Source organism: Aeromonas taiwanensis (genome assembly GCF_000820165.1).
GTDB lineage: Bacteria > Pseudomonadota > Gammaproteobacteria > Enterobacterales > Aeromonadaceae > Aeromonas > Aeromonas taiwanensis.
The window spans coordinates 1-53553 of the sequence record NZ_CDDD01000021.1; the positions used below are offsets into that span (position 1 = coordinate 1).

A 53553-nucleotide genomic window follows, 5' to 3' on the forward strand; every position below is an offset into this window, starting at 1 on the left:
CCGGCCCCCGCAACCAACTTCTCCTCTCTTTTCACTCGTTTTACCCCTTGTTCAGCACTCCTCAGCCTCGAATGCACACATTAATGTGTGTTTTTGCGATCTCTTGCGCCATTTGTTCGGTATCATCCTGGTTTCTGTTCATGGATGAGGCCGCTGCCCGTGATGCAACCTTTCAGCTATTCCCCCCCCAAGATAACCCTGCAGACCCGCACTCTCGACGAGGTGATGGCGAGCCCTGTTCCCGTCAAGATCCTGCTCATCGCCGAGACCGCGCAGGATGCCCTGCTGGCACAGGCCCCCTTCGCCGGGGTGGCGGCCCAGATAGCCCTGGGTCAGAAGGGGCCCTACCGGCTGGCAGACGGCCGGGGGGTGCAGCTGGTGATCTTCGTCGATCCGGCGCCCGCTCTGGATCACCGTCTCTACAAGCAGGTGCGCACCTGGGTGGCTTCCCTTTCGGGGCTCAAGACGACGGAGCTGGCGCTGCACCTGGAAGGTTTCGATGACGCCAGCAGGGCGCGCCTGGGAGAGCTGGTGATCGCCGCCCTGCTGGCGGCCGATGTGCGGCTACCGACCCAGAAGCGGGGGGAGGAGGAGGGTGCGGGCTACCAGAGCCTGCAGATCTCCCCGCCCTGGGATCTGGATCTGGCCCGCCTGACGGCTGAGGCCGAGGGCAACGGCCTGGCCCGTCACCTGGCTGTGCTGCCTGCCTCCGAGCTCAATGCCCAAGGTTACCGGGCCTTTGTGCGACAGCTGGCACAGGAGCAGGGTTGGCAGTGGCAGGAGTTCGACGAGGCCACCCTTGCCGAGCAGGGGGCCGGCGCCTTCCTGGCGGTGGCCAGAGGCTCGGCGGATGGCCAGGCCGCCATCGTCAGACTCAGCTACTGTCCAGCCAATCCGGTGCGCCGCGTCGCGCTGGTGGGCAAGGGGATCTGCCACGACTCCGGTGGCTACAACCTGAAAGTCGGCGGCAGCATGTATGGCATGCACCTGGACATGGGGGGCAGCGCGGTGGCGCTCGGCACCCTCCATGCCATCAGCCGGGCCAGATTGCCCTATGAGGTAGACTGCTGGCTCGCCATCGCCGAGAACCACATAGGCCCGCTGGCCTACCGGCCCGGGGAGGTGGTGACTGCCCTCAATGGCACCACCATCGAAGTGGTGGACACCGACGCCGAGGGGCGCATGGTGCTGGCGGATGCCCTGACTCTGGCGGCGCAGGGGGAGCCGGATCTGCTGATCGACTACGCCACCCTGACCGGCGCCTGCAAGCGGGCGCTCGGCAGCCGCTACAGCGGCGCCTTCACCAACCGCCCCGAGTGGCTGGGCGGGCTGATCAGCCTGGGTCAGCAGAGCGGCGAGCGGGTCTGGCCCTTCCCGCTGGACGAGGATTACGACGACAACCTCGATAGCGAGTGGGCCGATCTGTTACAGTGCGCGCCGGGGAGCTCGCCGGATCACATCGATGCCGCCCGCTTCCTCAGCCGCTTCGTGCCTGCCGCCACGCCCTGGCTGCACCTGGATCTGAGCGGTTTTCGCAACAAGGGGGGCAACGGGGTGGTCGGCAGCGAGGTGACCGGATTCGGTGTCAGGCTGTCGCTGACCCTGCTCGCCAGCCCCCTGGGCATGGTTGATCCCGACGCCTGATGAATCCCTGAGAATCAATAAGGACAAGCGTGAAACAAGCAAGCTATGACTGGGTGCTGTTCGATCTGGACGAAACCCTGCTCGATTTCCCGGTCGCCCAGGCCCTGGAGCGGACTCTGCAGGTCTACGGCGTGGTGCCGACACCGCCCAAGATGGAGGCCTATCGCACCCTGAACCAGCGGCTCTGGCAGCAGTACAATTCTGGCGAAATCGACGCCACCCACCTGCAGCAGACCCGTTTCTCCCTGTTTGCGGAGCAGGTGGCGGCGTCCCCCATGGCGATGAACGACACCTTCCTGCAGCAGATCATCGCCCTGAGCGTCCCACTGGAGGGGGTGGAAGAGACCCTGCAGGCCCTGAAGGGCCGGGTCAGGATGGGGATCATCACCAACGGCTTCAGCGTGCCCCAGCGCGGGCGCCTGGACAAACTGGGGTGGCATGCGTGGTTTGAGCCCCTCGTTATCTCCGACGAGGTGCAGGTGACCAAGCCGGCGGCGGCCATCTTCCAGCACGCGCTGGAGCTGATGGGGCAGCCGAGCCCGGCGCGGGTGCTGATGGTGGGGGACAACCCCAAGACCGACATCGCCGGTGCCGCGGCCCAAGGGCTCGCGACCTGCTGGTACAACCCGTCCCGGGAGGCGGGGCCCTGCGAGGCGACCCACGAGATCCACCACTTCGCCCACCTCTCGGAGATCGTGCTGGGCGCCTGAGTTCAGCCAGGCGCACGCAGAGACAGGCAGAAACAAAAAGGCAGCCCTCGGGCTGCCTTTTTTCATGGGACGCCCATCAGCGACCGAGACGGCGGAGCAGCCAGGCCTCCAGCAGCGCCACACCGGGGGCGAGCACGGACTCGTCGAAGTCGAACTCCGGGTGATGGTGGGGGGCCGCCAGGTTGGCACCCAGGATGAGGTAGGCAGCCTGGCCCCCGCTCTGCTGCACCCGCTCGATGAGAAAGCCCGCGTCCTCGCTGGCACCGAAGCGGCGGCTATGGATGGTCTCGAGCGCTATCCCCTGTGCGAGGGGCACGAGCTCCTCGATGAGGGCCGGGCTGTTCTCGATACCGATGGCTTCCCCCTGCTTGCGGATGAGGTAGGTGGCACCCTGCATCAGGGCGGCCCCTTCCACTATCTGCTGCACCTGGTTGAACATGTAGTCATTCAACGCTGGTGTGGCGCCACGGGTCTCTCCCATGAGCCGGGCGTGGCCGGGGATGACATTGCGGCCGCTGCCGCCATGGAGCTGGCCCACGTTGATGCGGGTCATGCCGTCGCGGTGGCGGGGGATGCCGAGCATGGCCGTGGTGGCCATGCAGGCCGCCGCCAGGGCATTGTGGCCCGCGTTGGGCTCGAGCCCGGCATGGGCGGCTTGCCCCATAAACTCCACGTCAAACTTGGTGGAGCAGAGAAACTCGGTGGGGTTGACCACCAGCTCGCCACTGTTGGCGTGGATGCCGATGTGCAGCGCCAGCAGGGCGTCCACGTCATCGAGCTGACCGCCGGCCGCCAGTGCCTTGCCGCCGCGGCATCCCTCTTCGGCAGGTTGAAAGAAGAGTTTGATGCGGCCGGTGAGCTTATCCCCCTGGGCGGCGATCCGCTCGGCCAGCACCAGCCCGATGGCGGTATGGCCGTCATGGGCACAGGCATGCATCCAGCCCGGGTTGGTGGAGTGCCACCCCTCCTGGCTGGGCAGGTGGGCCCCCTCTTCACTCTCTTGCACCTCCACCGCGTCGATGTCGAAGCGAAACGCCAGGGTGGGGCCGGGACGACCGCTGTCCCACAGGCCCATCACCCCGGTGAGCTCGTCGATGCGCGCCAGCCAGTCGGGGTGGGCGCCCTGGCGCAGGGCGCGCTCCTTCTCGGCGTCAACGTCGATCTCCCGCCCCATGATGAGGTTGCTGGCGAGCAGTTGATCCCCGAGCATGACGGAGAAACCGAGTTCATTGAGGTGGTGGGCGATGAGGGTGCTGGTGCGAAACTCGCACCAGGCGGCTTCGGGGAGACGGTGAAGGTCGCGGCGCCAGCGGCGCAAGGCATCCTGAGTCATGGTCATTCCTGTGTGGCAAATCCAGGGGACATTGTGACGGTCAGGGGGGCAAGAGTAAATCCCGTGCCAATGGATGCAACAGGGGGAGCACTCAGGCTCCCCTTGCAATCATGGCGAACAGGCCAGTCAGGACGTTAATTGCTCACCAGTGCCAGATAATCCAGCTTTCCCGTCGCATTTCGTCACACCGCCTCAAAAGGGCGTGTTGGTGCGTCATTTATCACCGCACAGACGGTGATAATGATGGGGCCTGGGTGTCAGCTGACTGATTGACCGGCTTACAGCTGTGCCAGTGAAGGCAGAGAGACGGCAACCAGGGTGAAGAACACGGTAAAAACGGCGGTAACAACGAACTCTTTCATGATTTTGTCTCCCTTGGTTGACTGTTGATGGGTCCAAGATACCACAATGACCCGACAAAACAATGAAAAATGCATTTATATAAAGAAAATGGCACAGCTTGATGATAAAGCCATGTTTTTGCATCTTTGTGTCCGTTTTATCGCCCAGTTCTGGTGATGGCTTGTGTCTATGCTCTCGATCTTTGTTTTTTGTATTTCATTTCAATAGGTTAGTGATTGAGTATTGATGTCTCATGTGTAGTCTTGAATGACGCCCATCCTGTTTTTATCAATTTTGTGGCAGAAATATGCACCCTTGGTGCGCCGGTAAGTGTCGTCAAGATGGGGTTGGTTGGCTGGGCGCGTCATGTTTTGCCTCCTGTCATGTTATTTCCCCCTATATGGAAAAAATCCAGTCAGGGCAGCGGTTTCTGGCCATGCACCCTGGGCGCTTTTCTCAATTAACCGGCAAAAAGTGGCGATAAGGCGTCGATAAATGGGGGCTCATCCGTGATCCTGGTCAGATAATGTTCGCTCCCGGTGCGGCGAAGAAGTACTGCCTGTCTGGGATCTGCTGAGTGCGAGCTGGCTTCCTTCAAAAGGCCTGGGAAGAAAATAAGCCGAGCGCAGGGAGACGGGCGTGGAGAGCGCCGCAGGCCTTGCACCGAGCTGGCGGGGTAGATGGCACCGGTCAGGTGAGGAAACACACCCAGACAGGGAAGGGACTGGGATAACGCACCCAGGAGATAAGGGAAGGGTTGCCAGGACGCCTCTTTATGCTTTGGAAGGGCGGGTGAAGAGGCCATGCGGGGAGAGTGCTCATCGCGGGCGAGGGCAGCGCAGACATAAAAAAACCCTCCGGAGGAGGGTTTTGTCACACAACCTGATTAGCACCGCTCGCAACGGGAGCGAAGGCTTAGAACAGGGTGGTGGAGAGATCGTACAGCTCCTGGTTGAACGGGCGCTTGAGGTTCTCGATGCAGTCGATGATGTCGTGGTGCACCATCTCGTTGCCCTGGATACCGACGCAGCGGCCACCCTGGCCGGCCAGCAACTGCTCGACGGCGAAGGCACCCATACGGCTGGACATGATGCGGTCACGGGCAGTCGGGGCACCGCCACGCTGGATGTGGCCCAGGATGGTGGCGCGGGTTTCGCGGCCGGTCATGGCTTCGATGTCTTTCGCCAGAGCGTTGACGTCGGTGACGTGCTCGCAGATGGTGATGATGGCGTGCTTCTTGCCCTTGGTCTCGCCTTCCTTGATCTGTTGCAGCAGCTTCTCTTTGTCGAAGGCCACTTCCGGCACGATCACGTACTCGGCGCCACCAGCAACCGCGGCAGACATGGCCAGATCGCCGCAGTGGCGGCCCATGATCTCGACCACGGAGATGCGGTGGTGGGAGCTGCAGGTGTCGCGCAGACGGTCGATGGCGTCGACAACCACGTTCAGGGCGGTATCAAAGCCGATGGTGAAGTCGGTACCGGCGATGTCGTTGTCGATGGTGCCCGGCAGGCCGATGCAGGGGAAACCTTCCTCGGTCAGCTTCTTGGCACCCATGTAGGAGCCGTCACCGCCGATGACCACCAGAGCGTCGATGCCGTGCTTCTTCAGGTTCTCGACCGCCTCGGCACGGACTTTCGGGTCCTTGAAGGCGGGGAAGCGGGCGGAGCCCAGGAAGGTGCCGCCGCGGTTCACCACGTCGGAGACGCTGTGGCGCTCGAGCTTGACGATCCTGTCCTGGTGCAGACCGAGGTAGCCATCATAGATGCCGTAAACTTCCAGGCCATGATGCAGACCGGCGCGCACCACGGCGCGGATGGCTGCGTTCATACCCGGTGCGTCACCACCACTGGTCAAAACACCAATACGTTTGATTTGTTTGGTCATGAGTGCCTCTGGATCTGAGTTGTCGAAAATCTATATCTGAAAAATACGGCGAGCCCGCTTTTACTATATCGGCTTTCCTATGGCGAAGGGTCCATAGGAAAGCGATATGAAGAGAGGGGCAAGCCCCTCTCTTCTGGCCGCTTACTTGGCGGCGCCAGCGATGATCTGGGAGAAGTCGTCCACTTTCAGGGACGCACCGCCCACCAGGCCGCCGTCGATGTCCGGCTGGCCGAACAGGTCGGCAGCGGTAGCACCGGTCACGGAGCCGCCGTACAGGATCTGTACCTTGGCTGCCACGTCTGCGTCAAAGCCGGCCAGGTACTGGCGGATGTGAGCGTGCACGGCCTGGGCGATTTCCGGGGTGGCAGTCTTGCCGGTGCCGATGGCCCAGACAGGCTCATAGGCAATGACGGCGTTGCTGAAGGAGGCGATGCCACAGCGGTCGATGACGGCTTTCAGCTGGGTCTCGACGACCTGGTTGGTGGTACCGGCTTCGAACTGGGCCAGGGTCTCACCGATGCACAGGACAGGGACCAGGCCGCCCTTCTGGATGGCTTCGTACTTGGCAGCGACCACGTCGTCGGTCTCTGCGTGCAGGGTACGGCGCTCGCTGTGACCGACCAGGGAGTAGGTGCAACCGAAGGCTTTGAGCATGGAGGGGGCATTCTCGCCGGTGAAGGCGCCGGACTCGTGAACGTCGGCGTTCTGGGCACCGTAGGCGATCTTGCTGCCGGCGGTCAGCTGTTCAACCAGACCCAAAAAGATAACAGGCGGGCAGACGGCGACTTGCACGGAAGGATGAGCGGCAGCAGCCGGGGTCAGTCCTTTGATCAGAGCTTCCACGGAAGCCTTGGTGCCGTTCAGTTTCCAGTTACCCATTACCAGGTGCTGTCTCATCTTCTATATCTCCTAGGCATTTGATTGCGCAACATTATATGAATTGAACCGAGCCCAAGATAGCTGACCCGGCGGCAAATGACGTAATTTTTTTTCGCTTTCCTGATCCAAATCAGGAATGAAAGGCGCGATTGCTCACTCGGTGACCTGCCCCCGCAAACGGGCCCACCATACCCCAATCCACTCGTGAATGGCAGCCTCGGAATACATCAGATAGCGCCCCTTGGGGAGGTAGGTATAGAGGGGTTGCGGCACCTGACTCTGCTTGGCGGTGTAATCGGTGGGGGCCGGCATCGCATCGAGTCCCTGACCGCGATAGAGGGCCATGGCGCGAGGCAGATGGGTGGCCGAGCTCACCAGGGCGACCCGCTTGCCCTTGAGGTGGCGGGCGATGCTGACCGCCTCGTCATGGGTGTCTTTGTTGTTTTCAAACAACGTCATCCGGGCGCGCGGGATGCCGAGCGTCTCGGCCATGCGGGCGTTGACCTCGGCGTTCGAGAGGGGATCGCCCGCCACGGCGCCGGAGAAGATGAGCTCCGCTTGCGGATAAGCCTGGGCAAGGCGTACCCCCTCCAGGGTGCGGGCCAGGGAGATGTTGTTCTGCCAGCTGATCATGGGCACGGCGGGATCGCTCACATGGCCGTTGCCGAGCACGACGATGGCGTCTAGATGGGGATGCTGGCTCACCTCGAAGGGGGGATAGGTCTGCTCGAGCCCACGGGCCAGCTCATAGCTCACCGGTCGCATGCCCATCAGGGCAACGATCACAAGCGACAGGGTCGCCAGCAGCTTGCCGGTTTTCTGGAAACGGGTGAACCAGAGCAGCCCGATCGCCAGCAGCAATAAGGAGAGGGAGAAGGGGAGCGGCATCAGCAGCTGGCCCAGCCATTTCTTGAGGACAAAGAGGTTGAACTCGAACACGGCAGCGACGTCCTTGAGTTTTCAGCAAATTCGGGATGTGACAGAATACCCCTCTTTTTGGTCTGGCCCAATCCTGCGGCCAAGAGTTGAGTGTGTCTTGAAGCAAGATCAGAGTTTTGACGGGCGTGCGGACAAGTTCGCCCGCAACATCTACGACTCCACCAAGGGGTGCATCCGCACGACCGTGGTGTGGAGCGACATCGAGGCCTGCCTGGCACGCCTGGGCAATCGGCCCCTGCGCATCCTGGATGCAGGAGGCGGCTTTGGCTACTTCGCCCAGAAGCTGGCGGCCATGGGCCATCAGGTGGAGCTGTGCGATCTTTCGGCGGAGATGCTGGCCCTGGCCCGCACCCAGATCGCCGAGAAGGGGCTGGAAGACAGAATTCGTCTCATCCATTGCCCCATTCAGGATCTGAAGCAACACGTGACCGGTACCTTCGATCTGGTGCTCTGCCATGCGGTGCTGGAGTGGCTCGCCGAGCCGCGCCAGACCTTGCTGGGTCTGTTCCCTTTCGTCAAGGCTGGGGGCATACTGTCGCTGCTTTTCTACAATCGTCACGGCCTCCTGTTCCAGAGCCTGGTGGTGGGCAATTTCGATTATGTGCGCCTGGGCCTTCGCAAGAAGCGCCAGACTGCCCTGACCCCCACCAATCCCCAGATCCCCGAGCAGGTCTATGACTGGATAGGCAGGGGAGGCTTGCGGATCATCGGCAAGACCGGGGTGCGGGTCATCCACGACTACATGCGCCACAAGCAGGATCAGGTCGAGAAGTTCGACGATCTGCTGGCCATGGAGCAGCAGTACTGCCGGCAGGAACCCTTTGTCTCCCTGGGTCGCTATATCCATGTGATGGCCCAGAAACCAGCCGGTTGAGACACACCGGCGTGAATACGATGCGGGATCCAGCCGCCGGGGCGCCACCGACCCCGGCCTATATCACCACGGCGGGCGAGTGACCCGCCGGCTATAACAACGAGATGATAACGTCATGATGAGTACATCCCGTACCCTGCCAGAGACGGTGGGATGGGTCAGACAGGAGGGGTTGTCCCTGAACCTCCCCACCGACCGGCTGGCCTTTCTGATCGCGATCAAGACCCTGTCCGAGGACGAGTCTGATCTCTCGGAGGCCGCGCTGCACGATGCCTTCGGCTACGTGAGCAGCGCCTTCGGCCAGATGGACGAGACCCTCACCGGTCGCGCCAACAACGCCATCAACGATCTCATTCGCCAGCAGCTGCTGTCGCGCTTCACCACCGACATGGTGGCGGGGGAGAGCCTCTACCGCCTGTCGCGCCTTGGCATGAGCATCGTCGACTTCTTCCTGGAGAGCCGTCAGGTGGACTCCATCAAGCTCTCCATCCTGCTCGAGCACCTGGCTGCCGAGCTCGACACCGCCCGCAAGGCCGCGCTCGAGACCAATACCCGGGAGCAGTGGGATGCCGAGGTGCTGCCCCGTCTCACCTTCTCCCTTGAGGAGACGCTCGGGCGCATCGACCTCACCCAGCGCGCCATGGATGAGCAGCAGAACCAGGTGAAGGGCGAGATCGCGGCCCTGCTGACCCAGAACTGGGTCGATGCCATCCACAGCTGCGAGAAGCTCTTGCACGAGACCGGTCAGACCCTGCGCGAACTGCAGGACACCCTGGATGCCGCCGGTCACCGCCTGCAGGCGGGGCTGCTCAACATTCAGGAGGCGGCCCAGGGGCGCGACGATCTGTTCCACGTCGAGGAGCTGACCCATGCCCTGCAGGGGCGGCTTGACGTCATCACCGCCTGGGGCCAGCAGTGCATCGAGCTCTGGTCCCGCTACGACAGACACGTCCACAAATTCATCCGCAACGCCATCGACATGGACAAGAACCGCGCCTTCAGCCAGCGGCTGCGGGAATCCATCCGCAACTTCGAGCAGCACAACTGGCTGCTGCGAGTGGCCGAGGAGCCGCGCCTCCTGGAGCTGCGGGATGAGACCATCGCCATCCACGACGAAGAAGTCACCGGCGAGGTGCCGCTGGAGATGGAGTACATGGAGATGGTGGACATCAATCAGGAGCTGGCCGAGCGCATCGAGCGCTACCTGGCCCGCTACCCCGAGCAGGGCCATCAGCTGGATCTCGCGGACGTGCTGCGGGAGTACCTGCTGGACTACCCGGCCCATGCCCACTTCGACGTGGCGCGCCTCCTGATCGATCAGGCCGTGCGTCTCGGCCATGCCAGCGGTGAGCGCGAGCATCACCGTCAGCCCGCATGGAAACCCATTAACCAAGCTGGATCCAAGGTTCAGGCCTATGTCATCGATCAATACTGAGTTTCCCTTGCCCCTGCGACTCGCAGAGGCCATCGCCAACCCCTTGTTTCCGCGCATCGACACCGCCCTGCGCTCCGGTCGTCACATCAGTGCCGACGAGTTCGAGCAGCACTCCGCCCTGGTGGAGTACCACGGCGAGCTGGAGATCTTCTACGGCCGCTATCAGGTCGAGCTCATCAAGGCGCCGGAAGGCTTCTTCTACCTGCGCCCGCGCCCGAGTGCCGACATCGGAACAACAGTGTTATCTGAGCTCGATATGCTGGTGGGCAAGGTGCTCTGCTACCTGTTCCTGAGCCCGGACCGCCTCGCCTCGGAAGGGGTCTTCTCCATGGCCGAGCTACAGGAGGAGGTGCTGGGGCTGGCGGACGAGAAACAGCTGCTGCGCATGGTCAACAGCCGTTCCGGCGGCACCGATCTCGACAAGAAGAAACTCCTCGAGAAGATCCGCACCTCCATGCGTCGCCTCAAGCGCCTCGGGATGATCACCGCCCTTGGCAACAGCGACAAGTTCCGGGTCAACGAGTCCGTGTTCCGCTTCGCCGCCGACGTGCGCTCCGACGAGGATCCCCGCGCGGTGCAGCTGCGGATGATCCAGGAGGGGGAGGCCATCTTCCACGACGACGAGATGCCGAGCAGCGATTCCCTGTTCGAGGACATCGAAGGGGATCTGGACGAAGAGCAGCTTGAGCTGGAGGTCGAAGATGATCTGCGAGACTAATTTTCTGGCACAGATGGAGACGAGAGTCCTGATGGAGAGTGCGGCGTGAGAGGTAAATTCAAATCCCTGACCATGGTCAACTGGAACGGCTTCTTCGCCCGGACCTTCGATCTCGACCAGCTGGTGACCACCTTGTCCGGCGGCAACGGCGCGGGCAAGTCCACCACCATGGCGGCCTTCATCGCGGCCCTTATTCCCGATCAGTCCCTGCTGCATTTTCGTAACACCACGGAGGCGGGCTCATCCAGCGCGTCCCGCGACAAGGGGCTCTACGGCAAGCTGCAGCGCGGTCACTGCTACTCGGTGCTGGGAGTGATGAACAGCCGCGAGCAGCGGATCTGGGTCGGCGTGCACCTGGAGCAGGTGGCCAACCGCGACAACAAGGTGAACATCACCCCGTTCGCCCTGGTTGACGTGCCCGAGCACCTGGCGCCCACCGATCTGCTGCTGGAGAAGCTCGACGACGGCAAGGGGCGGGTGCGTGCCTTCGCCGATCTGAAAGGGGCGGCGGCGGAGCTCGGCGCCATCAAGGTCGCCAAGTTCAATACGGTGACCGATTATCACAACTTCATGTTCGAGTTCGGCATCACGCCGAAGAAGCTGCGTGATCAGAAGGATCGCGGCAAGTTCTATCGCCTGATCGAGGCCTCCCTCTACGGCGGCATCTCATCATCCATCAGCCGCTCCCTGCGGGAATACCTGCTGCCGGAGAACTCCGGCGTGCGCAAGGCATTCCAGGACATGGAGGCGGCCATCTACGAGAACCGCCGCACCCTGGAGGCGATCAAGGAGACCCAGGGTCAGCGGGATCTGTTCAAGAACCTCATCACCGAGACCACCCACTACGTGGCCGCGGAGTATGTGCGGGGCGCCGCCGAGAAGAGCCGGCTCTCCGAGCTGGCCCTGAAGGCCCGTGCCGAGCTTGCGGGCAAACGCCGCCTGCTCGCCGAGGAGAAGCAGCGCGCCATCTATCTGGCGGACGAGGTGGATCAGCTCACCAACCGCGAGAAGCTCCTGACCGACGAGCTGGAGTCCGCCGCCGAGCACCTGGCCAAGGTGATGGCGGCCGTCAACCTGCAGAAGAAGATCGAGATGTACCGCGCCGATCTCGCGGAGCTGGTGGACAAGCTCGAGCAGCAGCAGGCGGTGGTGGAAGAGATCCACGGCCAGCTGCTGGAGGTGGAGGAGCGCAAGGAGCTGGCGCAAGGAGAGGTGGACAGCCTCAAGACCCAGCTCGCCGACTACCAGCAGGCGCTGGATATCCAGCAGACCCGCGCCATCCAGTACCGCCAGGCGGTGCAGGCCCTGGAAAACGCCCGCGAGCAGTGCGAACTGCCGGGGTTGACCGCCGAACAGGCGAGTGACGCCCTGCACCAGTTCCGCGCCGCCGAGCAGAGTCTGACCCGTCAGGTGCTGGCCGCCGAGCAGCAGCTGGCGCTCGCCAAGGCGGCGGTGGCCGAGCACGAGGCGGCGCTGGCGCTGCTTTTGAGCATCGCTCCCGAGACCGCCCGTGAGGCTGCCTGGCCCCAAGCCCAGGCCCTGCTCAAGCGCCATATCGAGGACAAGGCCCGCATTGCCCAGGGGCAGGGGTTGCGCGCCGCCCTGGCCCGCCTCGAGAAGGAGAGCGAAAGCCAGAAGACCCTCTTGCGGCTGCGAGACGAGCTGGCCCAGGCGTCTGGTCAGCACATTGCCAGCCAGGACGAGCTGGAACTCTTCTTGGAAGCCCAGCGCACCCGTCAGGAGGAGCTCGCCGAGCAGCAAGGGGAGGCGAACCAGCGCCGCGCCAGCCTGGAGCATCAGGGGGCCCAGCTGGGCCGCGATATCGCGGAGCTGACCAAGCTCGCCCCCCGCTGGCTGAAGTCCTTCGAGAAGCTCGAGCAGCTGCGCGAGCAGAGCGGATTGCCGCTCGCCACCGCCGAAGAACTTTCTTCCGGCATGCAGAGCGTGCTCGACAAGGAGCGGGAGTTCGAGCAGGAGAGCAACCGCATCCAGAGCCAGAAACAGGCGCTGGAGCTGCAAATTCGCAACCTGCAGCTGGGGGCCGGCGAGGCCGATCCGCGCCTTGCCCGCATCGCCGAGCAGGTGGGGGGCGTGCTGCTCTCCGACGTCTACGACGACATCTCCATCGACGATGCCCCTTACTACTCGGCGCTCTACGGTCCGGCTCGCAGCGCCCTGGTGGTGCTCGACCTGGAAGGCGCCATCGAGCGGCTGAAAAAGCTGGACGATTGCCCGGAGGACATCTACCTCATCCAGGGCAACCCCGACTCCTTTGACGAGGATCTGGTGGAGGCGGACGAGCTGGGGGACGCCGTGCTGGTGCGCACCAGCAAGCGTCAGGTGCGCTTCTCCCGCTACCCCGATCTGCCGCTCTTTGGCCGCGCCGCTCGGGAAAAACGGATCGAGCAGCTGGACCTGGAACGGGAAAATCTCATCGAGGGCTACGCCAAGGCCGCCTTCGAGCAGCAGAAGTACCACCGCCTCTACGGCCACTTCCGCGACTTTATCGGTGCCCACCTGGATATCGCCTTCCGCCCCGACCCGGAAGCGGAAGTGCAGGCCAAACAGGCCGAGCAGCGCAAGCTGCAAGAGACCATCGCCGAGTGCGACAAGCAGCTGGCCGAGGCCAAGGCAGCCGCTGCCCAGCTGACTCGCCATATCCAGCTGGTGCAGGGGATGCTGCCCTTCGCCCATCTCTTTGCCGAGGCAGACCTGGCGGCGCGACTCGAGGCGGCCCACGCCGATGTTGAGGCCCTTAAAACAGCCGAAGCCTTTGTCGCCAAGCACGGCAAGGCCCTCGAGAAACTCGAGACTCTGGCGCAGGTGCTGCGCCAGGATCCCCAGGATCTCGCCGCCCTGCAGGCCACCTTTGACGAGGCGAGCGAACAGCTGGCGGAGCAGAAGCGCCGTTGCTACGCACTCGATCAGCTGGTGGCCCGTCTGCCGCACTTCGCCTATCAAGATGCGCAGGACCTGCTCGGCAAGGCCTCCGAGATGAGCGAGCGCCTGAAAGAGAAGCTCAAGGCGGCGGAACTGGCCGCCCGCACCGCCGGCGAGCAGCACAAGCTGATCGCCTTGCGCCACACCGAGGCGCTGCAGCTGCGCACGGCGCTCGATTCCAGCGCCGCGGCCAAGGGGCAGACCCTGGCGGAGTTCGAGCAGGAGCTGGGGGCCATGGGGCTCTCCCTGTCGGATGACATGGAAGAGAAGGCCCGCGCCCACAAGAAAGAGATCGAAGAGCTGCTCATCCGCACCCGGACCCGTCGTACCAGTGCCGAGGCCCAGCTGCAGGTGTGCAAGCGCGAGATTGAATCCCTCGGCGGTCGTCTCAAGCTGGAAGGCAAGGATTACTACGGCGCTCGCAAATCCCTGGTGGGCCACAAGGCGAGCTGGTCGCGGGTGGTGCGCCTGGCGCGGGAGACCGACGTCGAGAAGCGCCTCAACAAGCGCGAGCTGGCTTACTTAGACAGCGACGAGCTGCGCTCCATGTCGGACAAGGCCCTCGGCGCCCTGCGGGTGGCGGTGGCCCACGACGAGGCCCTGCGCGATGCGCTGCGTCTGTCGGAAGGCAACCGCAACACCGAGCAGAAGGTCGCCTTCTACGTGCAGGTCTACCGTTACCTCAAAGATCGCATCCGCAACGACATCATCCGCTCGGACGATCCGGTGGAGGCCATCGAGGAGATGGAGATCGAGCTGGCCCGTCTGGCCGATGAGCTCAAGCAGCGGGAGAATCACTTGTCTCTCTCCTCCCACGAGGTAGCGGCCAAGATCACCAACATCATCCGCCGGGAGCAGAACCGCATCCGGGTGCTGAACCAGGGCTTGCAGAACATCGCCTTCGGTCTGGTACGCGGGGTGCGCCTCAACGTCAATATCCGCGAGGCCCACACTCGCCTCCTGACCGCGCTCGCCGATCAGAGTGCCATGCACAATGATCTGTTTGCCGACAAGGAGCTCAGCTTCTCCGAGGCCATGGCCAAGCTGTTCCAGCGCCTGAACCCGCAGGTGGAGCAGGGGGAGCGCAACTACCAGGTGATGGGGGACGTGCTGCTGGACTATCGCAACTACCTGGAGCTGGAGATCGAGGTGCAGCGCGGTGCCGATGGCTGGCTGCGGGCCGAGAGCGGCGCCCTCTCTACCGGCGAGGCGATCGGCACCGGTCAGGCCATCCTCTTGATGGTGCTGATCAGCTGGGAGGAGGAGTCCCGCCGCCTGCGCGGCAAGGACATCGCTCCCTGCCGTCTGCTGTTCCTGGACGAGGCGGCGCGCCTGGATGGCAAGTCCATCGCCACCCTGTTCGAGCTGTGCGAGCGGCAGGACATGCAGCTCCTCATCGCGGCGCCCGAGAACATCAGCCCCGAGAAGGGCACCACCTACAAGCTCATCCGCAAGGTGCAGGGCAAGCACGAACACGTGCACGTGGTGGGACTGCGGGGCTTCGGCTTTGCTGACGACAAGCTGATCGCCTGAGGTCGCATCACCTGACACAGGCTGACGGAGCGATAACCAAAACGGGAGGCACAGGCCTCCCGTTTTCTATGGGAAAGTGAGAGAGTAGCCCCCTGTTTGCAGGATTGAACCTGGCGTTGACGCTATGGCCTTTGAGCCGGTGTGGCGCCGAACACTGAGTCGAGGAAGTGGATGATGATCACCATGGTGCAAAAGGGGGTGCTGATCCCCCTGAGTCTGCTGCTGGCCGCCTGCAGCAGCCAGCCGCAGGCCGGTGAGGATGGCAGCGTGCGCGGTTACACCCAGACGGGGCTCGCCTCCTACTATGCCGATCGCTACCACAACAAGAGGACCGCGAGCGGCGAACTGCACAAGAGGGGGGGCAACACGGCGGCTCACATGACGCTGCCCTTCGGCACCCAGGTCAAGGTCACCAACCTCGCCAACGGCAAGAGCGTGGTGGTACGGGTCAACGACAGGGGCAACTTTGCCAGGGGACGCATCATCGATCTCTCCAGGGCAGCCTTCAGCGCCATCGGCAATCCCCGAACCGGGCTTATCAAGGTGAAGCTGGAGGTAGTCCCTTAGCGATTGTCAGTACAGCGTCATCGAAACGGGAGGCACTGCCTCCCGTTTTGTTTTTTGGGTGATGCAGCGAGGTGGTCAAGGTCCGGCACTGATTCTCCGCTACCCTCTGAGGGAGATCGCCATGCCTGTAAGGCACACGGGAGAGGGGACGTTTCGATGCAAAGGACGTTGTTGCTGGTGCGCCATGCAAAATCGAGCTGGGAAGAGGCTGGGCTGCCTGACAGGGCGCGCCCCCTGGCTCCACGGGGGCTGCGTGATGCCCCCCTGATGGGGGACCGATTGGCACGGGCGGGGGTGAAGCCCGATCTCATCCTCTCCAGTCCCGCCTGCCGGGCCTTGTCGACAGCTAGGCTGATCGCCGGGGCGCTGGGTTACCCGATTAGCCGGATAGCGGTCGATGATCGCCTCTACGGGAGCAATGTGGATACCCTGCTCGAGGTGGTGGGGGAGTTTGCCGACACGCTGGGGTGCGTGATGCTCGTCGGTCACGATCCGGAGTTCACCGCCCTGGCCCATCGCTTCTCAAGCAAGATCACCCGGATGCCGACCTGCGCCGTCGCGTGCTTCACCTTTGATGCGCCATCCTGGTCGGCGCTGGCGGCCCGATCCCTCAAGGGGGTGAGCTTCGATTATCCCAGGCTGCACCGGGATGAGCGGGGCCACAAGCCATGAAAAAGGGGAGCCAGGGCTCCCCTTACTGCGCCTTGGCGTTCCACCTACTCGACCGAGATCGGCCCCTTGGTGCCTGCATCGTTGTCGACCCAGCCATCTTCTCCCTTGATGCGGCGATCCCCCTGGATGGTGTAGGTGACCATGCCTTGCTTGAACACCAGGGCACCGTCGGACTTCTTGGCCTTGACCGGCTTGCCGTTGACCCATACCCGGTCCTGTGCATCGATGCGGATGGTGGCCACGGTGGCGCCCGTCTCGGGGAAGGTGGCGACCCAGTTGCCGGCATAGGGGCTGCCGCTGGCGGGGGCCGCGCCAAATCCTGCGGCAGCATTCTCTGCTTTGGTCTTGTTGATGTCGCACCCGTTGAGTTCGCTCACCTGGGTGCAACCGGAACGCTCCAGTTTCTGCTTGTAGCTGAGGTTGAGACCACCGTCGGCGGCCGGGGCAGGGGGGCCAAATCCCGCCTTGGCATTCTCCGCCTTGCTCTTGTGGATGTCACAGCCCTGGGCCTCGGTGACCTGGGTACAGCCGGAGCGCTCCAGCTGTTCGGCGTATTTGGCATTGATGGCGTGAACCTGGGCGCTGCCCAGCAGGGACAGGGTCAGGATGAGTGCAGCATTTCTGAACATGATCGGTTCCTCAAGGAATGGTAAGGCTGGCGCCCTGCAACCCTGGCCGCAAGGCGCCGGGCTTGCCATCAGGGTGGCAAGATGGCGACTCTCTCTCACGTTAGCAGGCGGCGCTCTGCTCGCCAGATGGCGGTGCGAGAGGATGGGGGTCAGCTCTGGGGTATACGCACCCCTTTGTCGAGATAGAGGCTGCTGTAATGGGCCCTGTGGGTGACGAACATCACCTGGTGCCGGCTGCCGTCGGAGAGGATGACGAAGTCGCCGGCCTGGGCCGGGCTCTGCAGGAGGATCTCGTGATCGGGGGCGGTCAGCTTGTCGGCCTCCTCCCTGAAGGTGAGGGTGTAGGAATACATATGGCGCTCCACAACAGGCTCATATACGGACACGTTTACAACTCTAGCTCCGACGGCAGGGATCTGCGGCGCCCAAGCGGCACCACAGCGTGATCATCGAGATCCGGCTGGGGGAAGAGATGGGCATGTTGTCGCGGCGTGATGACGAGACCCCGGCAGAATCCGGGCCTCCGGCCGGGCAAGGTGGATAGGAGGTGAGCACAGGAGATCATCCGGGTGATGGGGGTTCGAATCTGTGATTCACCCGGCCTGGTCGCGGAGAGAGCCCAATGAAAAAACCGCCTGAAGGCGGTTTTTTCATTGGCTAGTCATCCTACTTCAGGGCTTTTTTCAGCTTCTTTATCTTGCTCTCGTGCTTGGCTATTTTTGCCTGACGGGCGGCGATCTTCTTCTTGAGCTCTTTCTTGCTGGCCATGGGATTGCTCCTTGGGGTCGGGGGCATCATGGGGATCATGGTGCCCGGGGTCTCTCCATGCGTGCCGGGAAGGCCCTCTCCACTGACACACTGGCAGCCAGGGGAGGGGGCATACCGCGGAACTGGTTTGCAGGATAGTCCAGTTTTCCCCTGGCGCCACCCGAATGCCAGGATATCGGGGCAACAAAAAAGCGCCCCTGGGGGCGCTTCTGTCAGGCAGGGGCGGTATCAGGCCTTCTTCAGGTAGGCGGCCACCAGCACGATCTGCATGCCGTTGACCTTGCCCTCGATGTGCAGGGGATTGTTGGTCAGGCGAATGCCCTTGACCAGGGTACCGCGCTTGGCGGTGAACCCGGCGCCCTTGACGTCCAGATCCTTGATCAGGGTGACGGAGTCCCCTTCGACCAGCACGGCGCCGTTGGAATCGACGGTCGGCACGCTGTCGTCATCGTCACTCGCTACACCGGCTTCTGCCCATGCCCTGGTCTCTTCTTCCATGTACATCATGTCCAGCATGTCCTGGGCCCAGAGCTCGCCCCGGGTGCTGAGGGCCTTGAGCTGGCGCCAGGCCATCACCTGCACCGCCGGCACCTGACTCCACATGCTGTCACCCAGGCAACGCCAGTGGTTGACGTCCGTGGTGTCCGGCTGTTCCAGCTGGCCACGGCAGGTGGTGCAGAGTGCCACGCTGTGGTCGTCGTCATTGGCGGGGGAGTGCGGCACCGGGAAGGCAGTCAGCGCATGTTCTGCGCCACACAGCTCGCATTTGGCATTCGCACGGGCTTGCAGGATGGCATTGATGGTCATGTTTGGATTCCGTTGATAGGGGTAAAGCGGCTCGCCGGGGCGGGCAGCGCGAAGGAGGGGGCGGAATATAGCACAAATCCCTGTATTTTGTCAGGCTACCGCCCGAGGCTTGTGCAGAGGCGTGGTGACGAGTGCTTTTTGACGGCAGATCGCTAGAATGAGCCACCCTTTTGCACTGCAGGACAGGTTCACCGTGCTGGCCCACCGTTTTCGACAACTGGATCGCTTGCTCACCGACGAGAAACACTGGTGGCAATACCAGCCCTATCACCACCTGGGGCTCGCCTTCGCCAGCGAGGCGCCTGCCCTCGCCGAGTGCCTGGAGGCCCTGAGCCTTGAGGAGATAGCACGCCTCGATGGCGACATGGGGGCGCTCTGCACCCTGCTTGCTCCCTGGATCCCGGCGGGAGCCGAGCTGCAGGCCCTGAGCTCGCTCGCCGAGTTCGTGCCCGAGCCGGTGCAGTGCGCTAGGGCCGTGGCAATGTACATGCCGGGGCGCAAGCAGGCGCAGATAGAGGCCTTCACCGGTTGCCTGCCCCCTCACCCGGGCCCCTATCTGGAGTGGTGCGCCGGCAAGGGACACCTGGGAAGGCTGGTCTCCCTGCACCGGGGGCGCGACATCCTGAGCCTGGAGTGGCAGGGCGAACTCTGCGAGGAGGGGCGACGCCTCGCGGCGCGCGACGGGGCGCGGATGACCTTCGTGGAGGCGGATGCCTTCGCTCCTGCCTCGGGGAACCTCATCGCCGAGCACCACCACGCCATGGCGCTGCACGCCTGCGGCGATCTGCACACCCATCTGCTAGCGCGAGTAGCCGAGCGGCGTGCCCGGGGGGTGACCCTCTCTCCCTGCTGCTACCACCTGATCCGGGGCGATCGCTACGAGCCCCTCTCCCTGGCCGCCAAGGGCAGCGCATTGCGCCTTGGCAAGAGCGACCTCAAGCTGCCGCTGCAGGAGACGGTGACCGGTGGTGCCCGCATCGCCCGACTGCGGGAACAGGAGGTGGTGTGGCGCCTCGCCTTCGACTGCCTGCAGCGCCAGCTGCGCGGAGTGGATGAGTACCTGCCGGTGCCGAACCTGCAAAAGAGCCTGCTGACCGGTGGCTTCGAGGCCTTCTGCCACTGGGCCGCCGAGCGCAAGGGGATAAGTCTGCCGACGGGGCTCGACTACGACGGTTTCCTGCTCAGGGGAGAGCGGCGCTTCGGGGATGTCGCCCGCATGGAGCTGGTGCGCCACCTCTTCCGTCGCCCCCTCGAGATCTGGCTCCTGCTCGATCGCGCCCTCTTCCTCGAGGAGCAGGGGTACGAGGTGGAGGTGGGGACCTTCTGCCCCAAGCCCATGACCCCGCGCAACCTGCTGATCCGGGCGGTGCGCACTCACAGCGCCTAGCCGAAGAGGGTCTCGGCATGTGGCGACGGGCCTGCGCGATGGCAACGTTCGCCGCCGGTTCCTCCTCGACAAAGAGCGCCATCTGAGTGCAGCGGTGAAATGGCTCACATTTTCGCCAAATTCTTAATTCTTGTCGTGAATTTAGTTGTCGGGATGCCTATGCTCCCCCCTGACTTTATTGCGAGACAAGGATGGTTACCCATGTTCACACTCAAGCGCACTGCCTGTCTGGTTGCCCTCGTCTGGGCACTTCCGGGCCAGGCCGCCATGACGATCCAGCCCGATCCCCAGAACAGCGGCGGCTATGTGATTGCGGCGGCGGATCTTGCCAGCGCGGCGCAGGCCAAGACCGCCAACCCCATGTACGGGATCTGGTCCAAGGCCCTCGCGACCCGGCCCAATAGCGTGGTGGAGGCGATCGTGGCACGCGCCCCCGGCAACCCGGACAACGTCAAGCGAGTCGAGCGGGTCTTCACCGAAGCGGACTGGGACTTCCTGACCCAGATGGCCGCTCCGGAATACACTTACGAGCGCTTCCTGCGGGCGGTCGGCAAGTTCCCCGCCTTCTGCGGCGACTACACGGACGGTCGCAACGCCGATGCCATCTGCAAAAAATCCATCATCACCGCCTTCGCCCACTTCGCCCAGGAGACCGGCGGCCACATCGGCAAGGACAATGTCTCCGACAACCCGCTGGGGCTGGAGGAGTGGCAGCAGGCCTTGGTGCACGTGCGCGAGATGGGCTGGTCGGAGGGACAGACCGGCTACACCACGGGTTGCGGCCAGAACGACTGGCAGAACAAGAAGTGGCCGTGCAGCACCGGCCAGGGCTATTTCGGTCGCGGCGCCAAGCAGCTCTCCTACCATTTCAACTACGGCGCCTTCTCCGAGGCCATGTTTGGCGGCGATGCCTCTGTGCTCCTCAACAACCCGGGGCTGGTGGCCGACTCCTGGCTCAACCTTGCCTCCGCCATCTGGTTCTTCCTGACCCCGCAGGCTCCCAAGCCCGCCATGCTGCACGTGATCGACCGCACCTGGGTGCCCTCCCAGCGGGAGATCGCGGCGGGCATCGGCTATGGCTTTGGCACCACCATCAACGTCATCAACGGCGGCATCGAGTGCGGCGAGCAGAACAGGGACAAGGGGCAGCCGGTCAACCGTATCCGCTATTGGGAGGGGCTGGCGGCCCACTACGGGATCCCCGTGCTGGCCGACGAGAAGAACACCTGCTGGCAGCAGACCCCCTATGGCAGCCTCAACCTCAACGGCGCCACCGACGTGCTCTACACCAACTGGGACGGCAACTGGAAATACTACCCGGACAGACCCGGTGGCTACTCGTTCGAATGCGAGCTGGTGGGCTTCCAGACCGCCTACTCGGCCCTGGTGCCGGGGGATTACGAGAAGTGCGTGACCAACGTCTACGGCTCCCACGCCAACTGGCCCAAGGTGCGGGTGGTGGCCCAGCTCGATCCTGCGCCCGTCGACCCGACTACGCCACCGGTGGGCGGCGTCCCCGCCTGGGAGGCAAGCAAGGTCTACACCGCCGGCAACAAGGTGAGCCACAAGGGGGTCATCTATCAGGCCAAGTGGTGGACCCAGGGCAATGAGCCTGGCAAGGGGGATCCCTGGGCTGTGGTGAACTGAGCCGCGGCAGCAGCATGAGCAGGGGAGGCGACAGGCCTCCCCTGATTGTCTGTGGGCAGGGCACCCCTGGTGCGTTCTCTTTTTATGAAGATAGCGGGCTGTGCCCCTCGGCAAGGAGTACGTCCGATAAGCATCGCCTGATCCCGGTGCAGGAGAAGGCGCCAATGGCCCGTCAACCGCCGGGATAACGGGGGATGCCCCCCGCGAACCGGTTGCCTGGCAGGGGGGGATCGCCGGATGGTCTGTTGCCGCTGCCCGGTTTGCGTGCTACTTCAACTGGTGCGACGGGGATCGGGGGCGCTCTTCGCTCCTTGTGTCGCCCTGTATTCAAGGAGGGATCATGGAAGGTCATTGTCTGTGTGGCGGGGTCCGGGTGGTGAGTGGCGATCACAAGGAGGTCAATCTCTGTCACTGCGCCATGTGCCGGCGCTGGTCCGGTGGGCCCATGTTTGCGGTCCACGGCGGCAAGGGCGTGCGCTTCACCGGGATCACCCCGGTGGCCTACCGCTCGTCCGAGTGGGCGGAGCGCGGTTTCTGTCCCACCTGCGGTACCCACCTCTTCTATCACCTGCTGCCGACGGATGAGTACATCCTCTGTGCCGGGTTGTTCCAGGAACAGGGGTTCGAGCTCACCGGGCAGATCTTCATCGACGAGAAGCCGGACTTTTACGAGCTCAAGAACGATACCCCGACCCTGACCGGACAGCAGGTGTTCGAACAGTTTGCCCCCAAACCCTGACGACGGGAGTCAGAGCTGATGGAGCTGGTGGTGATCCGCCATGGGGAGACCCGGGCCAACGCCGAGGGGCGTTATCTGGGGGCGCTGGATCTGCCCCTTAACGACCGGGGGCGGGAGCAGGTGGTCGAGCTGGCGCAAGCCCTTGCGGGTGAGGGGCCGTTTGCCTGCCTGCTCTCGTCTCCCTTGCTGCGCGCCAGGCAGAGTGCGCAGCCAATTGCTCGGGAGCTGGCTCTGCCGGTCCGGATAGAGCCCGCCTTTCGTGAACGCCACGTGGGACTCTTCGAGGGGTTGACCCAGACAGAAGCGAGAGAGCGCTACCCAGCACTCTGGGCGCGCAACATTACCCGTCGCTGGGATGAGGCACCTCCCGGCGGCGAATCCCTGGATGCGGTGATAGCGCGGGTATCCCGGGGGCTGACCGCGCTGGTGCACAGGCATGGTGGGGAGCGGGTATTGCTGGTGGCCCACGGGGTGGTGGCCAAGGTGATCCGCGCCCTCACCGGCGCAGGTTTTGCCGACTTCTTCTCGTGGCAGCTGCATAACGGCGGCAGGCTGGTGGTCAGTCTGGATCCTGCCCGGCCGCCGGTATATTGCCATCGCCCAGTGGGGCAGGAGTAATTCCGCTTTTTGATGATGGCCGTGCTGACTCGGCCCGTGATGGCGATCACTCCAGGCCCTGAGGAAAGAGGGTGACCGCCTGGCCGGCCAGGCAGAGTACAACAGTGAGCAAAGGAGAGTGCGATGAAGATAAGCGTCAGTGTCCTGGTAGAGCGCCCCCTGGCCGAGGTATGGCTGGGCTGGAACACGCCAGCCAGCATCATGGAGTGGAACGCCGCCTCCCCACAGTGGCACTGTCCCCAAAGCCGGGTGGATCTGCGGGTCGGGGGGCGTTTTAGCCACCGCATGGCGGCCAGGGATGGCAGCATGGGGTTCGATTTCGAGGGCACCTTCACCGAGGTCAGGGCGCCGACGGGGCTCGGCTACGTCATGGACGATGGCCGCGAGGTCAGCGTGCGGTTCGTGGAGGAGCAGGGCGGCACCCGGGTGGAGGAGGTGTTCGACGCCGAGTCCCAGCACAGCGGCGAGGCGCAGCGGGCCGGCTGGCAGAGCATCCTGGATAACTTCAAGCGCCACATGGAGGCCGCCGGATAAGGCGCCATGGCGGCACCAATAAAAAACCACCGCAGCTTGTCGGTGGTTTTTTTGTATCAGGCCGGTGGCTGCCCCCAGGCGAGCGCGAAGCAGTTACTCTTCGATATCCAGCAGCACCAGGATGGCGCTCTCTCCCCCCCATTCCCGTGGCGCCTGGTGGAAGGCCTGCACGTTGGGATGCTGGGCCAGCCAGCTCGGGATGCGTTGCTTCAGGATATGTTTACCGATGCCGTGCATCACCGAGGCGACGTGAATGTTCTCGCGTCGGCAGAGAGTGAGCAGGGCTGCCAGCTCCAGCTTGGCCTGGTGCTGGTTCATGCCGTGCAGGTCCAGGTAGATCTCCGGCGGGTAGCTGCCGCGCTTGAGCTTTTTCAGCTCGAATTTCGACACGTCTTCACGCACGTAACGGGTCGGCCCGTCCGCCTCGAGATGGGGCTGGTACTCGTCGCTGAAAAAGTGGTCGACCCCAAGCTTTTCGCGGCTCTCGCGCACTTCGCGTTTCTGCTTGACCGGGCTTGAGGAGGCCCTTATGGTATCTTGCTTTATTTTCCGGGTACCTTTGACCGCATCGCGAAACAGCAGGCTTTCCTCGTCTGTGAGTGAGGGCGTTTTTTTCATCAGGTACTCGTCTTGCTCGCTGTATAAAATTCTCGGGCCGGATATTACTCGACTTGGAGGTGGATTTGGACAAGATATTTATCGATGAGGTGGTTGCCGAGATGCACACCATCCAGGACATGTTGCGCTGGGCCATGAGTCGTTTCAACGACGCCGGGATCTTCTACGGACATGGTACCGACAACGCCTGGGATGAGGCCGTGCAACTGGTGCTGCCCGCGTTACATCTGCCGCCGGACGTGGATCCGGCCATGCGCCACTCCCGCCTGACCACCAGCGAGCGTCACCGCATCGCCGAGCTCATCATCCGCCGCGTGCAGGAGCGGGTGCCGGCACCTTATCTCACCAACAAGGCCTGGTATGCCGGTTGGGAGTTCTATGTGGACGAGCGTGTGCTCATTCCGCGCTCCCCGATTGCCGAGATGGTGGCCAACCGCTTCGCCCCCTTCCTGAAGGACGAGCCGACCCGGATCATGGATCTTTGCACCGGCTCCGGTTGCATCGCCATCATCATGGCCCACGAGTTCCCCCACGCGGAAGTGGATGCCATCGACATCAGCGTCGATGCCCTCAACGTGGCCGAGCGCAACATCAACGATCACGGCCTCGAGCAGCAGGTCATCCCCATCCGCTCCGATCTGTTCCGGGATCTGCCGGCCGGTGACAAGTACGATCTCATCGTCTCCAACCCCCCCTACGTGGACTCCGAGGACATGTCGGATCTGCCGGACGAGTTCCGCCACGAGCCGGAGCTGGCCCTGGCGTCGGGCTCCGACGGCCTCAAGCTCACCAAGCGCATCCTGGCCAACGCTGCCGACTTCCTGAAAGAGGATGGCGTACTGGTGGTCGAGGTGGGCAACAGCATGATCCACCTGGAAGCCCAGTTCCCCGACGTGCCCTTCACCTGGGTGGAGTTCGAGAACGGCGGTCACGGCGTCTTCGTGATGACCCGTGCAGAACTCGAGCAGTATCAGGCCCATTTCGCGATCTACAAGAACTAAGCAGCAAGGAGCACCCATGGCAGGGAACAGTTTTGGCCAACTCTTTCGGGTCACCACCTTTGGCGAGAGCCACGGCCTGGCGCTGGGCGCCGTGGTCGACGGCTGCCCCCCGGGGCTGGAGATAAGCGAAGCGGATCTGCAGGGAGATCTGGACCGGCGCAAACCCGGCACCTCCCGCTACACCACCCAGCGCCGCGAGGCGGACGAGGTGAAGATCCTCTCCGGGGTGTTCGAGGGCAGGACCACGGGCACCTCCATCGGGCTCTTGATCGAGAACACCGATCAGCGCTCCAAGGACTACTCCGAGATCAAGGACCTGTTCCGCCCCGGCCACGCCGACTACACCTATCACCAGAAGTACGGCCAGCGTGACTACCGTGGCGGCGGCCGCTCCTCCGCGCGGGAAACCGCCATGCGGGTGGCGGCGGGGGCCATTGCCAAGAAGTACCTCAAGCAGGTGCACGGCATCGAGATCATCGGCTTCCTCTCCCAGCTCGGCCCCATCAAGGCGGAAGGCTTCGACGAGACCCAGATCGAACAGAACCCCTTCTTCTTCCCCGATGCGGGCAAGCTGGAGGCACTCGATGAATACATGCGTGCCCTGAAGAAAGAGGGCAACAGCGTGGGGGCCAAGGTCTCCGTGGTGGCGCGCAACGTGCCGGTGGGGCTGGGCGAACCCGTGTTCGATCGCCTCGACGCCGACATCGCCCACGCCATGATGGGCATCAATGCGGTGAAGGGGGTGGAGATCGGCGATGGTTTCGGGGTGGTGGAGCAGAAGGGCTCCGAGCACCGGGACGAGATGACGCCGACCGGCTTTGCCAGCAACCATGCGGGCGGCATCCTGGGCGGTATCTCCTCCGGCCAGGATATCGTGGTGAGCATGGCCCTCAAGCCCACCTCCAGCATCACGGTGCCGGGCAAGACCATCACCACCAGCGGTGAGGCCACCGAGATGATCACCAAGGGACGTCACGACCCCTGCGTCGGCATCCGTGCCGTGCCCATCGCCGAGGCCATGCTGGCCCTGGTGCTGATGGATCACCTGCTGCGTCACCGCGCCCAGAACCAGGGCGTGCATACCCAGACCCCGCAGCTGCGCTGATCGCGCAACTGCCAGGGTGAGTGATCACCAGAGACGACAAGGCGACCCCCGGGGTCGCCTTTTTTATGGTTTCTTGCCTCCGGCCTGTGGGTCAGATGGCCGGGACCGTGGAAGGCTGGCTTGCGTCCAGGCGGCAATGGGGCGTGGCCAGGGCGGGATCTGGCGAGGGGAGAGCGGCGATGGCGGCATCGATGCGGGCGAGGGCGCCCTCGCTCACGGTCTCTTTTGCGAACATCAGGCTGACCGGTTGCTGATGCAGCAGCACCTGACACTGCACGAAGCCGTTTGCACCGAGCTGGGTCAAGCGGTGGCGGGCATGCTGCCACTCCATGATGACCCCGTCGAGGCGCCGCGCCAGCAAGAGCGTGAGCAGCCGATCGTCCGAATTGTATTCGACCGCCTGCCCAAGAGCGGGGCACTGCGCGCTCACAGGCAGGGGGCGGGTGCCCCGCAGCTTGCCAAGGCGCAGCCCCGTCAGGCCACAGAGATCCGACAGCTGGGTTATCCCCAGCCAGCGATCGCCACCAGCCTGGGGGGCGCCCTGGCTCAGCAACACGAAGCTGGCGCGCCGGTAGGGGGCCGAGAAGCGGGCAAACTGCTCCCGCTCCGGTGTCTTCAGGGCGCCCATGGCCACATCCAGCTGCTGGTGCTTCATGAGATGCAGGGCCCGGGCCCAGGGGAGGTTGCGAAACACGGGGTGAAAGCCCGCGTCATGGAGGATCTGGCGGGTCAGGGTCACGTCCAGTCCACCCAGGGTACCGTCGGCGTCGATCTCGCTGAAGGGGGGCCAGTGGCTCCAGGCTACCGACATCGTCTCCCTGGCGCCGAGCGGCAGGCTCAGGAGTAGCGGCAAGGCGAGGGCCAGGGTGCGCCGGATAACGGCGGGGGTGAACATCCTTCTCAAGCAGAACCTCCTGTTCCATGTGTTGCGCCGCCCCCTCCCTCTTGCGCAGGGGCCCAGAGCCATACGGCTGCATTTTCGCCATTCTGCCGCGCCCTGACCGGCTTTTCCACCCGTGCTGGGAGGTCCATCACATTTTCCTCGTGTAAGTGCGCCAACTCCGTTAGACTGCGCCTCTATTCTTTCCCCTTTGCTCTGCTCCCCGGGGAAATCGTGTTTTCTCCATAGGCCCGGATCCTGTGAGATGGCATCGGCTCGGCAGAGGAGCCCCACCACAATCCCCGGCGCCGCTATCCCTAGCAGGTAACTATGAGTTTTACTTCCCTCGGTCTGGCCGAACCCTTGTTGCGTGCCGTTGCCGAGCAAGGCTACGACACCCCGTCTCCCATCCAGCAACAAGCAATTCCGGCCGTCCTGGCAGGCCGTGACCTGATGGCCGCCGCCCAGACCGGGACCGGCAAGACCGCAGGCTTCACCCTGCCGATGCTCCAGCGCCTCACCGAGAGCAAACGCAAGGTCTCCCCGAACCGTATCCGTGCCCTGGTGCTGACCCCGACCCGCGAGCTGGCCGCCCAGGTGGGCGAGAGCGTGCGCAACTACGGCAAGCACCTGCCGATCCGCAGCCACGTGGTCTTCGGTGGCGTGAGCATCAACCCCCAGATGATGGCGACCCGCCGTGGTCTGGACGTGCTGGTAGCCTGCCCGGGCCGCCTGATGGACCTTTACAACCAGAACGCCGTCAAGTTTGACGAAGTCGAGATCCTGGTGCTGGACGAAGCGGATCGCATGCTCGACATGGGCTTTATCCGCGACATCCGCCGCATCCTGGCCTTGCTGCCGAAGAAGCGTCAGAACCTGCTCTTCTCCGCCACCTTCGCCGACGAAATTCGCGAGCTGGCCACCGGCCTCCTGGACAACCCGGCGGTGATCGAGGTGACCCCGCGCAACAGCACCGCCGAGCGCATCGAGCAGCTGGTGCACCCGTGCGACAAGGCCAACAAGATCGCCCTGCTGAGCCACCTCATCTCCAGCAACGACTGGCAGCAGGTGCTGGTCTTTACCCGCACCAAGCACATTGCCAACCGGGTTGCCGAGAAGCTTGAGAAAGACGGCATCAGCGCCGCCGCCATCCACGGCAACAAGAGCCAGGGGGCCCGTACCCGCGCCCTGTCCGGCTTCAAGGATGGCAGTGTGCGCGTCATGGTGGCGACCGACATCGCCGCCCGCGGCCTCGACATCGACAAGCTGCCCCAGGTGGTGAACTTCGAGCTGCCAAACGTGGCGGAAGATTACGTGCACCGTATCGGTCGTACCGGCCGTGCCGGCGCCGCCGGTCACGCCATCTCCCTGGTGGCGGCGGACGAGGGCAAGCTCATCAAGGCTATCGAGCGCCTGACCAAGCAGAGCATCCCCTGCGAGCAGGTGGCGGGCTTCGAAGCCTCCCGCGAGACGCTGGACAACATCGCCCGTGGCATCGGCGCACCCCTGCGCAAAGAGCCCCGCGATCCGAGCGAGCAGCGCCGTGCGCCGCGCCCGCAGGGTCAGGGCCAGCGCCAGGGTGCCGGTCGCTCCGGCAATGGCGCGGGTGGTAACGGTGGTGGCAATCGCGGCGGCAACGGCGGCAAGCCCAAGCCCCAGGGCGGTCAACGCCCGGAAGGCGGCGCCGGCAAGCCGGCCCAGGCCCGTCGTCCGCGTCGTGCCAGCCACAACCAGTAAGCGCCTCGGGAGCCTCTCCTGCGCTGAAAGATTGAATGAAAAGCCCCGCCAATCTGGCGGGGCTTTTTGCATCCGGAGGAGGTTATTCCCCGTATAGCCTTATCTGCAGTACGTTGGCGATGGCGCTGCCGTTCCAGTGGTATTCCAGATGCTGTGTCTGGTGGATTTTGGTGATGAGGCGGGGGCGGTAGAGCACGTAACAGTCGTGGCCGCTGTGGCGCACCGAGCGGTAGTGGATGCCGTCCGCCCCGCCGCGCTTCTGCTCTTGGGCAAAGGCCTGGGAGTGGCCGTAGTCGGTGGCGTGATAGAGGGGGGAGGCGAGGTAATTCTCCCCCCGTATGTCGATGAGATTGGCACAAAACTCGGTGTGGAGCACCCGCATCTGCAGCTTCTGGGCCGGCTCACTGGTGTAGCCGAAGATGCGCTCCTGGTGATAGACGGTCTCTTTCACCGCGGTATCGAGCAGGGGGGCGCAGTAGTAGCCACCAAAATCCCCCGTGGTGAAGCGGGCCCCCTCGGGATTGAGGTGGGTGAAGGCGGCCATCACATAGCTGCCGCCGGCCAGCCCCACCAGCCAATCCTCTTTCGGTACGCGCGCCAGCTCCCCGGCCTCTTCCCGCAGGCGATCGTTGGTCAGGGCCTCGACGGCCCAGACCGCCTCCAGCTCATCCGCGTTGGCCACGTCTTCATAGAGGCAGATGGGAGGATAGCGGCTCGGGATGATGCGAAAGGCCTGTTGATCCTGCAGCTCGCTCGATGGTGGTATCGCGGACATCAGGCCATGCCTCCGCGCCAGGCGTGCAACCGGGTCGCCACCTCATAGAGATCGGCGACCCGCCCCCCCTGCATGACATCCATGGCGCTGCGCCCGGCGAAGAAGGGGTGGCTGTTGGGCTTGCGTACCCAGCCGTAGATGCTCTCATCGACGCTGAACAGCACCCGCAGGCTCTTGTGGATGTTGAGGATGTAGCTCATCCGTTCCTGCAGATCGGCGCTGAGACGGATACCACCGCTCGCCTCCTTGTACTTGTTCAATGTCGAACGGGAGGAGATGCCGAGCAGGGTCAGCTGTTCATCCGTGCTGCACCGCCATTTATCCAGAATGCGAAACACCACCGGCAGCGCCTTGCTGGGATCGACGGCGCTCTCGCGTTGGGGAGTCTGTGCTATTGCGACCATGATGCCTCCTTAACCTGAGTGCCGGCGCGGGCACGGATACGGCTTGTCGTCTGGCTATGAGTTTAGGGGAGTGACGCACGCTTGTACATATTCGTACAAAATGACATGTGTATGTTCATATGTGATGGTGTTGATTTCTACCTTATCCAAAGGAGCCCGAAGAGGGGGTCAAGAAAGAGAGGGTCAACAAAAAGCCCCGCCAATAAGGCGGGGCTTTGCTTTTCCATCCAGGGCCGGACGTCGGCCGTCAGAGCGCGGGCAGGAAGCCCAGGCTTACGCTGACCTGCACCCCGACGATCAGCACCCCCATGGCACCGGCGAGACCCAGGGCCAGCACGCCGCCCGGGACCCGGTAGTGGTGGGGCTCGGCCTGCTTGCGGCTCTGCCAGACCAGGGCCACCGGCAGCAGCACCGCCAGCACCGCGAGCGCGATGGCGGCGTAACCCAGCGCCATGATGAAACCCTGAGGGAAGTAGAGGGCAAACAGCAGGGGCGGCACGAAGGTGATGAGGCCGGTCTGGGTGCGGCCCTGCCAGTTGTCCTTGCGACGGGTCACCTTGGCCATGAAGTCGAACAGCCCCAGCGTCACCCCGAGGAAGGAGGTGGCGAGCGCAAGATCAGCAAAGAGGTGCATCGCCTGGTTGAAGGCGGGCCAGCTGACCAGGCTGCCGACGTTGGCCAGCAGGCTGTCCAGGGCGCCACCGGTCTGGATGAGGGATGCTTGACCGAGCAGCCCGAGGATCGCCACTTGCCACAGCACGTAGAGGATGAGCGGCAGAGCGGAGCCCCACACGAAGACGCGGCGCAGCTGCTTGGGACAGTCGCCCAGGTAGAGCATCACGCTCGGAATGGAGCCGTGGAAGCCAAACGAAGTGAAGATCACCGGCAGGCCCGCCAGCAGCAGGCCCTGACCGAGCGGCATGGAGAGCAGGTGCTCCCCCTGGGCACGGGGCAGCAGCAGGGCAAGCACGGCCACCATGATCACCAGTTTCACGGTGAACATCAGGCGGTTGAGGTAATCCACCTGCCTGGTGCCGACGCAGACCATGCCGCCAAACAGCAGGGTAAAGGCCCAGGCAGCCTGCTCCTGACTCAGGGGCAGACCCGCGTCTGCCAGTGCCTGGGCCAGCAGGCTGCTGCCACCGCTGATGTAGGCGGAGGCCAGCGCGTAGAACAGCATCAGGATGCAGAAGGAGGCGATGCCCTTGCCCCAGGGGCCGAGCAGGTGATCAGCCAGCTGGTGCAGGTACCACTTGCCGGTGCTGAGGCTGGCTTCCACCTGCAGCATGGCGGTGAAGGCCATCAGGGCCCAGAGGCCGATCATCAGCATGAGGGTGGCGGGGCCGCCGAGCGACGAAGAGGCCAGCGGCAGGGCCAGCATGCCGGCGCCTATGGTGGTGCCGGCAATCAACAGGGTACAACCCAGGGTCTTGGTGTTCATGTTATCCATCCGAATCTAAAAACAACGTCATGAGGGGGGGCAGGGTGCCAGGTGTCGGGGTGCCTCCGGGGGAAGACCGGAGGCTAGCAATATCGGAGTGGAGACATCGTTACGAACAGCCGCAGGTTGTAAAACAGGGTTGCCACGTTAGCCGATTAAAATATCGAAAACAAGCGAGATTGAGCGAAGGTTCTACTGTGGAAGGCGCCTGGGTGGAAATAAATGATGACAGCTTCCTGGGGCGGATGGCGTAAAAATGCGCAAAGGCGACCGGGGTCGCCTTCGGCAGGTCCATTTCGCGTCAGCGGCGGCGTTTCAGGGTGCGGCTCACATAGTGCAGGCCGGCGCGGTAGGTGCCGTTGATGGCATCCAGGGCCAGGGTGAGTGCCTGGCCGGCGAGGGCATCGTGCTGCTGGGGCAGGGAGTTGATGCCAAAGGGGAGGAAGTCGAGCAGGCGATCGTCCCCGAAGGTGGCCATGGCGATCCGGCTCATGTCGCTCTCCTGCTCCAGCAGGTAGTCGAGCACCCCCTCCATCAGGATGTAGGAGGTGGCCACCAGGGCCTCGGGCAACTGGCCGAGTTGCTGGTGCAGCGTCTTGATCAGGCGATACCCCTCGGCGCGGGAGAACTGCTCCCCCTCGCAGACGTGGGGCGTCAGGGGGCTGGCATGGCTGGCGAGGGCCTGCTGGAAACCGGCGAGGCGCTCACAGCTGATCGTGAGGGTGGGCAGGGCGGTGATCAGGGCCACATGGCGCAGGGGGGAGCCGAGCAGGGAGGCGGTGAGATCGAAGCTCGCCTTCTGGTTTTCGCTCGCCACGGTGACGAAGTGATCGGCGCTCATGGCCCGGTCGATGGCGAGGATCTGCACTCCGCGAGTCTGCTGCTCCAGATAGAAGGGATCCGAGGGGGGCAGGCAGCTCGCCACCAGCAGGGCATCCACATGGCGGCTGACCAGCATGCGGGCCAGCTCTTTCTCGGTCTCGGGTTCGTCCTCCGAACAGACGATCAGCAGCTGGTAGCCCTGGGGGCGGGCCCCCTGTTCGAGCCGCTTGGCGAGCTTGGCGTAGCTGGCGTTCTCGAGGTCGGGCAGGATGAAGCCCAGCGTCTTGGTCTGGCCGCCCCGCAGGGAAGCGGCGCGGCTGTCAGGCTGGTAGTTGTGGGCATGGACCACGGCCATTACCTTGTCACGGGTGGTCTGGCTGATGCGGTATTGATCGGCCTTGCCGTTGATCACATAGCTGGCCGTGGTGCGCGAGACGCCGGCCAGTGCGGCGATTTCATCCAGTTTCATCATATTGGCTCTGTTTGAGTTGCTAGGCCCGCGCCGGTTCCTGGTTGGGGGCACCGAAAAGTGTGCGCGGGATCATATCATTGAAAAGCACTCTTAGCGGGATCTTGAACAATTGGCTGAAACGATTCAGTCTGAGTCTAAGTGAAACGATTCAGCTTGTCAGCAGGCGATGAGGACGGGAGGCGGGAAATGCGCCCCGGCTCACCAAAGGGGAGATCCCCGTCTATTGTCAGCAGGCAAGTTACCCGAAAACCACGTTGAGTTGAGCCGGCTCGCCCCGAGGCGCCGCCGGACCTGATGGAGAATCTCTATGTTGAAGTTGGCGCGACAGCAAATCCTGCTGGGACAATCGGTGACGACCAAGGCGGACGCCATCGCCCTCCTGGCCGGCAAACTGACCGAAGCCGGTCTGGTGGAGGCGGGCTACGTGGACGGCATGCTGGCACGAGAAGCCCAGCACGCCACCTACCTGGGCAGCGGCATCGCCATTCCCCACGGCACCACGGATACCCGCCATCTGGTGAAGAGCACCGGCGTCATGGTGGCCCAGTTCCCTCACGGCATCGAGTGGGATGACGGGCAGACGGCCTATGTGGCCATCGGCATCGCTGCCAAGTCCGACGAGCACCTGGGGATCCTGCGCCAGCTCACCCACGTGCTGGGTGATGAGCAGGCGGCGGCCCGCCTCAAGGAGGCCACCGACGAAGAGACCATCATCGACATCCTGACCGGCGCCAGCGCGGCAAAAGAGGTCCAGTTCCTGACCCTGGCCGATTTCCCGGCCGACGATCAGGACCAGCTGCTGCTGGGGGCTGCGGCCCGCGCCAAATCCGCAGGATGGGGAGACGCTGCCATGGTGAGCGCCCTGCTGGCCAGTGCTCCCGTCCATCTGGGGGAGGGGATCTGGCTGGCCCGCGCCCAGGCCGCCCAGACCGGCTGGGTGCTGGCGACCCCGAGTGCGGTGCTGACTGCAGGTGATCAGCCTGTCAGCGCACTGCTGCTGCTGTGCGCCGCAGATAGCGGCCATCTGGCGCAGCTCGACAACCTGGCCCGTCTCGCCGCCGCAGGCCAGCTCGGGGCCCTGGCGGGCAGCGATGGCCTCGCCATGCTGCAATCCGGCCCGGCGAGCGGTCTGTCCGATACCTTCACCATCATCAACCCCCATGGCCTGCATGCCCGCCCGGGCGCCATGCTGGTCAAGGTGGCCAAGGAGTATGAGTCCGACATTCGCGTGGCGAACCTCGACGGCAGCGGCGAAGCCGTCTCCGCCAAGAGCCTGATGAAGGTCATCGGCCTCGGCGTCAAATGCGGTCATCGTCTCGCGTTTCGTGCCGAAGGGCCGGATGCCGAAGCCGCTCTCAAGGGGCTGGGTGAGGCCATCGCCGCCGGCCTGGGCGAGGGGGCACACTGATGGACATCGTCACCATCACCCTGAACCCGGCGCTCGATCTCACCACCCGCCTGGAGGCCATGCACCCTGGCGAGGTGAACCTGGTGAGCGAGGCGAATCTGCGCGCCGCCGGCAAGGGGATCAACGTCGCCATGGTCCTGAAAGATCTCGGCCGTGACGTGGGCCTGACCGGCTGGCTTGGCGCCGAGAACCAGCAGAGCTTTGTCTCCCTGTTCGAGGATCGAGCCCTTGCCGATCACTTCGTGCGCGTCGCGGGCAGCACCCGCATCAACGTCAAGATCTCCGAGCAATCCGGCCGGGTGACCGATCTCAATCTGCCGGGGCTCACCGTGCACGAAGCCGAGGTGAGCGCGCTGGAGGCGGAGCTGGAGCGGCTGGCACCCAAGGCCGACTGGTTCGTGCTGGCGGGCAGTCTGCCCAAGGGCGTGGCGCCGGCCTACTGCGCCCATCTCATCGCGCTGCTCAAGGCCTGGGGCAAGCAGGTGATCTTCGACTGCAGCGGCGCGGCCCTCACCGAAGGGCTCAAAGCGGCGCCGACCCTGGTCAAACCGAATCTGGAGGAGCTTGAGCAGTGGGCCGGGCGCCCCATCCGGACCCTGGAGGAGCAGGCGGAGTGCGCCCGTGCGCTGCAGGCCAGCGGGATTCCCCACGTGGTGATCTCCAACGGCGCCGACGGGCTCCTCTGGTTCGGGCCGGAGGCCACCTGGCAGGCCATTCCGCCGCGCATGGAGGTGGTCAGCACTGTCGGTGCCGGCGACTCCCTGGTGGCCGGACTGGCCCATGGCCTCAGCCTCGGCTGGAGCGCAGAGCAGACCCTGCGTCTGGCCACCGCCGTCTCGGCCCTGGCGGTGAGCCAGGTAGCGGTCGGTTTTAGCGATATCAAGGTGCTGGATCCCTTGCTCGAGCAGGTGCGCCTGACTCGCCTGGATGCGGCACAACGTCAACCCCATTCCCATTCAATGGATAACTCAGGAGATGCCCAATGAAAGCAATTCTGGTTACGGCTTGCCCGGCGGGCATTGCCACCAGCTTTCTCGCTGCAAAACGGATAGAACAGCAGGCCAAACTGGCGGGCTGGGAACTCATCCTCGATGTTGACTCCAGCGTGCAGCCACGTCAGGCGCCAAGCAAGGAGCAGATTGCCGCCGCCGACCTGGTGCTGGTCGTGGCCAGCGCCCCGGTGGATCTGGCCGCCTATGACGGCAAGTCGCTCTATCGGGGTGACATGGACCTGGCGCTGCAAGATCCGGCCGCCCTGCTGGAGGCCGCGAGCAGCGGTGCCAGCGTCTATCGCCATCAGGCCGCGCCTGCCGTGGCCAAGGCTGCCGCCGGTGCCAAGCGTATCGTCGCGGTGACCGCCTGTCCGACCGGGGTGGCCCACACCTTCATGTCCGCGGAAGCGCTGGAAACCATGGCCAAGCAGCTGGGCCATCAGATCCGCGTCGAGACCCAGGGCTCGGTCGGTGCCCAGAACGCCCTGACGGCGGACGAGATTGCATCCGCCGATCTGGTGTTCCTCGCCACCGACATCGAGGTGGACATGGCGCGCTTCGACGGCAAGCCTGTCTATCGCACCAGCACAGGGGCTGCCCTCAAGAAGACTCGCGCCGAGCTCGACAAGGCCTGGACCGAGGCCAAGACCTATCGCCACAGCGGCGCTGCCTCCCCCAAGAAAGAGGAGAAGGCGGGCCCCTACAAGCACCTGCTGACCGGCGTCTCCTTCATGCTGCCCATGGTGGTGGCGGGCGGCCTTATCATCGCCCTGTCATTCGTGTTTGGGATTGAGGCGTTCAAGGAGGAGGGGACCCTCGCGGCGGCGCTGATGAAGATCGGCGGCGGCTCCGCCTTCGCCCTGATGATCCCTGTGCTGGCGGGCTACATCGCCTACTCCATCGCCGACCGTCCGGGTCTCGCTCCCGGCATGATCGCCGGTATGCTGGCAAGCTCACTGGGCGCCGGTTTCCTCGGTGGCATCGTCGGTGGCTTCCTCGCCGGTTACAGTGCCAAGTACCTGAGCGACAAGGTGCGCCTGCCGGTGACCCTGGAAGCGCTCAAGCCCATCCTCATCATCCCGCTCTTTGCCAGCCTGTTTACCGGCCTGGTGATGATCTACGTGGTGGGCGGCCCGGTGGCCGGCATCATGAACGCCATGACCGAGTTCCTCAACAACATGGGCTCCGCCAACGCCGTGCTGCTGGGTGTCATCATCGGCGCCATGATGTGCTTCGACATGGGCGGCCCGGTCAACAAGGCGGCCTACGCCTTCGGGGTCGGCCTGCTCGCCTCCAAGACCTATGCCCCCATGGCTGCCGTGATGGCCGCCGGCATGGTACCGGCACTGGGGATGGGCATCGCCACCTTCCTGGCCAGCAAGAAGTTCATCAAGGCGGAGCAGGAAGCGGGCAAGGCCTCCTTCGTACTGGGTCTGTGCTTCATCTCCGAGGGGGCCATCCCGTTTGCCGCCAAGGATCCCATGCGGGTCATCCCGGCCTGCATGGTGGGCGGTGCCCTGACCGGTGCCCTCTCCATGCTGTTTGGCTGCGAGCTGGTGGCGCCCCACGGCGGCCTGTTCGTGCTCTTCATCCCGAATGCCATCAGCAACGTCATGATGTACATCCTGGCGATCGCGGCGGGGTCGCTCCTGACCGGGGTCTCCTATGCCATGCTCAAGCGCGGCGAGGAGCAGGCCAGGCTGGCGACGGCCTGAGCCGGATGTGGGTAAATGAAAAAGGCGGCCTGCGGGCCGCCTTTCTTATGGTTGGCAAAAAGGGGGAAAGCGTCAGAAATCCAGATCGGGCTGCGCCGGGGCCTCGGGCGGTTCACCTTCCCTGGCTTTGCGCCGCGCCGCCTCGACCCTGGCCTTGCGATTGCGGCACAGGCGCAGCACCTCCTGCTGCTGGACAGGGGTCATCTTCTGCCAGTAGAAACGCTCTTCCCGGCTGCGCAGGCACCCCTTGCAATACCCCTTGTTGTTCATCTCGCAAACCCCGACGCAGGGGCTCTCGAGCGGGAAGAATTCGAGCTGTTCCATCCATGACCTCTCACACCTTGTCACCTTGTTATAACCCAGAAGATCCCTGCAGGAAAAATCCGTCGTGTGAGGGTGGAAGGCGTTTGCTTTCCCATGGCAATTTTGGCATCTTCCCCGCCGTGCAAGACACAAGGTGTTATATGAGGACATATGAATAGACATGCGTACTGGTTGGCCGCCGCCGTGGTGGGGTTGGCCGGTTGTGCGGGCAGCCCTGAACCGGTCAAGGCGCCCCAGAAAAAGGCGGATTCCAGATGCTTTCTGAACTGTGAGGTCCCGGAAAACCTGGGCAAGCAGTATCTGGATGGTGCCCTGCCAGGGGATCTGGTGCGGGTGGAGCGGGTCAACAGCCGCGCGCGCGCAGATTACAGCAAGTTCGGCCCCCAGAGCCGGCTGGTGCTGGAGCGATCCGGCCGCATGGCGAGCCGCTATGGGGAGCTCTATCGTCAGCTCTCCCGCTGGGTGGCCAATGGCGGCGATCCCGCCCAGATCACCCGCTACGGCGTCAGCCTGGCCCAGCTCGGCGGCGCCGATCGCATGGGCAACGTGCTCTTCACCGGCTACTACTCGCCGGTGCTGGAGGTGCGTCACCGCCCGGATGCCGAGTACAAGTACCCCATCTACGCCATGCCCAACTGTGGCGGGCGCTGCCCGAGCCGGGCCCAGATCCACAGAGGTGCGCTGGCCAACCGCGGGCTGGAGCTGGGCTACAGCCGCTCCCTCATCGACAACTTCCTGATGGACGTGCAGGGCTCGGGCTTCGTCCACTACGGCGATGACGACCGGCTGCAATACCTCGGCTACAGCGGCAAGAACGGTCACGGCTACGTGAGCATCGGCCGGGTGCTCATCGACCGCGGCGAGGTGCCCAAGGAGCAGATGTCCATGAAGGCCATCAAGGAGTGGGCGAGCCGCCAGCCGGAGGAGAGCGTGAAGGAGCTGGTGGAGCAGAACCCCTCCTATGTCTTCTTCGAACGCCGTCCCACCAACGACGTGGTCGGGGCCGCCGGCATTCCGCTGCTGCCCATGGCGGCGGTGGCGGCCGACAAGACCCTGCTGCCCATGGGTACTCCCATCCTCGCGGAAGTGCCTCTGCTCGACAAGGCGGGCAACTGGACCGGCAGGCACCAGCTGCGCCTGCTGATCGCGCTCGATGTGGGCGGCGCGGTGAAGAAGGGACACCTGGATCTTTACCACGGCATGGGGGAGAGGGCTGGTGTGGAAGCGGGGCACTACAAGCACTTCGGCCGTGTCTGGAAGCTGGGCCTGCACCACGGGCCGACAGCCGCTCCCTGGTTGTAATTCTCTGAGGGGAAGGGCGTCTGCAAGAGGGCGCCCTGAACGAAGAGATAGAGGCAAAAAAGCCGCCGGATTGCTCCGGCGGCTTTTTGTTTGCTGTGCAGATTCCGGGGGACGGGGCCGTCAGCCCTTCCGGATATCCAGTTTGATGGCACCGACCGGCTGGCAACAGCAGGGCAGGCACTCCCCCTGGGAGACAAAGGCGAGCGGGACGGCTGCATAGTGCACCTTGCCTGCCAGCAGCGGCGTGCGGCAGGCGCCGCAGTAGCCGCTGCGACACTGGAACTCGACCCTGTGGCCGTGGCGCTCCAGGGTTTCCAGCACGCTCTCGCCGGGATGGGCGTGCAGCACCCCGTCCCGGGTATGGACCCGGGGCGTTGCGGCCTCGTGCTCGGCGTCTCTCAGAGACGGGGCGGGGGGCAGGGTGCCGATGGCCTCACTCACGGCAAGACCTCACCAAGAAACGGCATGAAGGTTGCCGTCAGTCCGGGCGCGTGCAATCACAGCTCGAAGTCACCCAGATCGTCGGCGTGCACTTCGCTGTCGATCTGGCCGACCAGGTAGGAACTCACTTCCACTTCCTGAGGCGCTACCTGCACGTTGTCGGAGGAGAGCCAGGTGTTGATCCAGGGGATGGGGTTCTGCTTGGTGCCGGCAAAGGCCGGCTGCAGGCCCACCGCCGCCATGCGCAGGTTGGTGATGTACTCCACGTACTGGCAGAGGATGTCCTTGTTCAGGCCGATCATGGAGCCGTCCTGGAACAGGTACTCGGCCCACTCCTTCTCCTGCAGGGCCGCTTCCTTGAACAGCTCGAAGCAGGCCTGCTCGCACTCGACAGCGATCTCCGCCATGTCGGGATCGTCGTTGCCGCTGCGCATCAGGTTCAGCATATGCTGCGTCCCCGTCAGGTGCAGGGCCTCGTCGCGGGCGATCATCTTGATGATCTTGGCGTTGCCCTCCATCAGCTCGCGCTCGGCGAAGGCGAAGGAGCAGGCGAAGCTCACGTAGAAGCGGATCGCCTCCAGGGCGTTGACGCTCATCAGGCAGAGATAGAGCTTCTTCTTGAGCTCGCGCAGGCTGATGGTCACCTCGCGATCCCCGATCCGGTGGGTCCCCTCACCGTGCAGGTGATAGACGGAGGTCGCCTCGATGAGATCGTCGTAGAAGTGGCTGATGGAGCCGGCGCGCTTCAGGATCTGCTCGTTGGTCACGATGTCGTCGAACACCTGGCCCGGGTTGTTGACGATGTTGCGGATGATGTGGGTGTAGGAGCGAGAGTGAATGGTCTCGGAGAAGGCCCAGGTCTCGATCCAGGTCTCCAGCTCCGGGATGGAGACCAGCGGCAGCAGCGCCACGTTGGGGCTGCGGCCCTGGATGGAGTCCAGCAGGGTCTGGTACTTCAGGTTGGAGATGAAGATGTGCTGCTCGTGGGGGGGCAGGGCCTGGAAGTCGATGCGGTCGTGGGAGACGTCCACCTCTTCCGGGCGCCAGAAGAAGGAGAGCTGCTTCTCGATCAGCCGCTCGAAGATATCGTGCTTTTGCTGATCATAACGGGCCACGTTGACCGATTGGCCGAAGAACATCGGCTCCTTGAGCTGATCGTTTTGGGTCTGGCAGAAAGTTGAGTAGGCCATGGTTCGACTGTCGTGAAATGGGGGAAACAGGAAGGCGGGAGCTTCATGCTCCCGCCCGGTTCATCAGATGGCTCGGCGGTTAGATCTTGCAAGCCCCGCCGGCACACCCGTCATCCTGCAGATCGGTCTGGGTGTCGTCTGCACCGTCACGGGTGTTGTGGTAGTAGAGGGTCTTGAGGCCGTACTTGTAGGCGGTCAGCAAGTCCTTGAGCAGCTGCTTCATCGGCACCTTGTTGCCTTCGAAGCGGGCCGGATCATAGTTGGTGTTGGCGGAGATCGCCTGATCCACGAACTTCTGCATGATGCCGACCAGCTGCAGGTAACCGTCGACGCTCGGCTGTTTCCACAGCAGCTCGTACTGATCCTTCAGGCGATGGTACTCGGGCACCACCTGCTTGAGGATGCCGTCCTTGGAGGCCTTGACGGAGACCAGGCCGCGGGGCGGCTCGATGCCGTTGGTGGCGTTGGAGATCTGGCTAGAGGTCTCGCTCGGCATCAGGGCGGTCAGGGTGGAGTTGCGCAGACCCACGGTGCGGATCTCCTCGCGCAGGCTTTCCCAGTCCAGGTGCAGCGGCTCGTTGCACAGGCCATCCAGATCCTTCTTGTAGGTATCGATGGGCAGGATACCCTGGGCATAGGTGGTCTCGTTGAACGCCGGGCAGGGGCCGAATTCGCGGGCCAGCTGTACGGAGGCCTTCAGCAGGTAGTACTGGATCGCCTCGAAGGTGCGGTGGGTCAGCGCCAGACCGGAACCGTCGGAGTAGCGGGCACCGTTCTTCGCCAGGTAGTAGGCGTAGTTGATGACGCCGATCCCCAGGGTACGGCGGTTCATGCTGCCCTTCATGGCGGCCTTGAGCGGGTAGTCCTGATAGTCGAGCAGGGCGTCCAGGGCGCGAACGGCGAGATCCGCCATCTCTTCCAGGTCTTCCAGCTTCTCGATGGCGCCCAGGTTGAAGGCAGAGAGCGTACAGAGCGCGATCTCGCCATCTTCGTCGTCCACGTTGTTCAGCGGCTTGGTGGGCAGCGCGATCTCGAGGCAGAGGTTGGACTGGCGTACCGGCGCCACGCTCGGATCGAACGGGCTGTGGGTGTTGCAGTGATCCACGTTCTGGATGTAGATGCGACCGGTACCGGCACGCTCCTGCATCATCAGGGAGAAGAGATCCACCGCCTTCAGAGTCTTCTTGCGGATGCTCGGATCCTGCTCGTACTTGACGTAGAGCGCTTCGAACTTGTCCTGATCCGCGAAGAAGGCGTCATAGAGGCCAGGTGCGTCGGACGGGGAAAACAAGGTGATGTCGCCGCCCTTGATGAGGCGCTGGTACATCAGCTTGTTGATCTGCACGCCGTAGTCCATGTGACGGACCCGGTTCTCTTCCACGCCGCGGTTGTTCTTCAGCACCAGCAGGCTTTCCACTTCGGTGTGCCACAGGGGGTAGAAGAGGGTGGCCGCACCGCCGCGCACGCCGCCCTGGGAGCAGCACTTCACGGCAGTCTGGAAGTACTTGTAGAAGGGGATGCAGCCGGTGTGGAAGGCTTCGCCGCCACGGATGGGGCTGCCCAGGCCACGGATGCGACCTGCGTTGATGCCGATGCCGGCGCGCTGGGAGACGTAACGTACGATGGCGCTGGCGGTCGCGTTGATGGAGTCCAGGCTGTCGTCGCACTCGATCAGCACGCAGGAGCTGAACTGGCGAGTCGGGGTGCGCACGCCGCTCATGATCGGGGTCGGCAGGGAGATCTTGAAGGTCGAGACCGCATCATAGAAGCGCTTGATGTAGTCCAGACGGGTATCTTTCGGATACTTGGAGAAGAGGCAGGCTGCCACCAGGATGTAGAGGAACTGCGGGCTCTCGTAAATTTCGCCAGTGACGCGGTTCTGGACCAGGTACTTGCCTTCCAGCTGCTTGACGGCGGCGTAGGAGAAGTCCATGTCGCGCCAGTGATCGAGGTAACCGTTCAGCTCCTCGAACTCGGCCTGGGTGTAGTCTTCCAGCAGGTGCTTGTCGTACTTGCCCATGTCCACCAGTTTGGCGACGTGCTGGTAGAGGTGGGGCGGCTCGAACTGGCCGTAGGCCTTCTTGCGCAGGTGGAAGATGGCCAGACGGGCGGCCATGTACTGGTAGTCCGGGCTCTGTTCGGAGATGAGGTCAGCAGCAGCCTTGATGATGGTCTCGTGGATGTCGGCGGTACGGATGCCGTCATAGAACTGGATGTGGGACTTGAGCTCCACCTGGGAGACCGACACGTTGTCGAGCTTCTCGGCGGCCCAGTCGAGCACGCGGTGGATCTTGTCCAGATCGATGGGTTCTTTGTGTCCGTTACGCTTCGTCACAAACAAGTTCATTGGCTGATGACCCCTTTCATTGATACCTGGCGGTATCGGTGGATTCCCGAAAAACCATCGCGCGACGCTCCCGACGGGCCAATCCAGGCGACGGGGTGGGGGCGTACAGCGCGATGAATCACAAGATATAGTGTTATTTTGAATGCGAACTACAAGATAGTGAGGTCGTCACGGCATTGCAATCTGTGGATAACGCATTAGCTGTGGATAAATTGTGGGTGTCGGGAGCCGAGTTAGTGGACGCTCACAGCGAACGGGTTTTCATGCGTCCGATCCGGTAAATGCAAGTCCGGCGATCGAAGATGGAAAATTAAAATAACTTTTTTTGCTTGCGAAAGCAGGGTGTTTTTACTAGCAAATCCGGCCTGCTCATCCCTTGTGCAGACAGGGTCAAAAGGTGTCCTGTTATGCCGTTCGGGGGGTTGCCAAGCCCGCAAAAAGAGGGAACGTCCGACATCCCTCTGGCGCGCTGCGGGGCGACTCCCGCGCCATGGCGGATGTGCATCCGACCATGGGCGGACTGTCAAAGTTGCCCCGCAGATCCATCTCTACTATTGAGGCCTTGTAGACCGGACAATGGGCTCAGGTCAGCTCGTAGCGCAGCCAGTGGTGCAGGGCCTGCACGGTATCGAACTGCAGATCCGCACCCCAGTCGGCGGGATCCTCATTGTCATTCAGATAACCCCAGCCTGCGACGGCGGTGCGCATCCCCGCATTGCGACCCGCCTCGATGTCGCGTACGTGATCCCCCACATAGAGGCAGTGCGCCGCGTCCACTCCGAGCCGCTCGCAGGCAAAGTACATGGGGGCGGGGTCGGGCTTGCGCACCGGCAGGGTGTCGGCGCTGACCGCCACGCCGCAGCTGGCGAGCTCGGGCAGGGCGGCCAGGAGCGGCTCGGTGAGAAAGCCCGGCTTGTTGGTGACGATGCCCCAGGGCAGTTGCCGCTCGTCGAGCCACTCGATGAGATCCACCATGCCTTCATAGGGGCGGGTGCCGACGCAGAGGTTGGCCGCGTAGTAGTCCAGCAGGGCGGTGCGAAGGCGCGTGGCCCCGAGCTCCTCCAGCAGCTCCTCCCCAAGGCCGGCCCTGAGCAGCCCGAGGGCCCCGTGGGAGGTGGTCTGGCGGATGATGTCGTCGGACAGCGGGGCAAAGCCTTCGCTTACCAGCACGTGGTTGACGGCGGCGCCGAGATCCGGCGCGGTGTCGAGCAGAGTGCCGTCCAGATCAAACAGGACGCAGCGAAGGGGCATCGGGTGGGGGACGCTCATCAGCCTTGCTCCGGGCGCTCGAAGGCGACCATGTAGTTGACGTCGACGTTGCGACCGAGTTTGAAGCTGTTGGAGAGCGGCGCATAGTGCACGCCGCTCATGTCGCGCACCAGCAGGCCCGCCGCCTCGCCCATGCGACAGAGTTCGGCCGGGGTGATGAACTTCTTGTGATCGTGGGTGCCCTTGGGGACCATCTTCAGCAGGTACTCGGCCCCGAGGATCATCATCAGATAGGCTTTGGGATTGCGGTTGATGGTGGAGACGAACACCTTGCCCCCCGGCCGTACCAGGGTTGCGATGGCGCGCAGCACCGAGGCCGGGTCCGGCACGTGCTCCAGCATCTCCATGCAGGTGACGACGTCATACTGGCCCGGGGCTTCGTCTGCGTGGGCTTCGGCGGTGATCTGGCGATACTCGAGCTCCACCCCTGCTTCCAGTGCGTGCAGACGGGCGACGCCGAGGGGCTCCTTGCCCATGTCGATGCCGGTGACGCGGGCTCCCCGGCGGGCCATGCTCTCGGAGAGGATGCCGCCGCCGCAGCCGATGTCGAGCACGCGCTTGCCAAACAGGCCGCCGCTCTTGTCGGTGATCCAGTCAAGGCGCACCGGGTTGATTTGATGCAGCGGCTTGAATTCGCCCTCCATGTCCCACCAGCGGGAGGCGATGGCTTCAAATTTGGCGATTTCTGTCAGATCGACATTGGCATCACTATTCATGTTTTGATGATCCTGTGGCAAGGCGCGCAGCGGGCTGGGCGCGCGCAATCTATTGTCCTGGCGCGCATTATAACGGACCGACCTCGTCGCACCAGCCCGATGTGCTCATCGGATTTGTGGCTTAATGTATTTGGCTCAGTGTGTTACCATGTCGCGCTGTTTAAGCCAAAGAACAACTAATTAGGGATTAAGGCTTTCTATGAGCGATCTGGCCAGAGAGATCACGCCGGTCAACATCGAAGAAGAGCTCAAGAGTTCCTATCTGGATTACGCCATGAGCGTGATCGTAGGACGAGCTCTGCCGGATGTGCGTGATGGCTTGAAACCGGTTCACCGCCGCGTTCTGTATGCAATGAACGAGCTGGGGAACGACTGGAACAAGCCCTATAAAAAATCGGCCCGTGTGGTCGGTGACGTAATCGGTAAATATCACCCGCATGGCGACAGCGCCGTGTATGACACCATCGTCCGTATGGCGCAGGATTTCTCCATGCGCTACATGCTGGTCGACGGTCAGGGCAACTTCGGTTCGGTGGACGGCGACAACGCCGCGGCCATGCGTTACACCGAAGTGCGGATGGCGCGCATCTCCCACGAGCTGCTGGCCGATCTGGACAAAGAGACCGTGGACTGGGTGCCGAACTACGACGGCACCGAGATGATCCCGGCTGTCATGCCCACCAAGGTCCCCACCCTGCTGGTCAACGGCTCCTCCGGTATCGCGGTGGGCATGGCGACCAACATCCCGCCTCACAACCTCACCGAGATTGTCAACGGCTGTCTGGCGCTGATCGAAAACGGCGACCTCACCATTGACGAGCTGATGACCCATGTCACCGGCCCGGATTTCCCCACCGGCGGCATCATCAACGGTCGTTCCGGCATCGTGCAGGCGTACCGTACCGGTCGCGGCTCCATCTATGTGCGCGCCAAGGCCGAGGTGGAAGTGGACGAGAAGAGCGGTCGCGAGACCATCATCGTCCACGAGATCCCCTATCAGGTGAACAAGGCTCGTCTGATCGAGAAGATCGCCGAGCTGGTCAAAGAGAAGAAGATCGAGGGCATCAGCGCCCTGCGCGATGAGTCCGACAAGGACGGCATGCGCATCGTCATCGAGATCAAGCGCGGCGAGTCCGGCGAGATTGTGCTGAACAATCTCTACAAGCACACCCAGATGCAGACCACGTTCGGCATCAACATGGTGGCGCTGGACAACAACCAGCCCAAGGTGATGAACCTTAAAGAGATCCTGGATGCCTTCCTGCTGCACCGCCGCGAAGTGGTGACCCGCCGGACCGTGTTCGAACTGCGCAAGGCGCGGGATCGGGCGCACATCCTGGAAGGGTTGGCGGTGGCTCTGGCCAACATCGATCCCATCATCGAGCTCATTCGCCACAGTGCGACCCCGGCGGATGCGAAAGCCGCCCTGGTGGCCAAGGGTTGGGAACTCGGCAACGTGGCCGCCATGCTGGAAAAAGCGGGCGACGACGCGGCTCGCCCCGAGTGGCTGGAGCCGGAGTTCGGCATTCGCGACGGCCAGTACTTCCTGACCGAGATCCAGGCTCAGGCCATCCTTGACCTGCGTCTGCACAAGCTGACCGGCCTCGAGCACGAGAAGATCCTGGAAGAGTATCAATCTCTGCTGGATCTCATCGCCGAGCTGCTGCACATCCTGGCGAGCCCGGAACGCCTGATGGAAGTGATCCGCGATGAACTGCTGGCCGTGCGCGAGCAGTACGGCGACGAGCGTCGCACCGAGATCAGCATGTCCAGTGCCGAGATCAACATCGAAGATCTGATCACCCCGGAAGACGTGGTCGTGACCCTGTCTCACCAGGGCTATGTGAAGTATCAGCCGCTCTCCGACTACGAGGCCCAGCGCCGCGGTGGTCGTGGCAAGTCGGCCACCCGGATCAAGGAAGAGGACTTTGTGGAGCGTCTGCTGGTGGCCAACACCCACGACACCATTCTGTGCTTCTCCACCCGTGGCAAGGTCTACTGGCTCAAGGTGTATCAGCTGCCGGAGGCGTCCCGTGGCGCCCGCGGTCGTCCGATCATCAACCTGTTGCCGCTGGAAGAGGGTGAGCGCATCACCGCCATCCTGCCGGTGAAAGAGTATGACGCCGAGAAGTACGTCTTCTTCGCCACCGCCAACGGCACTGTGAAGAAGACCAGCCTGTCCGACTTCAGCCGTCCGCTCTCCTCCGGTATTCGCGCCATCAACCTCAAAGAGGGTGATGAGCTGATCGGGGTGGACATCACCGATGGCAGCAACGAGATCATGCTCTTCTCCGACGCGGGCAAGGTTGTTCGCTTCGCGGAAGGCAGCGGTCGCGCTGATGCCGATGCCACTGACGAGGTCGAAACCGACGACGACGCCGGCAACGACGATGATGGCAGCGACAACGGCGAAGGCAGCGAGAGCAAGGGCACCTTCAAGGGCGTGCGACCCATGGGCCGTACCGCTGCCGGTGTGCGCGGCATCAAGCTGGGCGCCGGTGACAAGGTAGTCTCCCTTATCGTGCCGCGCGGCGAAGGGGCTATCCTCACCGCCACCGAGAACGGCTACGGCAAGCGCACTGCGCTGGACGAATACCCGACCAAGAGCCGTGGTACCCAGGGCGTTATCTCCATCAAGGTGGATGAACGCAACGGCAAGGTGATCGATGCGATCCAGGTCGAGGATACCGACCAGATCATGCTGATCACCAATGGCGGTACCCTGGTGCGTACCCGTGTTGCCGAGGTGAGCGTCATCGGTCGTAACACAGGCGGTGTACGTCTGATCCGTACCGGTGAAGACGAAACCGTGGTCGGCTTGCAGCGCGTTGCCGAGAGCGACGAAGAGGAAACCGAGGCCCTGGCCGTCGAGGGGGAGGTGTCTGAAGGCACCGACACCGCCGCAGACACCGGTGCCGTCGATGAAGGGGAGGCGGGCGACGAGTAATCGTTCCCCCTTTAACCGATAAAAAGAGCGACCTTCAGGTCGCTCTTTTTTATGTCCGCCGTTCGGTCATTCCCGCCCAGTAGCCACCATAGTAGCAACCGAGATGCCATCGGGGCGTCATGCCCTTGTCATGGGGGCAGGGCATCTTGCCTGTGTCGGCGATCACAACGGCGGCCTCCGCCGCGAAGGAGCATCTTATGACGAGCTGGGTAATGTGGGAAATCTGGTGGAGCCGGATGTGGGGACAGGAGACTGGGAAGAATGTACCCGCCGGGGAAGAGGAGGTTGCGTATGAACCTTCACGCCTGCCGGCGGAGCTGATCGTGCAGGGTAAACCGGTGCATTCTTATCCATCGAGAGCGCGAGGTTGAGGGCAAGGCTCAAAACAGCCGCAGTTGCTCGCCCGGGCGGATGAAACGATCCAGGTTCAGCTGGATGTGGCGCTTGCCCAGTTGCAGCCGCCTGCTGATGAGGCGAAAGCGCTGGGCCAGCAAGTCGGCAAACTGCCCTTCTCCTCGCATGCGGGTGCCGAAGGCGGGACTGTTGAAGACACCGCCCCGGCTTGCCCTCAGCTGGTTCAATATGGCCTCCTTCTGGCCCGGATAGTACTCATCCAGCCAGTCGCTGAAGAGGGTGGTCAGCTCGTGGGGCAGACGCAGCAGGATGTAATCTGCGCAACCTGCCCCGGCGGCCACGGCGGCCTTGATAATCTGTTCAAGCTCGGGTTCGTTGAGCCGCGGGATCATGGGAGCGGCCAGCACCCCGACCGGCACGCCTGCCAGCGCCAGCTTCTCGATCACCTTGAGCCGGCCCGCCCCTGTGCTGGCCCTTGGCTCCAGCTGTCGCCGCAGGGTTTCATTCAAGGTAGTGACCGACACCATCACCTGGCAGAGCCCTTCCCGGGCCAGCTCCGTCAGCAGATCGAGGTCGCGCAGGATCATGGCGCTCTTGGTGATGATCCCCACCGGGTGGCGATGGGCCAGCATCACCTCCAGCAGCTGGCGGGTGAGGCGATAGTGGTGTTCGATGGGCTGATAGGGGTCGGTATTGGCCCCGAGGAATATGATTTGGGGTTGGTAGCTCGGCTTGGCAAACTCCCGGCGCAGCAGCTCGCCGGCGTTGAGCTTGGCAAATAGCCGGGTCTCGAAGTCGAGACCCGGAGAGAGCTCGAGGTAGGCGTGGCTCGGTCTGGCATAGCAGTAAATGCAGCCGTGTTCGCACCCTTGATAGGGATTGATGGAGCGGCCGAAGGGGACGTCCGGCGAGCTGTTGTAGCTGATGATGCTGCGGGCGGTGATTTCTTTCACCTCGGTACGGGGAACGCCCGCTTCAAACGCAGCCTCCCACTCGGTAGATGACCAGCCATCATCGACGGCGTCGATCTGCGGGCCGCTGAAGCGGTGCTCGATATTGTGGCTGCTGCCTCGTCCTGCCATCTCATTCCCCAGGTGGCTGTATATTCATACAGTCATTTTGCAGAGAGGAAAGTCAAACTGCAAGTCCGCCAGGCCAGGGCAAAGAAGTAACGCCAAGACATCTCCTGCTTGATCTGTTGCTACATTTCGTTTACATAGACGAAATGCGAACTGGATCACGGAAATCCCTATGAAACCCACTACCTCCCGCTGGCTCTTCATCGCCATCCTCGCCCTGGTCATCTGGCGTCTGATCCCGCTCTCCACCGAACAGGAGATGGCGGCAGCCAACCGTGCCTGGCGGACAGGGCACTTTGATGAAGCGACCCGGATCTGGTCGCCTCTGGCGGATGAGGGCCAGCCAAGGGCCCAAGCGTTGATGGGCTGGAGCCATGAAGTGGGGCAGGGGAGCGAGCAGGACATGGGCCTCGCCATCGCACTCTATCGTCAGTCCGCCGAGGCGGGGGATGCCTTCGGTCAATACCGACTGGCGGAGGTCTATCTGCGGGGCGTCGGGGTGACGCGGGATCTGCGCGAGGCGTTTCGCTGGATGGAGCTGGCTGCCAAGAACGGTGATGTGCCCGCCATGCTGAAGGTAGGGGTGCTGCACCTGATGGGGGTCAATGGCCGTGTCGACATGGCCGAGGCGAAGCAGTGGCTCTATCAGGCCTCGCAAAAGGGCAACAAGATGGCACTTCAGGTGTTGCAGGAGATGGCGCTGGCCGAGGAGGGGCGCAGCGCCTTCGATTTCAACGGCAGCTCTCTGTTGAGCGCCGGCTAGCGAGTCAGCGGCTGGCGGTGACCTTGCCCGGGGTCACGTCGGTGACATAGAGGGTACTGCGTTCGGCGCTGTGCACTATGCTGCATACCTCGCGCTTGCTGCCATCGCTCAGGATCACCAGCTCCCCGATATGCACGGGACAGTGTGTCGTCAGCAGGTGGTCCGGGTGGATGATCTTCTCCGCATGCTCCGGAAACGAAATGTCATAGGTGTACATCATGCTCTCCTTGCTTGGGCTGTCGCCTCACTGGAAACCTAGCACAGCGTGTGGTTTCGCGGGGCGGCGTGCCAGCCTCGGCGCCCTCCGATGATTGGGTCCGGCCTGTTTCCATGGTATGCAAAATCGCCAAGACAACTTGTCTGAGTTGTCGCGTCTGATACAATCCTTCGCTGTACCTGTCAATTGCAAGCCATGCACAGCCATCAGAGTGTGTACCACGGTGTGTAGCAACCGCATTGTGAGCGGTGAAACATTCACGTGAACAGCTTGAGATTCAAGGACATTTTTCATTCACATGTGCCCTTTGGTAGGGGGCACCACTGTCTAAGGAAACACCGAATGCCAATCATTACTCTGCCTGACGGCAGCCAACGTCAATTCCCCCACGCCGTTTCCGTCATGGACGTCGCCGCAGACATCGGTCCCGGCCTCGCCAAGGCGTGCATTGCCGGCCGGGTGAACGGTGAACTGGTGGATGCTTGCGAGCTGATCGAAGCCGATGCCTCCCTGGCCATCATCACCGCCAAAGACGAAGACGGTCTGGACATCCTGCGCCACTCCTGTGCCCACCTGTTGGGTCATGCCATCAAGCAGCTCTGGCCCCAGACCAAGATGGCCATCGGTCCCGTCATCGACAACGGTTTCTATTACGACGTCGATCTCGACCGCACCCTGACCGAGGAAGATCTGGCCGCCCTGGAAGAGCGCATGCTGGCGCTGGCCGCCAAGGATTACGACGTCGTCAAGAAGAAGGTCTCCTGGCAGGAAGCGCGCGATGTGTTCGCAGCCCGTGGCGAGACCTACAAGGTCGAGATCCTGGATCAGAACATCGCCCGTGATGATCAGCCCGGTCTCTATCATCACGAAGAGTACGTCGACATGTGCCGCGGCCCGCACGTGCCCAACATGCGTCACTGCCATCACTTCAAGCTGCAGAAGATGTCCGGCGCCTACTGGCGCGGTGACTCCAACAACAAGATGCTGCAGCGCATCTACGGTACCGCCTGGGCCGACAAGAAACAGCTGAAGGCGTATCTGCAGCGCCTCGAAGAGGCCGCCAAGCGCGACCACCGCAAGATCGGCAAGCAGCTCGACCTGTACCACATGCAGGAAGAAGCGCCTGGCATGGTGTTCTGGCACAACGACGGCTGGACCATCTTCCGCGAGCTGGAGACCTTCATCCGCGGCAAGCTCAAAGAGTACGACTATCAGGAAGTGAAGGGTCCCTTCATGATGGATCGCGTGCTGTGGGAGCGTTCAGGTCACTGGGAGAAATACGCCCAGGCCATGTTCACCACCCAGTCCGAGAACCGCGAGTACGCCATCAAGCCGATGAACTGCCCGGGCCACGTGCAGATCTTCAACCAGGGCCTGAAATCCTACCGCGATCTGCCGCTGCGCATGGCCGAGTTCGGCTCCTGCCACCGCAACGAGCCGTCCGGTTCCCTGCACGGCCTGATGCGGGTACGTGGCTTCACCCAGGATGATGCCCATATTTTCTGTACCGAAGAGCAGATCATGGAAGAGGTGTCTGCGTGCATCCGCATGGTCTACGACGTCTACGGTACCTTCGGCTTCGAGAACATCGTGGTCAAGCTCTCCACCCGTCCCGAGCAGCGCATCGGCTCCGACGAAGCCTGGGATCGCGCCGAGGCTGCCCTGGCCGAAGCGCTGGAGCTGAACGGTCTGAAGTTCGACCTGCAGCCGGGCGAGGGAGCCTTCTACGGTCCGAAGATCGAGTTCACCCTGCACGATTGCCTTGATCGTGCCTGGCAGTGTGGTACCGTGCAGCTCGACTTTGCCCTGCCGGGCCGCCTTGGCGCCACTTACGTGGGCGAAGACAACGAGCGCCACGTGCCCGTGATGATCCACCGCGCCATTCTGGGCTCGCTGGAGCGCTTCATCGGGATCCTGACTGAAGAGTACGCCGGTTTCTTCCCGACCTGGCTGGCTCCGACCCAGGCCGTGGTGATGAATATCACGGATAACCAGGCCGATTATGCGGTGAAAGTTGCCAAAGCATTGAATGATGCGGGCCTTCGCGCAAAAGCGGACTTGAGAAATGAGAAGATTGGCTTTAAAATCCGCGAGCATACTTTGAAGCGGGTACCCTTCATGCTGGTCTGCGGCGATAAAGAAGTAGAAGCCGGCAAGATTGCAGTGCGTACTCGTAAAGGGGCTGACCTGGGCTCTTATCCTGTTGAAGAGCTGATTGCTCTGTTGACCCAGGAAGTTCAGACCCGCGGACAAAAGAAAGTGGAGGAATAAGCTATAAAAGGCGGAAAAAAACTGGGCAAGCAACCGCAAGCCCGCGCTCACCGGATCAATGAAGAGATCCGTCTGAAAGAAGTTCGTCTGACTGGCCTGGATGGTGAAGCCATTGGCATCACCTCCATCCAGGATGCTCTGAACTTGGCCCTTGAGGCCGGAGTGGATCTGGTCGAGATCAGTCCGAACGCTGAGCCGCCCGTTTGCCGGATCATGGATTACGGCAAATTCCTCTACGAAAAGAGCAAAACCACCAAAGAACAGAAGAAAAAGCAGAAAGTCGTCCAGGTCAAGGAAATCAAATTCCGTCCTGGCACCGACGAAGGCGACTATCAGGTAAAACTACGCAACCTGGTTCGCTTTCTGGAAGACGGGGACAAGGCGAAGGTCACCCTGCGCTTCCGTGGTCGTGAAATGGCCCACCAGGATCTTGGTATCAAGGTTCTGGAGCGAGTCAAGAACGACCTGGAAGAGCTGGCCGTAGTCGAATCGTTCCCGAAAGTCGAAGGCCGTCAAGCTGTGATGGTCCTCGCACCCAAGAAGAAATCTTAAGGCCCACAAGAAATTGACTCATGGGGCTTGCTCCATGAGTCGGTTCGCCTTGCGATTTTGTTGTCACTCACAATGCGGAGTATGAAATGCCGAAGATGAAAACCAACCGGGGCGCCGCAAAGCGCTTCAAGAAGACTGGCTCAGGTCGCTTCAAGTGCAAGCACAACCACCTGCGTCACATCCTGACCAAGAAGAGCAGTAAGCGTAAGCGTCAGCTGGGACCGAAGTTCTTTGTTTCCGCTGCCGACCACAAACGTGTTGTCGCTTGTCTGCCGTACGCATAAGGGGGGATGTGAAAAATGCCAAGAGTTAAACGTGGTGTGACCGCTCGCGCTCGTCACAAGAAAGTAATGAAAGCCGCCAAGGGTTACTACGGCGCCCGTTCCCGTGTCTACCGCGTAGCGGTACAAGCGGTAACCAAAGCTGGTCAGTATGCCTACCGTGACCGTCGTCAGAAGAAGCGTCAGTTCCGTCAACTGTGGATTGCGCGTATCAACGCTGCAGCCCGTCAGAACGGTCTGTCCTACAGCCGTCTGATCGACGGTCTGAAGAAGGCTTCCATCGAGATCGATCGCAAGATCCTGTCCGATATCGCCGTTCACGACAAGCTGGCTTTCACCGCCCTGGTTGAAAAGGCCAAAGCAGCTCTGGTTTAATCCGGTTCTGTTTTATAGATGATAAAAGGAGGCCATCGGCCTCCTTTTTTGTATCTGTAATTTACGGTTTGAACTCGCTTTCTCTTTTTCGTGTCCGTGTTTTTATGGCCATGCTCATCGCATGTTAAGCGGTGCTCAGGGGGTGGGCGGGGC

At 63.0% G+C, this 53553-nt stretch carries 47 protein-coding genes; 26 read left to right on the top strand and 21 right to left on the bottom strand.

Going from position 1 to position 53553, the window contains the following annotated elements; genetic code table 11:
• Window positions 1-159 precede the first annotated feature (159 nt).
• Window positions 160-1644, top strand: coding sequence for a M17 family metallopeptidase (locus BN1136_RS04050; RefSeq protein WP_043760254.1), 1485 nt, complete (start codon window positions 160-162; stop codon window positions 1642-1644).
• A gap of 29 nt (window positions 1645-1673) precedes the next feature.
• On the top strand, window positions 1674-2354 hold the full coding sequence (gene yjjG, locus BN1136_RS04055) for a pyrimidine 5'-nucleotidase (RefSeq protein ID WP_043760256.1): 681 nt from the start codon (window positions 1674-1676) through the stop codon (window positions 2352-2354).
• Between the two features lie 76 nt (window positions 2355-2430).
• Here yjjG and BN1136_RS04060 read toward each other — a convergent pair whose 3' ends face one another.
• The 4 genes from BN1136_RS04060 to elyC form a co-directional block, all read right to left on the bottom strand.
• Window positions 2431-3687, bottom strand: coding sequence for an amidohydrolase (locus BN1136_RS04060; RefSeq protein ID WP_043760258.1), 1257 nt, complete (start codon window positions 3685-3687; stop codon window positions 2431-2433).
• Between the two features lie 1257 nt (window positions 3688-4944).
• Entirely contained in the window at window positions 4945-5916 is a 972-nt protein-coding gene (gene pfkA / locus BN1136_RS04065; protein ID WP_043760260.1) for a 6-phosphofructokinase, read from the bottom strand.
• Window positions 5917-6057: 141 nt separating this feature from the next.
• Window positions 6058-6813 (bottom strand): triose-phosphate isomerase, encoded by a 756-nt coding sequence (gene tpiA, locus BN1136_RS04070; protein WP_043760261.1) that lies wholly within the window; start codon window positions 6811-6813, stop codon window positions 6058-6060.
• 135 nt (window positions 6814-6948) lie between these two features.
• Window positions 6949-7734 (bottom strand): envelope biogenesis factor ElyC, encoded by a 786-nt coding sequence (gene elyC, locus BN1136_RS04075; protein ID WP_081843727.1) that lies wholly within the window; start codon window positions 7732-7734, stop codon window positions 6949-6951.
• Between the two features lie 97 nt (window positions 7735-7831).
• On the opposite strand from elyC, the gene cmoM reads away from it, so the two are divergent.
• The 6 genes from cmoM (at window position 7832) to BN1136_RS04105 (ending at window position 16473) form a co-directional block, all read left to right on the top strand.
• The gene (gene cmoM / locus BN1136_RS04080) at window positions 7832-8608 is read left to right on the top strand and encodes a tRNA uridine 5-oxyacetic acid(34) methyltransferase CmoM (RefSeq protein ID WP_043760264.1); all 777 of its coding nucleotides are present in this window, start codon (window positions 7832-7834) and stop codon (window positions 8606-8608) included.
• A 115-nt stretch (window positions 8609-8723) separates the two neighbouring features.
• Window positions 8724-10043 (top strand): chromosome partition protein MukF, encoded by a 1320-nt coding sequence (mukF, locus tag BN1136_RS04085; RefSeq protein ID WP_043760266.1) that lies wholly within the window; start codon window positions 8724-8726, stop codon window positions 10041-10043.
• Complete coding sequence (mukE, locus tag BN1136_RS04090) at window positions 10024-10761, top strand: chromosome partition protein MukE (RefSeq protein WP_043760270.1); 738 nt, start codon at window positions 10024-10026, stop codon at window positions 10759-10761. The genes mukF and mukE overlap by 20 nt, the downstream gene beginning before the upstream one ends.
• Before the next feature lie 45 nt (window positions 10762-10806).
• Window positions 10807-15234 carry a chromosome partition protein MukB gene (gene mukB / locus BN1136_RS04095; RefSeq protein WP_043760272.1) on the top strand — a complete coding sequence of 1476 codons (4428 nt, stop codon included), beginning with the start codon at window positions 10807-10809 and terminating at the stop codon, window positions 15232-15234.
• Between the two features lie 174 nt (window positions 15235-15408).
• The gene (locus tag BN1136_RS04100; protein WP_043760275.1) at window positions 15409-15801 is read left to right on the top strand and encodes a septal ring lytic transglycosylase RlpA family protein; all 393 of its coding nucleotides are present in this window, start codon (window positions 15409-15411) and stop codon (window positions 15799-15801) included.
• Between the two features lie 156 nt (window positions 15802-15957).
• A complete protein-coding gene (locus tag BN1136_RS04105; protein WP_043760277.1) occupies window positions 15958-16473 on the top strand; it encodes a SixA phosphatase family protein in 516 nt (171 codons plus the stop codon).
• 44 nt (window positions 16474-16517) lie between these two features.
• On the opposite strand, the gene BN1136_RS04110 is transcribed toward BN1136_RS04105, so the two are convergent.
• From BN1136_RS04110 to BN1136_RS04120, 3 genes are all read right to left on the bottom strand, one after another.
• Window positions 16518-17102, bottom strand: coding sequence for a hypothetical protein (locus BN1136_RS04110; RefSeq protein WP_043760279.1), 585 nt, complete (start codon window positions 17100-17102; stop codon window positions 16518-16520).
• 149 nt (window positions 17103-17251) lie between these two features.
• Window positions 17252-17455, bottom strand: a complete 204-nt coding sequence (locus tag BN1136_RS04115; protein ID WP_043760281.1) for a hypothetical protein — start codon at window positions 17453-17455, stop codon at window positions 17252-17254.
• A 643-nt stretch (window positions 17456-18098) separates the two neighbouring features.
• The gene (locus tag BN1136_RS04120; RefSeq protein ID WP_043760284.1) at window positions 18099-18677 is read right to left on the bottom strand and encodes a PhnA domain-containing protein; all 579 of its coding nucleotides are present in this window, start codon (window positions 18675-18677) and stop codon (window positions 18099-18101) included.
• A gap of 157 nt (window positions 18678-18834) precedes the next feature.
• On the opposite strand from BN1136_RS04120, the gene BN1136_RS04125 reads away from it, so the two are divergent.
• The 5 genes from BN1136_RS04125 (at window position 18835) to BN1136_RS04145 (ending at window position 23602) form a co-directional block, all read left to right on the top strand.
• The gene (locus tag BN1136_RS04125; RefSeq protein ID WP_043760285.1) at window positions 18835-20064 is read left to right on the top strand and encodes a methyltransferase; all 1230 of its coding nucleotides are present in this window, start codon (window positions 18835-18837) and stop codon (window positions 20062-20064) included.
• Between the two features lie 201 nt (window positions 20065-20265).
• The gene (locus BN1136_RS04130) at window positions 20266-21711 is read left to right on the top strand and encodes a chitinase (RefSeq protein ID WP_082034974.1); all 1446 of its coding nucleotides are present in this window, start codon (window positions 20266-20268) and stop codon (window positions 21709-21711) included.
• Window positions 21712-22051: 340 nt separating this feature from the next.
• Complete coding sequence (locus BN1136_RS04135) at window positions 22052-22450, top strand: GFA family protein (RefSeq protein WP_043760416.1); 399 nt, start codon at window positions 22052-22054, stop codon at window positions 22448-22450.
• Between the two features lie 18 nt (window positions 22451-22468).
• Window positions 22469-23068 carry a histidine phosphatase family protein gene (locus BN1136_RS04140; RefSeq protein ID WP_043760293.1) on the top strand — a complete coding sequence of 200 codons (600 nt, stop codon included), beginning with the start codon at window positions 22469-22471 and terminating at the stop codon, window positions 23066-23068.
• A 123-nt stretch (window positions 23069-23191) separates the two neighbouring features.
• Window positions 23192-23602, top strand: coding sequence for an SRPBCC family protein (locus BN1136_RS04145; protein WP_043760295.1), 411 nt, complete (start codon window positions 23192-23194; stop codon window positions 23600-23602).
• 93 nt (window positions 23603-23695) lie between these two features.
• On the opposite strand, the gene smrB is transcribed toward BN1136_RS04145, so the two are convergent.
• Entirely contained in the window at window positions 23696-24220 is a 525-nt protein-coding gene (smrB, locus tag BN1136_RS04150; protein ID WP_043760297.1) for an endonuclease SmrB, read from the bottom strand.
• A gap of 65 nt (window positions 24221-24285) precedes the next feature.
• On the opposite strand from smrB, the gene prmB reads away from it, so the two are divergent.
• Both prmB and aroC read left to right on the top strand, forming a co-directional pair.
• Entirely contained in the window at window positions 24286-25221 is a 936-nt protein-coding gene (gene prmB / locus BN1136_RS04155) for a 50S ribosomal protein L3 N(5)-glutamine methyltransferase (RefSeq protein WP_043760418.1), read from the top strand.
• 16 nt (window positions 25222-25237) lie between these two features.
• Window positions 25238-26326 (top strand): chorismate synthase, encoded by a 1089-nt coding sequence (aroC, locus tag BN1136_RS04160; protein ID WP_043760300.1) that lies wholly within the window; start codon window positions 25238-25240, stop codon window positions 26324-26326.
• Window positions 26327-26417: 91 nt separating this feature from the next.
• Here the strand turns inward: aroC and BN1136_RS04165 are convergent, their stop codons facing one another.
• Window positions 26418-27230 (bottom strand): substrate-binding periplasmic protein, encoded by an 813-nt coding sequence (locus tag BN1136_RS04165; RefSeq protein WP_407921443.1) that lies wholly within the window; start codon window positions 27228-27230, stop codon window positions 26418-26420.
• Between the two features lie 306 nt (window positions 27231-27536).
• Between BN1136_RS04165 and BN1136_RS04170 the strand changes: the two genes are divergently transcribed.
• Window positions 27537-28943 (top strand): DEAD/DEAH box helicase, encoded by a 1407-nt coding sequence (locus tag BN1136_RS04170; RefSeq protein WP_043760304.1) that lies wholly within the window; start codon window positions 27537-27539, stop codon window positions 28941-28943.
• An 82-nt stretch (window positions 28944-29025) separates the two neighbouring features.
• On the opposite strand, the gene BN1136_RS04175 is transcribed toward BN1136_RS04170, so the two are convergent.
• The 4 genes from BN1136_RS04175 to cra all read right to left on the bottom strand — a co-directional run bounded on the left by BN1136_RS04175 (window position 29026) and on the right by cra (window position 32857).
• Window positions 29026-29718, bottom strand: a complete 693-nt coding sequence (locus BN1136_RS04175) for an RES family NAD+ phosphorylase (protein ID WP_043760306.1) — start codon at window positions 29716-29718, stop codon at window positions 29026-29028.
• The gene (locus tag BN1136_RS04180; protein ID WP_043760308.1) at window positions 29718-30122 is read right to left on the bottom strand and encodes an MbcA/ParS/Xre antitoxin family protein; all 405 of its coding nucleotides are present in this window, start codon (window positions 30120-30122) and stop codon (window positions 29718-29720) included. Before BN1136_RS04180 ends, BN1136_RS04175 begins: the two co-directional genes overlap by 1 nt.
• 247 nt (window positions 30123-30369) lie before the next feature.
• Complete coding sequence (locus tag BN1136_RS04185) at window positions 30370-31563, bottom strand: aromatic amino acid transport family protein (RefSeq protein WP_043808091.1); 1194 nt, start codon at window positions 31561-31563, stop codon at window positions 30370-30372.
• Window positions 31564-31864: 301 nt separating this feature from the next.
• Window positions 31865-32857 carry a catabolite repressor/activator gene (gene cra, locus BN1136_RS04190; protein ID WP_167332227.1) on the bottom strand — a complete coding sequence of 331 codons (993 nt, stop codon included), beginning with the start codon at window positions 32855-32857 and terminating at the stop codon, window positions 31865-31867.
• A gap of 307 nt (window positions 32858-33164) precedes the next feature.
• Here cra and fruB point away from each other — a divergent pair, with 307 nt between their 5' ends.
• From fruB to fruA, 3 genes are read left to right on the top strand one after another with little or no spacing between them, the layout of a single operon-like run.
• On the top strand, window positions 33165-34265 hold the full coding sequence (gene fruB, locus BN1136_RS04195) for a fused PTS fructose transporter subunit IIA/HPr protein (RefSeq protein WP_043760310.1): 1101 nt from the start codon (window positions 33165-33167) through the stop codon (window positions 34263-34265).
• Window positions 34265-35251 carry a 1-phosphofructokinase gene (gene pfkB, locus BN1136_RS04200; RefSeq protein WP_043760312.1) on the top strand — a complete coding sequence of 329 codons (987 nt, stop codon included), beginning with the start codon at window positions 34265-34267 and terminating at the stop codon, window positions 35249-35251. The genes fruB and pfkB overlap by 1 nt, the downstream gene beginning before the upstream one ends.
• Window positions 35248-36972 carry a PTS fructose transporter subunit IIBC gene (gene fruA, locus BN1136_RS04205; RefSeq protein ID WP_043760314.1) on the top strand — a complete coding sequence of 575 codons (1725 nt, stop codon included), beginning with the start codon at window positions 35248-35250 and terminating at the stop codon, window positions 36970-36972. Before pfkB ends, fruA begins: the two co-directional genes overlap by 4 nt.
• Window positions 36973-37044: 72 nt before the next feature.
• Here fruA and BN1136_RS04210 read toward each other — a convergent pair whose 3' ends face one another.
• Window positions 37045-37296, bottom strand: a complete 252-nt coding sequence (locus BN1136_RS04210; RefSeq protein WP_043760316.1) for a DUF1289 domain-containing protein — start codon at window positions 37294-37296, stop codon at window positions 37045-37047.
• Between the two features lie 150 nt (window positions 37297-37446).
• Between BN1136_RS04210 and mltA the strand changes: the two genes are divergently transcribed.
• Complete coding sequence (mltA, locus tag BN1136_RS04215) at window positions 37447-38598, top strand: murein transglycosylase A (protein WP_043760318.1); 1152 nt, start codon at window positions 37447-37449, stop codon at window positions 38596-38598.
• A gap of 120 nt (window positions 38599-38718) precedes the next feature.
• On the opposite strand, the gene yfaE is transcribed toward mltA, so the two are convergent.
• The 5 genes from yfaE to ubiG all read right to left on the bottom strand — a co-directional run bounded on the left by yfaE (window position 38719) and on the right by ubiG (window position 44561).
• Complete coding sequence (gene yfaE / locus BN1136_RS04220; RefSeq protein WP_043760319.1) at window positions 38719-39039, bottom strand: class I ribonucleotide reductase maintenance protein YfaE; 321 nt, start codon at window positions 39037-39039, stop codon at window positions 38719-38721.
• 56 nt (window positions 39040-39095) lie between these two features.
• Window positions 39096-40229, bottom strand: a complete 1134-nt coding sequence (gene nrdB / locus BN1136_RS04225; protein WP_010674816.1) for a class Ia ribonucleoside-diphosphate reductase subunit beta — start codon at window positions 40227-40229, stop codon at window positions 39096-39098.
• A 79-nt stretch (window positions 40230-40308) separates the two neighbouring features.
• Complete coding sequence (gene nrdA, locus BN1136_RS04230) at window positions 40309-42576, bottom strand: class 1a ribonucleoside-diphosphate reductase subunit alpha (RefSeq protein ID WP_043760322.1); 2268 nt, start codon at window positions 42574-42576, stop codon at window positions 40309-40311.
• A gap of 582 nt (window positions 42577-43158) precedes the next feature.
• The gene (locus tag BN1136_RS04235; RefSeq protein ID WP_043808094.1) at window positions 43159-43845 is read right to left on the bottom strand and encodes an HAD-IA family hydrolase; all 687 of its coding nucleotides are present in this window, start codon (window positions 43843-43845) and stop codon (window positions 43159-43161) included.
• Window positions 43845-44561, bottom strand: coding sequence for a bifunctional 2-polyprenyl-6-hydroxyphenol methylase/3-demethylubiquinol 3-O-methyltransferase UbiG (ubiG, locus tag BN1136_RS04240; protein ID WP_043760324.1), 717 nt, complete (start codon window positions 44559-44561; stop codon window positions 43845-43847). Before ubiG ends, BN1136_RS04235 begins: the two co-directional genes overlap by 1 nt.
• Before the next feature lie 199 nt (window positions 44562-44760).
• Here ubiG and gyrA point away from each other — a divergent pair, with 199 nt between their 5' ends.
• The gene (gene gyrA, locus BN1136_RS04245) at window positions 44761-47508 is read left to right on the top strand and encodes a DNA topoisomerase (ATP-hydrolyzing) subunit A (protein WP_043760327.1); all 2748 of its coding nucleotides are present in this window, start codon (window positions 44761-44763) and stop codon (window positions 47506-47508) included.
• Between the two features lie 380 nt (window positions 47509-47888).
• Here gyrA and BN1136_RS04250 read toward each other — a convergent pair whose 3' ends face one another.
• Window positions 47889-48944: a PA0069 family radical SAM protein gene (locus BN1136_RS04250; protein ID WP_043760330.1), complete on the bottom strand. Its 1056-nt coding sequence runs from the start codon at window positions 48942-48944 to the stop codon at window positions 47889-47891.
• A gap of 169 nt (window positions 48945-49113) precedes the next feature.
• On the opposite strand from BN1136_RS04250, the gene BN1136_RS04255 reads away from it, so the two are divergent.
• Window positions 49114-49704 (top strand): tetratricopeptide repeat protein, encoded by a 591-nt coding sequence (locus tag BN1136_RS04255; RefSeq protein ID WP_043760333.1) that lies wholly within the window; start codon window positions 49114-49116, stop codon window positions 49702-49704.
• A 4-nt stretch (window positions 49705-49708) separates the two neighbouring features.
• On the opposite strand, the gene BN1136_RS04260 is transcribed toward BN1136_RS04255, so the two are convergent.
• Window positions 49709-49921 carry a hypothetical protein gene (locus BN1136_RS04260; protein WP_043760335.1) on the bottom strand — a complete coding sequence of 71 codons (213 nt, stop codon included), beginning with the start codon at window positions 49919-49921 and terminating at the stop codon, window positions 49709-49711.
• Between the two features lie 342 nt (window positions 49922-50263).
• Here BN1136_RS04260 and thrS point away from each other — a divergent pair, with 342 nt between their 5' ends.
• From thrS to rplT, 4 genes are all read left to right on the top strand, one after another.
• Entirely contained in the window at window positions 50264-52192 is a 1929-nt protein-coding gene (gene thrS, locus BN1136_RS04265) for a threonine--tRNA ligase (protein WP_043760337.1), read from the top strand.
• A 21-nt stretch (window positions 52193-52213) separates the two neighbouring features.
• Window positions 52214-52744, top strand: a complete 531-nt coding sequence (gene infC / locus BN1136_RS04270; RefSeq protein ID WP_185219337.1) for a translation initiation factor IF-3 — start codon at window positions 52214-52216, stop codon at window positions 52742-52744.
• 86 nt (window positions 52745-52830) lie between these two features.
• A complete protein-coding gene (gene rpmI / locus BN1136_RS04275) occupies window positions 52831-53028 on the top strand; it encodes a 50S ribosomal protein L35 (protein WP_005300673.1) in 198 nt (65 codons plus the stop codon).
• Between the two features lie 15 nt (window positions 53029-53043).
• Window positions 53044-53400, top strand: a complete 357-nt coding sequence (rplT, locus tag BN1136_RS04280; RefSeq protein WP_010674800.1) for a 50S ribosomal protein L20 — start codon at window positions 53044-53046, stop codon at window positions 53398-53400.
• The last annotated feature ends 153 nt before the right edge of the window (window positions 53401-53553 follow it).

What these genes read in the sequence shown, in the direction of transcription:
- cra (WP_167332227.1), bottom strand. Translation starts at nt 32,857, where the DNA reads ATGATGAAACTGGATGAAATCGCCGCACTGGCCGGCGTCTCGCGCACC.
- fruB (WP_043760310.1), top strand. Translation starts at nt 33,165, where the DNA reads ATGTTGAAGTTGGCGCGACAGCAAATCCTGCTGGGACAATCGGTGACG.
- BN1136_RS04135 (WP_043760416.1), top strand. Translation starts at nt 22,052, where the DNA reads ATGGAAGGTCATTGTCTGTGTGGCGGGGTCCGGGTGGTGAGTGGCGAT.
- ubiG (WP_043760324.1), bottom strand. Translation starts at nt 44,561, where the DNA reads ATGAATAGTGATGCCAATGTCGATCTGACAGAAATCGCCAAATTTGAA.
- mltA (WP_043760318.1), top strand. Translation starts at nt 37,447, where the DNA reads ATGAATAGACATGCGTACTGGTTGGCCGCCGCCGTGGTGGGGTTGGCC.
- nrdB (WP_010674816.1), bottom strand. Translation starts at nt 40,229, where the DNA reads ATGGCCTACTCAACTTTCTGCCAGACCCAAAACGATCAGCTCAAGGAG.
- BN1136_RS04105 (WP_043760277.1), top strand. Translation starts at nt 15,958, where the DNA reads ATGCAAAGGACGTTGTTGCTGGTGCGCCATGCAAAATCGAGCTGGGAA.
- BN1136_RS04145 (WP_043760295.1), top strand. Translation starts at nt 23,192, where the DNA reads ATGAAGATAAGCGTCAGTGTCCTGGTAGAGCGCCCCCTGGCCGAGGTA.
- BN1136_RS04260 (WP_043760335.1), bottom strand. Translation starts at nt 49,921, where the DNA reads ATGTACACCTATGACATTTCGTTTCCGGAGCATGCGGAGAAGATCATC.
- fruA (WP_043760314.1), top strand. Translation starts at nt 35,248, where the DNA reads ATGAAAGCAATTCTGGTTACGGCTTGCCCGGCGGGCATTGCCACCAGC.
- BN1136_RS04110 (WP_043760279.1), bottom strand. Translation starts at nt 17,102, where the DNA reads ATGTTCAGAAATGCTGCACTCATCCTGACCCTGTCCCTGCTGGGCAGC.
- BN1136_RS04250 (WP_043760330.1), bottom strand. Translation starts at nt 48,944, where the DNA reads ATGGCAGGACGAGGCAGCAGCCACAATATCGAGCACCGCTTCAGCGGC.
- BN1136_RS04125 (WP_043760285.1), top strand. Translation starts at nt 18,835, where the DNA reads ATGAGCCACCCTTTTGCACTGCAGGACAGGTTCACCGTGCTGGCCCAC.
- BN1136_RS04140 (WP_043760293.1), top strand. Translation starts at nt 22,469, where the DNA reads ATGGAGCTGGTGGTGATCCGCCATGGGGAGACCCGGGCCAACGCCGAG.
- BN1136_RS04175 (WP_043760306.1), bottom strand. Translation starts at nt 29,718, where the DNA reads ATGTCCGCGATACCACCATCGAGCGAGCTGCAGGATCAACAGGCCTTT.
- mukE (WP_043760270.1), top strand. Translation starts at nt 10,024, where the DNA reads ATGTCATCGATCAATACTGAGTTTCCCTTGCCCCTGCGACTCGCAGAG.
- tpiA (WP_043760261.1), bottom strand. Translation starts at nt 6,813, where the DNA reads ATGAGACAGCACCTGGTAATGGGTAACTGGAAACTGAACGGCACCAAG.
- BN1136_RS04100 (WP_043760275.1), top strand. Translation starts at nt 15,409, where the DNA reads ATGATCACCATGGTGCAAAAGGGGGTGCTGATCCCCCTGAGTCTGCTG.
- BN1136_RS04120 (WP_043760284.1), bottom strand. Translation starts at nt 18,677, where the DNA reads ATGACCATCAATGCCATCCTGCAAGCCCGTGCGAATGCCAAATGCGAG.
- pfkB (WP_043760312.1), top strand. Translation starts at nt 34,265, where the DNA reads ATGGACATCGTCACCATCACCCTGAACCCGGCGCTCGATCTCACCACC.
- smrB (WP_043760297.1), bottom strand. Translation starts at nt 24,220, where the DNA reads ATGAAAAAAACGCCCTCACTCACAGACGAGGAAAGCCTGCTGTTTCGC.
- pfkA (WP_043760260.1), bottom strand. Translation starts at nt 5,916, where the DNA reads ATGACCAAACAAATCAAACGTATTGGTGTTTTGACCAGTGGTGGTGAC.
- rpmI (WP_005300673.1), top strand. Translation starts at nt 52,831, where the DNA reads ATGCCGAAGATGAAAACCAACCGGGGCGCCGCAAAGCGCTTCAAGAAG.
- thrS (WP_043760337.1), top strand. Translation starts at nt 50,264, where the DNA reads ATGCCAATCATTACTCTGCCTGACGGCAGCCAACGTCAATTCCCCCAC.
- BN1136_RS04170 (WP_043760304.1), top strand. Translation starts at nt 27,537, where the DNA reads ATGAGTTTTACTTCCCTCGGTCTGGCCGAACCCTTGTTGCGTGCCGTT.
- BN1136_RS04130 (WP_082034974.1), top strand. Translation starts at nt 20,266, where the DNA reads ATGTTCACACTCAAGCGCACTGCCTGTCTGGTTGCCCTCGTCTGGGCA.
- BN1136_RS04060 (WP_043760258.1), bottom strand. Translation starts at nt 3,687, where the DNA reads ATGACTCAGGATGCCTTGCGCCGCTGGCGCCGCGACCTTCACCGTCTC.
- nrdA (WP_043760322.1), bottom strand. Translation starts at nt 42,576, where the DNA reads ATGAACTTGTTTGTGACGAAGCGTAACGGACACAAAGAACCCATCGAT.
- BN1136_RS04210 (WP_043760316.1), bottom strand. Translation starts at nt 37,296, where the DNA reads ATGGAACAGCTCGAATTCTTCCCGCTCGAGAGCCCCTGCGTCGGGGTT.
- BN1136_RS04235 (WP_043808094.1), bottom strand. Translation starts at nt 43,845, where the DNA reads ATGAGCGTCCCCCACCCGATGCCCCTTCGCTGCGTCCTGTTTGATCTG.
- gyrA (WP_043760327.1), top strand. Translation starts at nt 44,761, where the DNA reads ATGAGCGATCTGGCCAGAGAGATCACGCCGGTCAACATCGAAGAAGAG.
- BN1136_RS04255 (WP_043760333.1), top strand. Translation starts at nt 49,114, where the DNA reads ATGAAACCCACTACCTCCCGCTGGCTCTTCATCGCCATCCTCGCCCTG.
- mukF (WP_043760266.1), top strand. Translation starts at nt 8,724, where the DNA reads ATGATGAGTACATCCCGTACCCTGCCAGAGACGGTGGGATGGGTCAGA.
- BN1136_RS04185 (WP_043808091.1), bottom strand. Translation starts at nt 31,563, where the DNA reads ATGAACACCAAGACCCTGGGTTGTACCCTGTTGATTGCCGGCACCACC.
- BN1136_RS04115 (WP_043760281.1), bottom strand. Translation starts at nt 17,455, where the DNA reads ATGTATTCCTACACCCTCACCTTCAGGGAGGAGGCCGACAAGCTGACC.
- rplT (WP_010674800.1), top strand. Translation starts at nt 53,044, where the DNA reads ATGCCAAGAGTTAAACGTGGTGTGACCGCTCGCGCTCGTCACAAGAAA.
- BN1136_RS04180 (WP_043760308.1), bottom strand. Translation starts at nt 30,122, where the DNA reads ATGGTCGCAATAGCACAGACTCCCCAACGCGAGAGCGCCGTCGATCCC.
- aroC (WP_043760300.1), top strand. Translation starts at nt 25,238, where the DNA reads ATGGCAGGGAACAGTTTTGGCCAACTCTTTCGGGTCACCACCTTTGGC.